Annotated in this window: 51 protein-coding genes and 5 tRNA genes; 44 read left to right on the top strand and 12 right to left on the bottom strand. The window is 32.5% G+C overall.

Annotated elements, in window-relative coordinates; all coding sequences use genetic code 11:
- Positions 1-18: 18 nt before the first annotated feature.
- From Q4517_RS09720 to uvrA, 3 genes are all read right to left on the bottom strand, one after another.
- Entirely contained in the window at positions 19-1,617 is a 1,599-nt protein-coding gene (locus Q4517_RS09720; protein WP_303508595.1) for a vitamin K epoxide reductase family protein, read from the bottom strand.
- 116 nt (positions 1,618-1,733) lie between these two features.
- Positions 1,734-2,417 carry a DNA-binding response regulator gene (locus Q4517_RS09715; protein ID WP_303508593.1) on the bottom strand — a complete coding sequence of 228 codons (684 nt, stop codon included), beginning with the start codon at positions 2,415-2,417 and terminating at the stop codon, positions 1,734-1,736.
- Positions 2,418-2,554: 137 nt separating this feature from the next.
- Positions 2,555-5,380, bottom strand: a complete 2,826-nt coding sequence (uvrA, locus tag Q4517_RS09710; protein WP_303508591.1) for an excinuclease ABC subunit UvrA — start codon at positions 5,378-5,380, stop codon at positions 2,555-2,557.
- 113 nt (positions 5,381-5,493) lie between these two features.
- On the opposite strand from uvrA, the gene Q4517_RS09705 reads away from it, so the two are divergent.
- From Q4517_RS09705 to Q4517_RS09590, 24 genes are all read left to right on the top strand, one after another.
- Positions 5,494-5,721 (top strand): hypothetical protein, encoded by a 228-nt coding sequence (locus Q4517_RS09705; protein ID WP_047790095.1) that lies wholly within the window; start codon positions 5,494-5,496, stop codon positions 5,719-5,721.
- A complete protein-coding gene (locus Q4517_RS09700) occupies positions 5,718-6,722 on the top strand; it encodes a TrkA family potassium uptake protein (RefSeq protein ID WP_303508586.1) in 1,005 nt (334 codons plus the stop codon). The genes Q4517_RS09705 and Q4517_RS09700 overlap by 4 nt, the downstream gene beginning before the upstream one ends.
- Entirely contained in the window at positions 6,722-7,621 is a 900-nt protein-coding gene (locus Q4517_RS09695) for an SDR family oxidoreductase (RefSeq protein ID WP_303508584.1), read from the top strand. The genes Q4517_RS09700 and Q4517_RS09695 overlap by 1 nt, the downstream gene beginning before the upstream one ends.
- A gap of 85 nt (positions 7,622-7,706) precedes the next feature.
- Positions 7,707-9,416 carry a sodium:alanine symporter family protein gene (locus Q4517_RS09690; RefSeq protein ID WP_303508583.1) on the top strand — a complete coding sequence of 570 codons (1,710 nt, stop codon included), beginning with the start codon at positions 7,707-7,709 and terminating at the stop codon, positions 9,414-9,416.
- Positions 9,417-9,428: 12 nt separating this feature from the next.
- A complete protein-coding gene (locus Q4517_RS09685) occupies positions 9,429-10,346 on the top strand; it encodes a ComEA family DNA-binding protein (protein WP_303508580.1) in 918 nt (305 codons plus the stop codon).
- Between the two features lie 31 nt (positions 10,347-10,377).
- Positions 10,378-11,544 carry an acyl-CoA dehydrogenase family protein gene (locus tag Q4517_RS09680; protein WP_115902085.1) on the top strand — a complete coding sequence of 389 codons (1,167 nt, stop codon included), beginning with the start codon at positions 10,378-10,380 and terminating at the stop codon, positions 11,542-11,544.
- 214 nt (positions 11,545-11,758) lie between these two features.
- Positions 11,759-11,956, top strand: coding sequence for a 30S ribosomal protein S21 (rpsU, locus tag Q4517_RS09675; protein WP_115902084.1), 198 nt, complete (start codon positions 11,759-11,761; stop codon positions 11,954-11,956).
- 84 nt (positions 11,957-12,040) lie between these two features.
- The gene (locus Q4517_RS09670) at positions 12,041-12,928 is read left to right on the top strand and encodes a tyrosine-type recombinase/integrase (protein WP_303508578.1); all 888 of its coding nucleotides are present in this window, start codon (positions 12,041-12,043) and stop codon (positions 12,926-12,928) included.
- A gap of 14 nt (positions 12,929-12,942) precedes the next feature.
- Positions 12,943-13,263, top strand: coding sequence for a ribosome hibernation-promoting factor, HPF/YfiA family (gene hpf, locus Q4517_RS09665; protein ID WP_303508575.1), 321 nt, complete (start codon positions 12,943-12,945; stop codon positions 13,261-13,263).
- A 98-nt stretch (positions 13,264-13,361) separates the two neighbouring features.
- Positions 13,362-13,435 (top strand) — tRNA-Thr (locus tag Q4517_RS09660).
- A 41-nt stretch (positions 13,436-13,476) separates the two neighbouring features.
- Positions 13,477-13,559 (top strand) — tRNA-Tyr (locus tag Q4517_RS09655).
- Positions 13,560-13,580: 21 nt separating this feature from the next.
- A tRNA-Gly gene (locus Q4517_RS09650) sits at positions 13,581-13,653 on the top strand.
- An 11-nt stretch (positions 13,654-13,664) separates the two neighbouring features.
- Positions 13,665-13,737 (top strand) — tRNA-Thr (locus tag Q4517_RS09645).
- 75 nt (positions 13,738-13,812) lie between these two features.
- On the top strand, positions 13,813-15,000 hold the full coding sequence (gene tuf, locus Q4517_RS09640; RefSeq protein WP_303508572.1) for an elongation factor Tu: 1,188 nt from the start codon (positions 13,813-13,815) through the stop codon (positions 14,998-15,000).
- 59 nt (positions 15,001-15,059) lie between these two features.
- Positions 15,060-15,132: transfer RNA gene (locus Q4517_RS09635), tRNA-Trp, on the top strand.
- 53 nt (positions 15,133-15,185) lie between these two features.
- Positions 15,186-15,377, top strand: a complete 192-nt coding sequence (secE, locus tag Q4517_RS09630) for a preprotein translocase subunit SecE (protein WP_047790104.1) — start codon at positions 15,186-15,188, stop codon at positions 15,375-15,377.
- A 2-nt stretch (positions 15,378-15,379) separates the two neighbouring features.
- On the top strand, positions 15,380-15,928 hold the full coding sequence (gene nusG / locus Q4517_RS09625) for a transcription termination/antitermination protein NusG (RefSeq protein WP_099214163.1): 549 nt from the start codon (positions 15,380-15,382) through the stop codon (positions 15,926-15,928).
- Positions 15,929-15,992: 64 nt separating this feature from the next.
- Positions 15,993-16,430 (top strand): 50S ribosomal protein L11, encoded by a 438-nt coding sequence (gene rplK / locus Q4517_RS09620; RefSeq protein ID WP_047790105.1) that lies wholly within the window; start codon positions 15,993-15,995, stop codon positions 16,428-16,430.
- 20 nt (positions 16,431-16,450) lie between these two features.
- Complete coding sequence (rplA, locus tag Q4517_RS09615; RefSeq protein ID WP_115902080.1) at positions 16,451-17,140, top strand: 50S ribosomal protein L1; 690 nt, start codon at positions 16,451-16,453, stop codon at positions 17,138-17,140.
- 21 nt (positions 17,141-17,161) lie between these two features.
- On the top strand, positions 17,162-17,677 hold the full coding sequence (gene rplJ, locus Q4517_RS09610) for a 50S ribosomal protein L10 (RefSeq protein WP_303508552.1): 516 nt from the start codon (positions 17,162-17,164) through the stop codon (positions 17,675-17,677).
- A 50-nt stretch (positions 17,678-17,727) separates the two neighbouring features.
- Positions 17,728-18,102, top strand: coding sequence for a 50S ribosomal protein L7/L12 (rplL, locus tag Q4517_RS09605; RefSeq protein WP_303508550.1), 375 nt, complete (start codon positions 17,728-17,730; stop codon positions 18,100-18,102).
- Positions 18,103-18,343: 241 nt separating this feature from the next.
- Positions 18,344-22,153 carry a DNA-directed RNA polymerase subunit beta gene (rpoB, locus tag Q4517_RS09600; protein WP_303508548.1) on the top strand — a complete coding sequence of 1,270 codons (3,810 nt, stop codon included), beginning with the start codon at positions 18,344-18,346 and terminating at the stop codon, positions 22,151-22,153.
- Positions 22,154-22,251: 98 nt separating this feature from the next.
- Positions 22,252-26,526 (top strand): DNA-directed RNA polymerase subunit beta', encoded by a 4,275-nt coding sequence (gene rpoC, locus Q4517_RS09595; RefSeq protein WP_303508546.1) that lies wholly within the window; start codon positions 22,252-22,254, stop codon positions 26,524-26,526.
- Between the two features lie 89 nt (positions 26,527-26,615).
- On the top strand, positions 26,616-26,927 hold the full coding sequence (locus tag Q4517_RS09590; RefSeq protein WP_303508544.1) for a DUF3467 domain-containing protein: 312 nt from the start codon (positions 26,616-26,618) through the stop codon (positions 26,925-26,927).
- 55 nt (positions 26,928-26,982) lie between these two features.
- On the opposite strand, the gene Q4517_RS09585 is transcribed toward Q4517_RS09590, so the two are convergent.
- A complete protein-coding gene (locus Q4517_RS09585; protein ID WP_303508542.1) occupies positions 26,983-27,669 on the bottom strand; it encodes a Crp/Fnr family transcriptional regulator in 687 nt (228 codons plus the stop codon).
- 102 nt (positions 27,670-27,771) lie between these two features.
- Here Q4517_RS09585 and Q4517_RS09580 point away from each other — a divergent pair, with 102 nt between their 5' ends.
- From Q4517_RS09580 to Q4517_RS09525, 12 genes are all read left to right on the top strand, one after another.
- A complete protein-coding gene (locus tag Q4517_RS09580) occupies positions 27,772-30,144 on the top strand; it encodes a heavy metal translocating P-type ATPase metal-binding domain-containing protein (protein WP_303508539.1) in 2,373 nt (790 codons plus the stop codon).
- A 6-nt stretch (positions 30,145-30,150) separates the two neighbouring features.
- Positions 30,151-30,483: an AraC family ligand binding domain-containing protein gene (locus Q4517_RS09575; RefSeq protein WP_303508536.1), complete on the top strand. Its 333-nt coding sequence runs from the start codon at positions 30,151-30,153 to the stop codon at positions 30,481-30,483.
- 2 nt (positions 30,484-30,485) lie between these two features.
- Positions 30,486-31,151, top strand: a complete 666-nt coding sequence (gene deoC, locus Q4517_RS09570) for a deoxyribose-phosphate aldolase (protein ID WP_303508532.1) — start codon at positions 30,486-30,488, stop codon at positions 31,149-31,151.
- 1 nt (position 31,152) lies between these two features.
- A complete protein-coding gene (deoD, locus tag Q4517_RS09565; RefSeq protein ID WP_303508529.1) occupies positions 31,153-31,851 on the top strand; it encodes a purine-nucleoside phosphorylase in 699 nt (232 codons plus the stop codon).
- Positions 31,852-31,901: 50 nt separating this feature from the next.
- Complete coding sequence (gene hemN, locus Q4517_RS09560; protein ID WP_303508526.1) at positions 31,902-33,266, top strand: oxygen-independent coproporphyrinogen III oxidase; 1,365 nt, start codon at positions 31,902-31,904, stop codon at positions 33,264-33,266.
- Positions 33,267-33,389: 123 nt separating this feature from the next.
- Entirely contained in the window at positions 33,390-33,560 is a 171-nt protein-coding gene (ccoS, locus tag Q4517_RS09555) for a cbb3-type cytochrome oxidase assembly protein CcoS (RefSeq protein WP_115902068.1), read from the top strand.
- Positions 33,561-33,586: 26 nt separating this feature from the next.
- Positions 33,587-35,788, top strand: a complete 2,202-nt coding sequence (ccoN, locus tag Q4517_RS09550; RefSeq protein WP_303508518.1) for a cytochrome-c oxidase, cbb3-type subunit I — start codon at positions 33,587-33,589, stop codon at positions 35,786-35,788.
- Positions 35,789-35,793: 5 nt separating this feature from the next.
- A complete protein-coding gene (locus tag Q4517_RS09545) occupies positions 35,794-35,961 on the top strand; it encodes a CcoQ/FixQ family Cbb3-type cytochrome c oxidase assembly chaperone (RefSeq protein WP_303508517.1) in 168 nt (55 codons plus the stop codon).
- Between the two features lie 14 nt (positions 35,962-35,975).
- A complete protein-coding gene (locus tag Q4517_RS09540) occupies positions 35,976-36,899 on the top strand; it encodes a cbb3-type cytochrome c oxidase N-terminal domain-containing protein (RefSeq protein WP_303508515.1) in 924 nt (307 codons plus the stop codon).
- Between the two features lie 36 nt (positions 36,900-36,935).
- Positions 36,936-38,357, top strand: coding sequence for a cytochrome c oxidase accessory protein CcoG (ccoG, locus tag Q4517_RS09535; RefSeq protein ID WP_303508512.1), 1,422 nt, complete (start codon positions 36,936-36,938; stop codon positions 38,355-38,357).
- Between the two features lie 76 nt (positions 38,358-38,433).
- Complete coding sequence (locus tag Q4517_RS09530; RefSeq protein WP_159493741.1) at positions 38,434-38,880, top strand: FixH family protein; 447 nt, start codon at positions 38,434-38,436, stop codon at positions 38,878-38,880.
- Entirely contained in the window at positions 38,880-39,578 is a 699-nt protein-coding gene (locus Q4517_RS09525; RefSeq protein ID WP_303508500.1) for a sulfite exporter TauE/SafE family protein, read from the top strand. Before Q4517_RS09530 ends, Q4517_RS09525 begins: the two co-directional genes overlap by 1 nt.
- Before the next feature lie 79 nt (positions 39,579-39,657).
- Here Q4517_RS09525 and Q4517_RS09520 read toward each other — a convergent pair whose 3' ends face one another.
- Complete coding sequence (locus Q4517_RS09520) at positions 39,658-40,944, bottom strand: hypothetical protein (RefSeq protein WP_303508498.1); 1,287 nt, start codon at positions 40,942-40,944, stop codon at positions 39,658-39,660.
- A 129-nt stretch (positions 40,945-41,073) separates the two neighbouring features.
- Between Q4517_RS09520 and Q4517_RS09515 the strand changes: the two genes are divergently transcribed.
- Complete coding sequence (locus tag Q4517_RS09515) at positions 41,074-41,910, top strand: universal stress protein (RefSeq protein WP_303508496.1); 837 nt, start codon at positions 41,074-41,076, stop codon at positions 41,908-41,910.
- A 60-nt stretch (positions 41,911-41,970) separates the two neighbouring features.
- Here the strand turns inward: Q4517_RS09515 and Q4517_RS09510 are convergent, their stop codons facing one another.
- The 7 genes from Q4517_RS09510 to Q4517_RS09480 form a co-directional block, all read right to left on the bottom strand.
- Complete coding sequence (locus Q4517_RS09510; RefSeq protein WP_303508493.1) at positions 41,971-42,675, bottom strand: DUF4369 domain-containing protein; 705 nt, start codon at positions 42,673-42,675, stop codon at positions 41,971-41,973.
- Between the two features lie 39 nt (positions 42,676-42,714).
- On the bottom strand, positions 42,715-44,022 hold the full coding sequence (locus Q4517_RS09505; RefSeq protein WP_303508489.1) for a DUF819 domain-containing protein: 1,308 nt from the start codon (positions 44,020-44,022) through the stop codon (positions 42,715-42,717).
- Positions 44,023-44,066: 44 nt separating this feature from the next.
- Positions 44,067-44,732, bottom strand: coding sequence for a DUF2490 domain-containing protein (locus tag Q4517_RS09500; protein WP_303508488.1), 666 nt, complete (start codon positions 44,730-44,732; stop codon positions 44,067-44,069).
- Between the two features lie 137 nt (positions 44,733-44,869).
- The gene (locus Q4517_RS09495; protein ID WP_303508485.1) at positions 44,870-46,789 is read right to left on the bottom strand and encodes a S9 family peptidase; all 1,920 of its coding nucleotides are present in this window, start codon (positions 46,787-46,789) and stop codon (positions 44,870-44,872) included.
- 48 nt (positions 46,790-46,837) lie between these two features.
- Positions 46,838-50,032 (bottom strand): VPS10 domain-containing protein, encoded by a 3,195-nt coding sequence (locus Q4517_RS09490; protein ID WP_303508482.1) that lies wholly within the window; start codon positions 50,030-50,032, stop codon positions 46,838-46,840.
- 99 nt (positions 50,033-50,131) lie between these two features.
- The gene (locus tag Q4517_RS09485; RefSeq protein WP_303508479.1) at positions 50,132-50,296 is read right to left on the bottom strand and encodes an Arc family DNA-binding protein; all 165 of its coding nucleotides are present in this window, start codon (positions 50,294-50,296) and stop codon (positions 50,132-50,134) included.
- Positions 50,297-50,456: 160 nt separating this feature from the next.
- Positions 50,457-51,317 (bottom strand): SPFH domain-containing protein, encoded by an 861-nt coding sequence (locus tag Q4517_RS09480; RefSeq protein ID WP_303508477.1) that lies wholly within the window; start codon positions 51,315-51,317, stop codon positions 50,457-50,459.
- A 122-nt stretch (positions 51,318-51,439) separates the two neighbouring features.
- Here Q4517_RS09480 and Q4517_RS09475 point away from each other — a divergent pair, with 122 nt between their 5' ends.
- The 7 genes from Q4517_RS09475 (at position 51,440) to Q4517_RS09445 (ending at position 57,544) form a co-directional block, all read left to right on the top strand.
- A complete protein-coding gene (locus Q4517_RS09475; protein WP_303508474.1) occupies positions 51,440-52,228 on the top strand; it encodes a S1/P1 nuclease in 789 nt (262 codons plus the stop codon).
- A 128-nt stretch (positions 52,229-52,356) separates the two neighbouring features.
- Positions 52,357-52,869 (top strand): TlpA disulfide reductase family protein, encoded by a 513-nt coding sequence (locus tag Q4517_RS09470; RefSeq protein ID WP_303508472.1) that lies wholly within the window; start codon positions 52,357-52,359, stop codon positions 52,867-52,869.
- A 6-nt stretch (positions 52,870-52,875) separates the two neighbouring features.
- Positions 52,876-53,496 (top strand): thioredoxin family protein, encoded by a 621-nt coding sequence (locus tag Q4517_RS09465; RefSeq protein ID WP_303508470.1) that lies wholly within the window; start codon positions 52,876-52,878, stop codon positions 53,494-53,496.
- Positions 53,497-53,611: 115 nt separating this feature from the next.
- Positions 53,612-56,110: a M14 family metallopeptidase gene (locus Q4517_RS09460; RefSeq protein WP_303508469.1), complete on the top strand. Its 2,499-nt coding sequence runs from the start codon at positions 53,612-53,614 to the stop codon at positions 56,108-56,110.
- Between the two features lie 114 nt (positions 56,111-56,224).
- The gene (locus tag Q4517_RS09455) at positions 56,225-56,767 is read left to right on the top strand and encodes an REP-associated tyrosine transposase (protein WP_303508466.1); all 543 of its coding nucleotides are present in this window, start codon (positions 56,225-56,227) and stop codon (positions 56,765-56,767) included.
- Between the two features lie 42 nt (positions 56,768-56,809).
- Positions 56,810-56,989, top strand: coding sequence for a hypothetical protein (locus Q4517_RS09450; RefSeq protein WP_303508464.1), 180 nt, complete (start codon positions 56,810-56,812; stop codon positions 56,987-56,989).
- A gap of 3 nt (positions 56,990-56,992) precedes the next feature.
- Positions 56,993-57,544, top strand: coding sequence for a hypothetical protein (locus Q4517_RS09445; protein ID WP_303508461.1), 552 nt, complete (start codon positions 56,993-56,995; stop codon positions 57,542-57,544).
- Positions 57,545-57,671 lie beyond the last annotated feature (127 nt).

Raw genomic sequence — 57,671 nt, 5'->3', positions numbered from 1 at the left:
CTTTTTGGGGCTTTGTCTTTATGCTGTTTTCAATGAAACATTAGAAGTTTCTAAATTTTCTTCTAAATCTTCAATAAATAAGATTAAATCTGTTCTATTGTATTCTTTAGGAAATGATTTTCCGTTAATTAATATTTCTGGCGTAAAGTTGATAGCATTTTCTGTACACCAATCTTTTTCTTTTTTAAGCTCCAAAGTGTAAATTTCTTTGTTGGAACACTCACCCCATTTTTTTAGCCAAGCAGTAGGTTTTTGTCCCTCATAAATAGCATCCATAGCTAGGAGGCATTCTTTTTCTCCTTTGGTATTATAAATCTCTAGAAGTCTACTAGTAATTTTAACAACATCATTATCTTTATCTTCTACATTCACATTAAAGCGTACTTTAATTTTTACATTGTTATGATATCTTTTAAGAATCTCATCAACATGAGTATGAACCGGTTTACAGTGTCCGCAAAAAGGATTTGTAACTATTGTTAGTTCAAGGTTAGAGTTGTGATTCCCAAAAGTAATTTCCTTACTGTCAGTTAATTGAGTGTTGAGTTGAGGTGACTTTTGTAATAAGCTATCAAATAGAGCGTAGTTTCTTTTAAACTTTACACTTGCTATTTTTTCTTTTTTAAGTTCTTGAACTTCAGTGAACAGAGGTTTAATATAATTCCAAGCTAACCAGGTAAAAGAAGCAACTAAGCCTAAAGTAACAAAGTCATTAAGTATAAAGGTGTTAATGTAATTGTTTGTCAATACTGGAGCCAATGCTTGTAGCCAAAGTACCCCAACTATACTTAAACATAAAAGGCACCATTTTTTTACTATTGCATACTGATAATATAAAGAATATAACGTAATAGGTATAGCAAGTAAACTAATAGTATATGAAATTACAGGATTAGAAATTTGAGTAAAAGTTAAAAAAGATAATCCAATAAAATAAAGCATACTAAAGTCACTTAATTTATATCCTTTTAAAATTTCAGCACCTTTAGAGGTTAATACAGCGTCACAATCCTTTTTGTCATCAGCTCCAGAACAAAAAGCATCACCTATAGAGGTTTTTAACCCAAGCTCTTGTTTTATAATGGCAATACTAATAACAACTCCTGTTATTGATAACATAAAATAAAAAGTATTATACCATGAAGTTGAATTATTAAAAACAAAAAATAACGCAAAAACACTAAGAAGAGAAAAGCCGATAGTTTTTACTAGTTTAGAGTTGTTTTTGGCTGCTTGGTAATCTTCTGTTTTTTCAACAGCCACAATAATTCCAGTAAACTTACCTAGAAATTCATTTTCTGATAGTTTCGTTTTCTTGTTTTCAGAATCATAAATTATGTAGTCTAAATTTTTTCTTTCTGCTACAATTAAATCTTGACCATGGTCGCCATTAATTTGAGCGATAAAACATTCAGGGAGTTGTAAAAGTGTTTCTGAGTTAGCAGGAACATCGGCAGCAACATTTTCAATATTAAAATGATCTAACACTCCTGTAATTGCGTGTAAGCTAGGATAAGAAGGATGGCTTTGAATTTGAAAAGCCAATTCTTCTTTGTCAAAAGAAATACTATTTTTCTTAAGTAAATTTTGTACTAAATTAATTAATGTGTCTTTCAAAAGTAAAAAGGTTTTAAGGATAGCTATTTTCTGTTTTCCCAAAGCTATATTTTGATAATTATTTTTTCATATAAAAAACCATAAAAAAAGTAAGGGAAAACCGTAATTATTGTTTTTTAAATGAAGCCCTTTTCTTTGGCTATTAATATCAACTCTCTGTCTCCTTTAGCTTTAACGTTGAAAACTTTTTTTAAATGCCGTTTACGTTTTTCAATGCTAGCTGCAGAAAGAGGTATAAAATTAGGCATATCTTTCATTTTAGAACCTAATGAAAGTTCGTATAGGATTTGTCGATCTATCGAATCAATGGAAAAGTTGTTGGAGACTTCTTTTCTTAAAAGGCTTAAGACAGTTTTGCTGTAATAAGGAATGTTACTAGTCACATTCTTTATCGCATTTTTTAACTCTTTTGAAGTTAAATCATTCTTAATAAGAAAGCCTTCAGGATTTAAGCTTTTAAAAATATTGTGGATTCTGTAATTGTCATTACAATCAGTTGAAACAATCAGTTTTGTGTTTGGAAGTAACTTTCTTATTAAAAGCCCTAGATCTTCCCCAGATAATATTTTTCTACTCTTAGCAGGAGAAAGTTTTAAGTCTAAAACAACAAAGTTGAGAGAAGTTTCTTTTTCAATTGTCTTTTTTATAATATCATAAGCTCCATTACAATTGTAGGTAATGTCCGTGTTAAAGTTAAAGTTAGGATTTAGCCTGGCTATTTTAGATATTATGTTCTTGTACGTTTCGCAAATAAGTGGGCAATTATCTGCTAATAAAGCAGATTGTTTTTCTTTTCTCATGTTTAAATAATTTCGGGGGAATACTATTTAATTGATTCTTTTTTCAAAAAATCAGCTTATAAATTTATATAAATTAATTTAAAATCAAAAAAAATATATAAAAAACAAGTTGTGTGTGTGTGAGAAATGTTGTAATCTTACTTTTTTAACTCTTTTTTTAGGAATTTAGCTGTATAGCTTTTTTTGTGTTTAGAAACTTCTTCAGGAGTCCCAAAAGTTAATACTTTACCACCTTTTTTACCACCTTCCATACCAATATCAATAATATAATCGGCAAGTTTAATAACATCCAAGTTATGCTCAATAATTAATACAGTATTTCCTTTATCAGCTAATTTATTTAAAACATCCATTAAAACACGAATGTCTTCAAAATGCAATCCTGTAGTTGGTTCATCAAGAATATAAAACGTGTTACCAGTGTCTCTTTTTGATAATTCGGATGCTAATTTAATACGTTGCGCCTCACCACCTGATAGTGTAGTGGATTGTTGGCCAAGAGTGATATATCCTAAACCAACATCTTTAATTGTTTTTAATTTTCTATATATTTTAGGAATATGTTCAAAAAAGGCTGTAGCTTCGTTAATCGTCATTTCTAAAATGTCTGAAATAGACTTTCCTTTATAACGAATCTCTAATGTTTCTCGATTAAAACGTTTTCCTTGGCAGGTTTCACATTCTACATGAACATCGGGTAAAAAATTCATTTCAATAACACGAACCCCACCACCTTGGCAAGTTTCACAACGTCCGCCTTTTACATTAAAACTAAAACGACCAGGTTTGTAACCTCGAATCGAGGCTTCTGGAGTTTTTGCAAATAAACTACGTATTTCACTAAACACTCCAGTGTAAGTAGCAGGATTGGAGCGTGGAGTTCTACCAATAGGAGATTGATCAATATCAATAACTTTATCAACATGTTCTAAGCCTTCAATTTTTTTGTAAGGCATCGGTTTTTTAACTGCTCGATAAATGTGTGCGTTTAAAATAGGGTAGAGGGTCTCATTAATTAAGGTAGATTTCCCACTACCAGAGACTCCTGTAACGCAAATCATTTTTCCTAAAGGAAATTCAACGGAAACATTTTTTAAATTATTCCCTGAAGCACCTTTTAAAGAAATTGTTTTTCCGTTCCCTTCACGACGTTTTTTAGGAACTTCAATTACTTTTCTTCCAGATAAATAATCAGCAGTAAGGGTGTCATGACTTTTTAAATCGTCAAAATTACCTTCACTAACAATTACTCCACCATGGCGACCAGCACCAGGACCAATATCTAGGACAAAGTCAGCATTTTTGATCATGTCTTCATCGTGCTCAACCACTAAAACAGAATTACCAACATCACGAAGTTTGATAAGAGAATCAATTAATTTTTGATTGTCACGTTGATGTAAGCCAATACTTGGCTCATCTAAAATATATAAAACACCTACTAGTTGCGAACCTATTTGTGTTGCTAAACGAATACGTTGTGCTTCACCACCAGAAAGTGATTTTGATGTACGGTCTAATGTTAGATAATCTAACCCAACATCCAATAAAAACTGAATTCGAGTACGTATTTCTTTTAAAATTTCAGCAGCAATAGTGAGTTGCTTTTCTGATAATTTTTCATTAACTTCTTGAAACCAACTAGCCAATTCCAAAACATCCATTTGAGCTAAGTCACTAATGTTTTTATCAGTGATTTTAAAATGAAGTGCTTCTTTTTTTAACCGTTTCCCATTACAAACTGAGCAGGAAACTTCATCCATAAAACCTTTAGCCCAGCGTTTAATGGAAGTGCTTTCTGAATTTTTATATTGATTTTCAATAAAGGCAATAATTCCTTCAAAATCAATTTCGTAATTTCTAGTAACCCCAGCAGTTTTGGACTGTATTTCAAATTTTTCTTTCCCGCCGTGAAGAATAATCTCCATGGCTTCTTTAGGAATACTTCTTATTGAATCAGTTAATTTGAAACTATAACGTTCGGCAATAGTTTGTAGTTGTTTAAAAATCCAACTATTTTTTTGCTCTCCTAAAGGAACAATTCCTCCATTTTTAATTGAAATAGTATCATCTGGAATTACTTTTTGATTGTTTATTTCATTAGTAATTCCTAATCCGTTACAGTGAGAACATGCACCTTTTGGTGAGTTAAATGAAAAGGTGTTTGGTTCAGGGTTTGGGTAAGCGATTCCTGAAGTAGGACACATCAATTCACGACTGAAATAACGTGGTTTTTCATCATCAACATCAATAACCATTAAAATATTATCACCAGTATACAAAGCAGTTTTAATAGTTTCTTCTAAGCGTTTTTCAGCAGCGTCATTCACAGCTAAACGATCTATAACCACTTCAATATCGTGTGTTTTATAACGGTCGAGTTTCATGCCTTTTTCAATTTCTCTAATTTCTCCATCCACACGAACACGAACAAAACCTTGTTTAGAAATTTGTTCGAACAATTCACGGTAATGTCCTTTCCTCGATTTGATTATAGGGGCAAGAATAGCAATACGTTTCCCGTTAAAATCTTTTAAAATTAAGTTTTTGATTTGTTCGTCAGAATAGCTTACCATTTTTTCACCTGTATTGTATGAGTAAGCATCAGCCGCGCGAGAAAATAACAAACGGAGAAAATCGTAAATTTCAGTAATAGTCCCTACAGTAGAACGTGGACTTTTGTTCGTTGTTTTTTGTTCAATAGAAATTACAGGCGAAAGTCCGTCAATTTTATCAACATCAGGTCTTTCTAGCCCACCCAAAAATTGACGTGCATATGCAGAGAAAGTTTCAATATAGCGACGTTGTCCTTCAGCGTAAATTGTGTCAAAAGCCAAAGAAGACTTTCCACTTCCACTCAAACCAGTAATCACAACGAGTTTTTCACGAGGGATTTTAACATCAATATTTTTTAAATTGTGAGCACGGGCTCCGTAGACTTCTATGTATTCTTGTTCTTTCAAAGTGAGGATTTTACCAAAAACAGCAAAGTTACCAAAACCAAATTTATTTTGAAGCAGCGATTATCAACAAATAAACTGAAAATAGTATATTGCGAATAAAACTTAATTAATAAATGAAATTTATAGATTTTGTAAGGCTTTTTTTTGAACGCCATGGTTTTAACGTGTCTTCCAGATTTGCTGATAGATTGGGTATGCGAGCTACTAATGTACGTTTGTTTTTTATTTATATATCATTTGTAACAGTAGGCTTGTCTTTTGGATTATATTTAACAATGGCTTTTTTACTAAGATTAAAAGATATGATTTATACTAAAAGAACATCTGTTTTTGATTTATGATAAACACAGTACTTCAATCAAGGTTATATAGAGCTATAATTTATTCCGTTTTAATAGTCATGGTAGGGGTTGTAGGCTACATGTTACTTTTTGACTATTCCTTTATTAATGCTTTGTACATGACGATTATAACCATTAGTACTATTGGTTTTGGAGAAGTGCATCCTTTTGGTACGGGAGAAAAACTATTTACTATCGGATTGATAATATCTAGTTTGTTTGTTTTTGGTTATGCGGTTTCTTCATTCTCAGAGTATTTAATTAGTGGGCAATTTTTTCATCAGTTAAAAATAAAAAAAGTGCAAAAAAAAATAGAACAATTAAAAGGGCATACTATCGTGTGTGGTTATGGAAGAAACGGTAAACAAGCTATTTCAAAATTAAAGAATTACAAAAAGCAAGTAGTCATAGTTGAAAAGTTCGACGAAATAGTCAGGCAGTTAGATGAAAAAGGAGTATTAGCTATTCAAGGCGATGCAACGCTCGATGAAACTTTATTAAGAGCTGGTATTATGAATGCAGAAAATCTAATAACGGCGTTACCTTCTGATGCCGATAATTTATTTGTAGTGTTAACAGCAAAGCAATTAAATAAAAACTGTAAAGTAATTAGCAGAGCATCTAAAGAAACGTCATATAGTAAGCTAAAAATAGCAGGAGCAGATAATGTAATTATGCCAGATAAATTAGGAGGCTCTCACATGGCATCTTTAGTGGTAACTCCTGATGTTATTGAGTTTGTAGATAGGCTAACTATTGAAGGAGAAACAACTGCTAATTTAGAAGAAGTAGCGATTAATGATTTACCAGAAAAATATATTGATAAAACAATATTAGATTTAGATTTACGAAAAAAAACAGGATGTACAGTAATAGGTTATCGCACTCCAAATAAAGATTACATCATCAACCCAGAGGCTTCTGTGAAGTTAGAAACAGGAGGGAATTTAATTGTTTTAGGACGTCCTGAGCAGATAGAAACACTTAGAAAAGTTTTTTAATGAAGAAAGTCGTAATAACAGGAAGTAATGGTTTGCTTGGACAAACTTTAGTAAACCTTTTATTGGAAGAAAAAGAAAGATATCAAACAATAGGTTTTTCAAGAGGAGAAAATAGAAGTGATAGAAGTGATTTTAATTATGTTTCAATTGATGTTACAGATGAAGTTTTGCTTTACAAAAAACTGTCTGAATACAAACCAGATGTTATTGTAAATACAGCAGCAATGACAAATGTTGATGAATGTGAAATAAATAAAGAAGCTTGTGATAAACTAAATATAGATGTAGTTCAATATCTTAAAAACTATTCTGAAGAAAATAATGCACATTTAATCCATATTTCAACTGATTTTATTTTTGATGGAAAGAATGGTCCATACAAAGAGACTGATAAACCAAATCCGTTAAGTTATTATGGACTTTCTAAGTTGAAATCAGAAGAGACCTTAATCCAGTCTAAGATAGATTATACTATTTTACGTACCATATTAGTATATGGAAAAGTATATGATATGTCACGTAGCAATATAGTATTGTGGGTAAAGAAAATGTTGGAAGATAGGAAAGAAATTACGATAGTAGATGATCAGTTTCGTATGCCAACTTATGTTGAAGATTTGGCATTGGCATGTAAATTGTCAATAGATAAAAAAGCAATGGGAGTTTTTAATATTTCCTCAAAAAAAATGTTGAGTATTTATGAAATAGCACAGCAAATAGCAGAAGTATTCATGCTAGACAAAAGCTTAATAAAATCAATTTCTACTGAAGAACTAAATCAAAGAGCTAAACGCCCAGCTACAACAGGCTTTGATTTGGAAAAAGTTAAGAAATACTTGGGGTTGGCTCCGAAATCATTTCAAGAAGATTTACAAAAATTTAAAGAAAAACTAACGTAAAAACTATATTTAACAACGAAAACTTGTTGTAAGTACATTTTTTTATGATATTGCGGGCTACTAATTCAAAAATCAAATACATATTATGAACAAAAAACTACTTGCATTGTTGTTTTCAATAACGCCGATGTTAACATTTGCACAGGAAAAAGGTTTAGATCAACAAATAGACGAAGCTTTTAAACCTATTTCTGATTTTTTTAGTAGTGTAATTTTCTTTCAGGTATTTGAAACCCCTTTTGTATTGATTTTGTTAGTGGCTAGCGCCGCTTTTTTTACGCTCTATTTTGGATTTCCTAATATCCGCCACTTCTTTACTGCAATTAATGTTGTAAGAGGAAAATATGAAGATATTGAAAAACATGGTGCGCAATTATTATATGGTGAAGATGGGATAGCTCAAGGAGTAGATATGAATGAGATTGATGATATTGAAGAGCATATAGAGAATATAGAAAGCTTACATAGTGATTTAGAAATTGATGGAGATATTAAAGACACTATTAGAGATGAAAGTCATGAAGGAGAGGTGTCACACTTCCAAGCGTTGGCAACAGCGGTTTCTGGTACGGTAGGAAACGGTAATATTGCAGGAGTTGCATTAGCGATTGCTTTAGGAGGTCCGGGAGCAACATTTTGGATGATAATTTGTGGTTTACTGGGGATGTCTACAAAATTTGTTGAATGTACATTAGGAGTGCATTATCGTGATGTGGGTGAAGATGGAACAGTATATGGAGGACCTATGTATTATTTATCAAAAGGATTAAAAGAAAAAGGTTTTGCGACTTTAGGTAAAATTGCAGCAGGAGCATTTGCTGTTTTCTGTATTGGAGGTTCTTTTGGTGGTGGTAATGCAGCCCAATCTAACCAAGCAACAATAGTGATTAAGGAGTTATTAGGTTTAGAGAGTACAGCAGCAGGAGCTATTATAGGTGTAGTATTAGCCATTTTAGTAGGTGTTATAATTATAGGAGGTATTAAAAGAATTGCTTCGGTAACTGAAAAAGTAGTTCCTTTTATGGCAGTGTTATATTTATTAGCTTGTTTGTATATTTTAGGAGTTAACTTTTCTTTAATAGACGATGCTATATCTTTAATTGTAACAGAAGCTTTTAATCCAACAGCAATTGGTGTAGGTGGTGTTATAGGTGTTTTGTTGGTAGGTTTTAAAAGAGCAGCTTTTTCTAATGAAGCAGGGGCTGGTTCAGCTTCAATAGCGCACTCAGCGGTAAAAACAAAATATTCAGCTTCTGAAGGTTTAGTAGCCTTGTTAGAGCCATTTATAGATACTGTATTAATATGTACAATGACGGCTTTAGTTATTATTATTTTTAATTTTGGAGGAGATGCGTCGGGAGCTACAATTTTTCAATATGGTGGTGACGGTGCTGGTTCTGTACTTATTGACGGAGTTTCTTACGAAGGGGCAGGAATTACTTCTAAAGCATTTGCAGCTTACATTCCTTACTCAAATTTGTTTTTAACTGTAGCAGTAGTACTGTTTGCTGTATCTACAATGATTTCTTGGTCTTATTACGGGTTGCAATCTTGGAAGTTTTTATTCGGTAGAGGTAAAAAAGCCGATTTAACATATAAATTTTTATTTTTAACTTTTGTGGTGATCGGAGCTGCGGCTAGTATGAAGTCTATATGGGATTTCTCTGACGCAATGATTTTTGCAATGGTGTTCCCTAACATGGTAGGTTTATATTTGTTAATGCCTGTAGTTAAAAAACAGCTGAAAAGATATATAGATGCTATTAACCTTAAGAAAGAAGCAGTAGAAGAATAAGAAATAAAACGAATGAAAATATTTAAATCCCATTTCTGGTATAATAAACACCAACGAAATGGGGTTTTCTTTTTGTTGTTTATCATTATTGTTTTACAATTAATATATGTTTATGTCGATTTTTCTTCCGAAGAAGCACAAGGTGTAAGCAAAAAGGAATTGATAGCTTTTCAGAATACAGTCGATAGTTTAAAGAGAATTGAACTGGATAAAAGAAAGCCAAAGCTGTATCCATTCAATCCAAATTATATAACTGATTTTAAAGGTTATCAACTAGGAATGTCACTTGAAGAAATTGACAGATTACATAATTACAGAAAACAAAACAAGTGGATCAATTCTGTTAAAGATTTTAAACAAGTAACAAAAGTGCCTGATAGCTTATTAGATAAGGTAGCTCCATATTTTAAATTTCCAGATTGGGTAAACGCTAGAAATAAAAGAAAAACTAAAAAGTTATTAGAAGCAAGGTTGAAAAGTGGTTATAAAGCTGGAAATAAAAAATCAACATACCTAAAACCAACTCTGAGTACCTCGGATATAAACAAGGCTACTCAAAAAGACTTTGAATTTGTAAGTGGAATAGGAGAAGTGTTGTCTTCTCGAATCGTAAAATATAGAGGTAAGCTACAAGGGTATTTACTTCCTGAGCAATTATATGAAGTATGGGGTTTAGATAAAGAAACAGCAAATAGAGTTCTACAAACTTTCGCTATAGTAGAAAAACCAACAATTAAAAAAGTAAATGTAAATACAGCGAGATTTAAAGAAGTGTTGAAGAATCCATATATCGATTATAAGTTATGTAAAAAGATTTTTGAATACAGAGATGAAGTAGCAGAACTCCAAGATATATCAGAATTAAGAAACATTAAAGATTTTCCACTAAATAAATACGACAGAATAATCTTATATTTGGAGGCAAAATAAACAAGCAACAAAATTTAATAAACAAGCCACTATGAATAGTATGTACTTTACCGAAGAGCACGAAGCCTTTCGTCAGAGTTTTAAAGATTTTTTACAAAAAGAGGTCGTTCCTCATATAAATAAATGGGAGAAAGAAGGCACGGTAGAGCGTTTTATCTGGAAGAAATTCGGTGAAATGGGATACTTTGGTTTAAATCAACCAGAAGAATATGGAGGATTAGGTTTAGACCTTTTTTATACTGTTATCTTTTTAGAAGAGTTACAAAAAATAAATTCAGGAGGTTTTGCAGCTAATATGTGGGCACATGCTTATTTAGCAATGACCCATGTAAATAAAGAAGGAGACGATCGAATTAAAAAAGAATATTTAACACCAAGTATCGAAGGAGATAAAATAGGGTGTTTATGTATTACAGAACCTTTTGGGGGAAGTGATGTTGCAGGAATGCGTACAACAGCAATAAAAAAAGGAGATACTTATGTGATTAATGGATCAAAAACATTTATTACGAATGGAGTGTACTCTGATTACTTAGTTGTTGCAGCTAAAACAGATCCAGAAGACAAGCATAAAGGAATGAGTATTTTTATTATTGATAGAGATACTCCAGGAATTTCTTCAACTAAATTAGATAAGTTAGGGTGGAGAGCTTCTGACACTGCAGAAATCGCTTTTGATAATGTGGTAATACCTGCTGAAAATTTAATGGGAGACGAAGGGAAAGGTTTTCCTTATATTATGCAGCATTTCGCTTTAGAGCGTTTAATAATGGGGATTAATGCTCATGCTCGTGCAGACTATGCAGTTGATTATGTTGTGCAATACATGAGTGAGCGTGAAGCTTTCGGGAAAACATTAGATAAATTTCAAGCCTTACGTCATAAGGTAGCAGAAATGGCTAGTAGAGTAGATATGTGTAGAGAATATAATTACTCTATAGCAAAACGATTGAATGATGGTATTTATGTCGTGAAAGAAGCGAGTATGAGTAAATTGCTATCTACTAAAATGGCAGATGAGGTTATTTACGAAGCTTTACAGTTGTTAGGAGGTTATGGTTATATGGAAGAATATCCAATGGCACGTTTATTACGTGATAGTCGATTAGGACCAATTGGAGGAGGTACTTCGGAGATTCTTAAAGAGATTATCGCAAAAATGATAATAGATAAGAAAGAATACAAGCCAGCAACATAGGTTGTTGTTTAAGATAAAAGTTAAAATCCTGCAATTGCAGGATTTTTTTATTTACATCATTTTTAAATCTAAAAAGAGGTGAAAATAATTTGATATTAAAGAATACTTTGTATATTTGCGGTCGAAAATTAAATAAAAAGGTGTAATCAACTGATATACTGTGTGTTGTCAGTTTTTAATATATATAGACTACAATGAAAGGAGGTGCAAAAATATGTTAATCATTCCAGTTAAAGAAGGAGAGAATATCGATAGAGCGTTAAAACGTTATAAGCGTAAATTCAGCAACACTAAAACGATGCAACAATTACGTAACAGAAAGCAGTTTACAAAGCCATCTGTAGCAAAACGTGCTCAAATGATTAAAGCATCTTACGTTCAAGGATTAAGAACTCAAGAAGAAGTAGGATAGTAGTTATCCTTAAAATGTATAAAAACCTGTATTGATATCAATACAGGTTTTTTTTGTATCTTCAATTAATAAATAAGATAGATAATGCTAATAGAAGCTTTTTTGGAGTATTTAGAATTTGAAAAAAAATATTCAAAAAATACAATTCAAGCGTACAAAACAGATTTAATTACGTTTAAAGATTTTTGTGAGGTTGAGTTTAATCAGGAAGATCTAGAAAATATTCATTACAATCAAATTCGAACATGGATTGTCAGTTTGGTAGATAATGATGTGTCAAATAGAAGTGTAAACAGAAAAGTTAGTTCTTTAAAAACTTTCTATAAGTTTCTGCAAAAAATTGGTGAAGTTGCTACGAATCCATTGTCAAATCATAAAGCATTAAAAGCTCAGAAGAAAATACAAACACCTTTTGATCAAGGTGAGGTAAAAGAAGTTTTAGGATTAATAAAAGAGGGTACTGATTTTGAATCAGTAAGAGATCGGTTAATCATAGAAATGTTGTATTCAACAGGGATGAGAAGGGTTGAGTTAATAAATGTTAAAGAGAAAGATATAGATTACACAAGTAAAACAATAAAAGTATTAGGAAAAAGAAATAAAGAAAGGTATGTAACAATCTTACCGTCAGTTTATAAAACTCTAGAAGAATATTTAAGTAAAAAAAAGAAGTTAGAAGAGGTGGATATGGAGGTGCTTTTTGTAACTAAAAAAGGAGTTAAAATTTATGAAACTCTTGTTTACCGGATAATAAATTTGTACTTTAGTAGGGTGTCTACAAAAGCTAAAAAAAGCCCTCATATATTAAGGCATGCTTTTGCTACACATTTACTTAATAATGGTGCGTCGTTAAATTCGGTTAAAGAATTGCTAGGACATTCAAGTTTAGCCTCCACCCAAGTATATACGCACAATAGCTTGGAGCAAATAAAAAAAGTGTATAACAAGGCTCATCCTAGAGAGCCAACTTAAAAGATCGAAGAATTATGAAGGTATTCACACAATCAGTAAATTTCTCAGCAGACCAAAAACTAATAGATTTCATTGAGAAAAAAATAGGAGGGTTAGAAAAGTTTCATGATAAGATCGTTGATGCAGAGGTGTTTTTAAAAGTGCAAAAAACGAGCGAGAAGGAAAATAAAATTACTGAAGTAAAAATTAATATTCCAGGAAGTGAATTAATTGTGAAGAAACAAAATAAAACCTTTGAAGAAGGTGTTAGTGTATCGGTCGAATCTTTAAAACGACAGTTGCAAAAATCAAAAGAAAAATCAAAAGAAAAACCTAAGGATGCCTTAGTGTCATAAAAACGATAAAAAATAATTAAAAAAGTTTTAAAAATTAAAAATTACTTTTTACATTTGCAGTCCGTTAGAAATAGCGGATTGTTTTTTTTATAGCAAAAGCCGATGTAGCTCAGCTGGCTAGAGCAGCTGATTTGTAATCAGCAGGTCGTGGGTTCGAGTCCCTCCATCGGCTCTAAAAGAATAAAAGTTCATTAAAATACTGTTTAAGGTTTAGGGGAGATTCCAGAGCGGCCAAATGGGACGGACTGTAACTCCGTTGTCTTACGACTTCGCAGGTTCGAATCCTGCTCTCCCCACTATCTTAATGAAATTTTATTGCGGGAGTAGCTCAGTTGGTAGAGCGTCAGCCTTCCAAGCTGAATGTCGCCAGTTCGAACCTGGTCTCCCGCTCTAAATTCGTTGCCGACATAGCTCAGTTGGTAGAGCGCATCCTTGGTAGGGATGAGGTCACGGGTTCAAATCCCGTTGTTGGCTCTATTTTAGAGTTTGTTAGACAAGAGTTTAAAAATAACACTAAATATATTTAACTAAGAATTAAAATTAATAATCATGGCAAAAGGAACTTATGATCGTTCGAAACCGCACTTAAACGTAGGTACTATTGGTCACGTAGATCACGGTAAAACTACTTTAACTGCTGCAATTACTAAAGTATTAGCAGATGCTGGATTTTCTGAGCAGAGAGCTTTTGATCAAATCGATAACGCTCCAGAAGAAAAAGAGAGAGGTATTACAATTAACTCTTCTCACGTAGAATATGCAACAGCTAACCGTCACTACGCACACGTTGACTGTCCAGGTCACGCGGATTACGTAAAGAACATGGTAACTGGTGCTGCACAAATGGATGGTGCTATCTTAGTAGTAGCTGCTACAGATGGTCCAATGCCACAAACTCGTGAGCACATCTTATTAGGTCGTCAGGTAGGTATTCCACGTATCGTTGTTTTCTTAAACAAAGTTGATATGGTTGATGACGAGGAGTTATTAGAGTTAGTAGAAATGGAAGTAAGAGATTTATTATCTTTCTATGAATATGATGGAGATAATGGTCCTGTAGTTTCTGGTTCTGCTTTAGGTGCATTAAACGGAGAGCAAAAGTGGGTTGATACAGTTTTAGAATTAATGGAAGCTGTAGATACTTGGATTGAAGAGCCACCAAGAGATACTGATAAAGATTTCTTAATGCCTATCGAGGATGTATTCTCTATTACTGGTCGTGGTACAGTTGCAACTGGACGTATCGAAACTGGTATTGTTAATACTGGAGATCCTGTAGAGATTATTGGTATGGGAGATGAGAAATTAACGTCTACTGTAACTGGTATCGAAATGTTCCGTCAAATCTTAGATAGAGGTGAAGCTGGAGATAACGCAGGTATCTTATTAAGAGGTATTGAAAAATCTATGATTAAGAGAGGAATGGTAATCTGTAAGCCAGGTTCTATTACTCCACACGCTAAGTTTAAAGCTGAGGTGTATATCTTAAAGAAAGAAGAAGGTGGACGTCACACTCCATTCCATAATAACTACCGTCCACAGTTTTACGTACGTACAACTGACGTAACTGGTAACATTGCTTTACCTGAAGGAGTAGAAATGGTAATGCCAGGTGATAACTTAACTATTATAGTTGACTTAATCCAACCTATCGCATTAAACACAGGTTTACAGTTCGCTATCCGTGAAGGAGGTAGAACAGTAGGAGCTGGTCAGGTAACTGAAATCTTAGACTAATTATAGTTTAATAATAAAGTATTAGGAGTCTCTTTTTAAGAGAGAGACTCCTTTAAAATACGGGTTTAGCTCAGTTGGTAGAGCACTGGTCTCCAAAACCAGGTGTCGGGAGTTCGAGCCTCTCAACCCGTGCAAAAACTAAAACGAGTTGTGGTGAAAACCGCAACTCGTTAAAAGGATAAAATATGAGTAACTTTGTACAATACATTAAAGATTCTTTTGAAGAATTAAATACCAATATGACTTGGATTTCTCGTGAAGAAGCTCAAAAGTCTACTGTAGTAGTTGCAGCATTTACAATTGTATTTGCTTTGGCTGTAGCAGGGATAGATAAGGTTTTTCAAACTGGGTTAGATAACTTCTTTAAAATGTTTTAATGATGGCTGATTCGGTGATGAAGTGGTATGTGGTTAGAGCTATTGGAGGTCAAGAGAATAAGGTAAAAACTTATATTGAGACTGAGATTGCTCGACATGGATTGTCTGATTTTGTAAACCAAGTAATTGTTCCTACAGAAAAAGTTATTCAAGTAAGAAACGGGAAGAAAATTAACAGAGAAAGAGTTTACTTTCCTGGTTATGTAATGGTTGAAGCTAATTTAGCAGGAGAAGTTCCTCATGTAATTAAATCAGTAACAGGAGTTATTGGTTTTTTAGGTGAAACAAAAGGAGGAGATCCAGTACCAATGCGTAAATCAGAAGTAAACAGGATGTTAGGTAAAGTAGATGAACTTTCTGTTAAAGATGAAAATATTGCAATTCCTTACACAGTTGGAGAAACTGTAAAAGTAATTGATGGACCTTTCAATGGATTTGATGGAACTGTTGAAAAGGTAAATGAAGAAAAGCGTAAGTTAGAGGTAATGGTTAAGATTTTCGGAAGAAAAACTCCATTAGAACTAAATTATATGCAAGTAGAGAAAATATAATTGTTACACCTATATTTAGATGAGTTTAAGCTTCCAATTTAAACACGTCGTTAAATCTTAAACAATGGCAAAAGAAGTAAGTAAATTAGTTAAACTACAAGTTAGGGGAGGTGCAGCGAATCCGTCGCCACCAGTTGGACCCGCTTTAGGTGCTGCCGGTGTTAACATCATGGAGTTCTGTAAGCAGTTTAATGCTCGTACACAGGACAAACAAGGTAAAGTATTACCAGTTGTTATTACAGTTTATACAGACAAATCATTCGAATTTGTTGTAAAAACACCACCAGCCGCAGTACAGTTATTAGAAGCGGCCAAAATTAAGAAAGGTTCAGGAGAACCTAATAGGAAAAAAGTAGCAAGCGTTTCTTGGGATCAAATTCGTGGAATTGCAGAAGACAAAATGGTAGATATGAATGCCTTTGAAGTTGAGTCTGCAATGCGAATGATTGCTGGAACAGCTCGTTCTATGGGATTAACAGTAACAGGTGATGCACCTGCTTAAACTTTAAAAGATATTTAGAAATGGCAATTACTAGAAAGCAAAAAGAAGCTCGTGCTAAAGTAGATAGCTCTAAAGTTTATAGCTTACAAGATGCATCAGCATTAGTTAAAGAGATTACAAACGTAAAATTTGATGCGTCTGTTGACTTAGCAGTACGTTTAGGAGTAGATCCTCGTAAAGCTAATCAAATGGTTCGTGGAGTTGTAACATTACCTCACGGAACTGGTAAAGATGTAAAAGTTTTAGCATTAGTTACTCCAGATAAAGAAGCAGAAGCTAAAGAAGCAGGTGCTGATTATGTAGGATTAGATGAGTACCTTCAAAAAATTAAAGGAGGATGGACTGATGTAGATGTTATTATTACTATGCCAAGTGTTATGGGTAAATTAGGTCCTTTAGGTCGTATTTTAGGACCAAGAGGTTTAATGCCAAATCCAAAAACAGGTACGGTAACAATGGACGTTGCAAAAGCAGTAACCGAAGTAAAAGCTGGTAAAATTGACTTTAAAGTTGATAAAACTGGTATTGTACACGCAGCAATTGGAAAAGTATCTTTTGATGCTAAAAAGATTGAAGAAAACGCAAACGAGTTATTGCAAACACTTATTAAATTAAAGCCAACTGCGGCAAAAGGAACTTATATTAAGAGTATTTTTATGTCTTCAACAATGAGTCCTAGTGTTGCAATAGATGAAAAATCTGTATCATAAGGCAGTTAAAACTTTTTAATTATGACTAGAGAGGAAAAATCACAAGTAATACAAGATTTAACAGCACAATTAGCAGATACAAGTACCATCTATTTAGCAGATATTTCTGGATTAGATGCTACTACTACATCTAACTTACGTAGAGCTTGTTTTAAAGCAAACGTACAATTGGCTGTTGTAAAGAACACATTGCTTTCAAAAGCAATGGAAGCTTCTGATAAAGATTTTGGAGAGTTACCAGATGTATTAAAAGGAAATACTTCAATGTTAATTGCTGAGGCAGCAAATGCGCCAGCAAAAGTTATCAAAGAGTTCAGAAAAAAATCAGACAAGCCTTTATTAAAAGGAGCATATGTTGAAGAAGCAGTTTATGTTGGTGATGACCAATTAGACGCTCTTGTTAACATTAAGTCTAGAGAAGAACTTATTGGAGATATTATTACCTTATTACAATCTCCTGCGAAGAATGTTGTTTCAGCATTACAATCAGGTGGTGGTAAGTTATCAGGTATCTTACAAACATTATCAGAGAAATAATTACGCGCACTAATAAACTAAATAAATAAAATTTTTAAAAAACAATTAAAATGGCAGATTTAAAAGATTTCGCAGAACAATTAGTTAACTTAACAGTAAAAGAAGTTAATGAATTAGCTGATATTTTAAAAGAAGAGTATGGTATTGAGCCAGCAGCAGCTGCAGTAGCAGTAGCAGGACCAGCAGCAGGTGGTGGTGATGCAGCTGAAGAAAAAACTGAGTTTGATGTAATCTTAAAAGCAGCAGGAGGTTCTAAATTAGCAGTTGTAAAATTAGTTAAAGAATTAACTGGATTAGGATTAAAAGAAGCTAAAGGTATTGTAGATAGCGCACCAGCACCAATAAAAGAAGGTATATCTAAAGATGAGGCAGAAGGTCTTAAGAAGTCTTTAGAAGAAGCAGGAGCTGAGGTAGAGCTTAAGTAAGCTATACTCCCGATTTATAAAAAAAACGGGAAAAAACAATAAAGGTTTAGGTACTAAAAACTTATGTTTTTAGTCCTAAACCATTTTGTGTATATATTCGTTCTTTATTTGTCACAATGTTTTTAATTGTGATTTTACGATTATAAAGTGCTGATTTTTAATCAGTAACAGCAATTAAAATTGCAGTATTGAAACAAATGAGTTTCAAAAATAATATTTTTAATTAAAAATAGCATCTCTTTTGGCAACGATAAATACTACTGAAAGAATTAACTTCGCGTCATCGCAGTTAGGGACTGATTATCCAGATTTTTTAGATATTCAGGTAAAATCTTTCCAAGATTTCTTCCAATTGCAAACTAAAGCTGAAGAGCGAGGAGAAGAAGGTTTGTATAAAACTTTCATGGATAACTTCCCGATTACAGATACTCGTAATCAATTCGTATTAGAATTTTTAGACTACTTTGTAGATCCACCAAGATACAGCATTCAAGAATGTATAGAGCGTGGATTAACTCACAGTGTACCTCTAAAAGCACGTTTAAAATTATATTGTACTGATCCAGAACACGAAGATTTTGAAACAATCGTTCAAGATGTGTACTTAGGTACAATTCCTTATATGACAAACTCTGGTACCTTCATCATTAATGGTGCAGAAAGAGTAGTTGTGTCACAATTACACCGTTCACCAGGTGTATTCTTTGGGCAATCATTTCACGCAAACGGAACTAAGTTATACTCTGCAAGAGTTATACCATTTAAAGGTTCCTGGATTGAATTTGCTACCGATATCAATCAAGTAATGTATGCTTATATTGATAGAAAGAAAAAATTACCAGTAACAACATTATTCAGAGCCATAGGTTTTGAAAGAGATAAAGATATTTTAGAAATCTTTGATTTAGCGGAAGAAGTAAAAGTTTCTAAAGCTGGATTAAAAAAAGTATTAGGGCGTAAATTAGCGGCTAGAGTATTAAAAACTTGGCATGAAGACTTCGTAGATGAGGATACAGGAGAAGTAGTATCTATTGAGCGTAACGAAATTATTTTCGACCGTGATACAATTATAGAAAAAGAACATATTGATGAAATAATCGAAGCAGGAACTAAGACTGTCTTATTACATAAAGAAGATAACTTACAAGCTGATTATGCCATCATTCATAACACATTACAAAAAGATCCTACAAACTCTGAAAAAGAAGCTGTAGAACACGTATATAGACAATTACGTAATGCTGAACCGCCAGACGAGGAAACTGCAAGAGGAATTATTGAAAAGTTATTCTTCTCAGAACAACGTTATAGTTTAGGTGAGGTAGGACGTTTTAGAATGAATACTAAACTTCAGTTAAATGAAGATTTAGATCAAAAAGTATTAACTAAGAACGATATCATAACTATTATCAAGTATTTAATTGAGTTAATCAATTCAAAAGCTGAAGTAGATGATATCGATCACTTATCTAACCGTCGTGTTAGAACTGTTGGAGAGCAATTAGCAGGACAATTTGGTGTAGGTTTAGCTCGTATGGCGCGTACTATTCGTGAAAGAATGAATGTTCGTGATAACGAAGTATTTACTCCAATAGACTTAATTAATGCGAAAACTTTATCATCAGTAATTAACTCTTTCTTTGGTACCAACCAGTTATCTCAGTTTATGGATCAAACAAATCCATTAGCAGAGATTACTCACAAGCGTCGTTTATCAGCTTTAGGACCTGGAGGTTTATCACGTGAAAGAGCAGGTTTTGAAGTTCGTGATGTTCACTATACACACTATGGTCGTTTATGTCCGATTGAAACACCTGAAGGACCAAACATTGGACTTATATCTTCTTTAGCAGTTTACGCGAAAGTAAACTATATGGGATTCATCGAAACACCATATAAAAAAGTTGAAGATGGTACAGTTTTAGGAGAAGATCCTATTTACTTAAGTGCAGAGGAGGAAGAAGGAATGAAGATTGCACAATCTAACTTACCAATTGCAAAAGATGGTAAGATAGAACGTGATAGAGTTATTGCCCGTGAAGAAGGTGATTTCCCAGTTGAAAGTCCAGAAGCAATTAATTATATGGACGTTGCTCCAAATCAAATTGCTTCGATCTCAGCATCGTTAATTCCTTTCTTAGAGCATGATGATGCGAACCGTGCATTAATGGGATCGAACATGATGCGTCAGGCAGTTCCATTATTACGTCCAGAATCTCCTATCGTTGGTACAGGTTTAGAGCGTAGAGTAGCAAAAGACTCTCGTATTTTAATCAATGCTGAAGGAGCAGGAGTAGTTGAGTATGTAGATGCCAACAAAATAACAATTAAGTACGATAGAACTGAAGAAGAGCGTATGGTAAGCTTTGAATCTGATGAGAAATCGTATAACTTAATTAAGTTTAGAAAAACCAACCAAGGTACTAACATTAACCTAAAACCAATTGTAAGAGTAGGTGATAGAGTTGAGGAAGGACAAGTACTTTGTGAAGGATATGCGACACAAAAAGGAGAATTAGCTTTAGGTAGAAACATGAAAGTAGCCTTTATGCCTTGGAAAGGGTATAACTTTGAGGATGCGATTGTGATTTCTGAAAAAGTAGTTCGTGAAGATATCTTTACTTCTATTCATATTGATGAATATTCATTAGATGTTCGTGATACGAAATTAGGAGCGGAAGAATTAACAAACGATATTCCTAATGTTTCAGAAGAGGCTACAAAAGACTTAGATGAAAACGGAATGATTCGTATTGGAGCAGAAGTAAATCCAGGTGATATCTTAATAGGTAAGATTACACCAAAAGGAGAATCTGATCCAACTCCTGAAGAAAAATTATTACGTGCAATCTTTGGTGACAAAGCTGGTGATGTAAAAGATGCATCATTAAAAGCTTCTCCATCGTTAAGAGGTGTTGTAATTAATAAAAAACTATTCAAACGCGCAGTAAAAGACAAGAATAAGCGTGCTCGTGATAAAGAAGCTATTGCAGCTTTAGAAGCATCTTATGTGTCTAAATTTGAAGAGTTAAAAGATGTTTTAGTAGAAAAATTATTCAACTTAGTATCAGGTAAAACTTCTCAAGGAGTTTATAATGATTTAGGTGAAGAAGTATTACCAAAAGGTAAGAAATTCACTCAAAAAATGTTAAATTCTGTTGAAGATTTTACACACTTACACGGAACTTGGACTACTGATAAAGATTTAAATTCTTTAGTTGTTGAATTAGTTCACAATTATAAAATTAAAGTAAACGATTTACAAGGAGTTTTACGTCGTGAGAAATTTACAATTTCTGTAGGAGACGAACTACCAGCTGGAATTTTAAAACTTGCTAAAATTTATGTTGCTAAAAAACGTAAATTAAAAGTAGGAGATAAGATGGCAGGACGTCACGGAAACAAAGGTATTGTTGCACGTATCGTACGTCAAGAAGATATGCCTTTCTTAGAAGATGGAACACCAGTAGATATCGTATTAAATCCATTAGGGGTACCATCTCGTATGAACATTGGTCAGATTTATGAAACTGTTCTTGGATGGGCAGGACAAAAATTAGATCAAAAATATGCGACACCTATTTTTGATGGAGCAAAAATTGATCAAATAAATGCTTTAACAGACGAAGCTGGAATACCACGTTACGGACATACATATTTATATGATGGAGGTACAGGTAAACGTTTTGACCAACCTGCAACAGTAGGGGTAATTTATATGATTAAGTTAGGTCACATGATTGAAGATAAGATGCACGCACGTTCTATCGGACCATACTCATTAATTACTCAGCAACCATTAGGAGGTAAAGCTCAGTTTGGAGGTCAGCGTTTTGGAGAGATGGAAGTTTGGGCACTTGAAGCATATGGTGCATCAAGTATCTTACGAGAAATCTTAACTGTGAAATCTGATGACGTATTAGGTAGAGCAAAAACTTACGAGTCTATCGTTAAAGGAGAAGCAATGCCAGAACCAGGTTTACCAGAATCATTTAACGTATTAATGCATGAACTTAAAGGTTTAGGATTAGACGTTAAATTAGAAGAATAATCACAGTGAAATGTCTCAGAGTGAAAGCTCTGAGGCAAATCATTTTTTCAATATCAGTCTTATTATAAGACATTTATTTTTAATTCGAATCCATTATCATGGCAAGAAAAAACGAAAAATACACTGTTAAGAAGTTTAACAAAATTTCAATAGGTTTAGCATCACCTGAGTCTATTTTAGAGGCTTCTAAAGGAGAGGTGTTAAAACCAGAAACTATTAACTACCGTACGCACAAACCAGAAAGAGATGGGTTATTTTGTGAGCGTATCTTTGGTCCTGTAAAAGACTATGAGTGTGCGTGTGGTAAATATAAAAGAATTCGATATAAAGGTATCGTTTGTGACCGTTGTGGTGTTGAAGTTACTGAGAAAAAAGTACGTAGAGATAGAGTAGGTCATATTAACTTAGTAGTACCAGTTGCACATATTTGGTACTTTAGATCATTACCTAACAAAATGGGATACCTTTTAGGGTTACCATCTAAGAAGTTAGATATGATTATTTACTACGAACGTTATGTAGTAATTCAACCAGGTATCGCTAAAAATACTGAAGGAGAACCATTACAAAAAATGGACTTCTTAACTGAAGAAGAATATTTAGATATCGTAGATGAGCTTCCACAAGAAAATATGTATTTGGAAGATTCTGATCCTAATAAGTTCATCGCTAAAATGGGAGCAGAATGTTTAATCGATTTATTAGAGAGAATCGATTTAGACGAATTATCATACCAGTTACGTCACAAAGCAAATACTGAAACTTCTAAACAACGTAAAAACGAAGCACTAAAGCGTTTAAATGTTGTTGAAGCATTCAGAGACTCTCAAAAGAATAGAGAAAACAATCCAGAATGGATGATAATGAAAGTAGTTCCGGTAATTCCACCAGAATTACGTCCATTAGTACCATTAGATGGAGGTCGTTTCGCAACTTCTGATTTAAATGACTTATACCGTCGTGTAATTATCCGTAACAATCGTTTAAAACGATTAATGGAAATTAAAGCACCAGAGGTAATTCTACGTAATGAAAAGCGTATGTTACAAGAATCAGTAGATTCATTATTTGATAACACACGTAAATCATCAGCTGTAAAAACAGAGTCTAACAGACCATTAAAATCATTATCTGATAGTTTAAAAGGTAAACAAGGGCGTTTCCGTCAAAACTTATTAGGTAAGCGTGTTGATTACTCTGCACGTTCGGTAATTGTAGTTGGACCAGAATTAAAATTATATGAATGTGGATTGCCAAAAGATATGGCAGCTGAATTATACAAGCCTTTCGTTATTCGTAAGTTAATTGAAAGAGGAATTGTTAAGACAGTAAAATCTGCAAAGAAAATAATTGATAGAAAAGAACCAGTTGTTTGGGATATTTTAGAAAATGTAATTAAAGGACACCCAGTTTTATTAAACCGTGCTCCTACCTTACACCGTTTAGGTATCCAAGCTTTCCAACCAAAATTAATTGAAGGAAAAGCAATTCGTTTACACCCATTAGTATGTACGGCATTTAACGCCGACTTTGATGGAGATCAAATGGCGGTTCACTTACCATTAGGACCAGAAGCTATTTTAGAAGCACAATTATTAATGTTAGCTTCTCACAATATCTTAAACCCTGCAAATGGAGCACCAATTACGGTACCATCTCAGGATATGGTTTTAGGGTTATACTATATGACAAAAGAAAGAAAGTCAACTCCAGAAGTGCCAATTAAAGGTGAAGGATTAACTTTCTATTCTCCAGAAGAAGTTACTATTGCTTATAACGAAGACAGAGTAGACTTAAATGCTGGAATAAAAGTAAGAACTAAAGATTTCAACGAAAACGGAGAGTTAGTAACTCAAATAATTGAAACTACCGTTGGTAGAGTATTATTTAATGAAGTAGTACCAGAGCAAGCAGGATATATTAATGAGGTATTAACCAAAAAATCGTTACGTGGAATTATTGGCAATATCTTAAAAGTAACGGATATTCCATCGATAGGTAAATTCTTAGATGATATTAAAGGTATGGGTTATACGTTTGCCTTCCAAGGAGGTTTATCGTTCTCATTAGGAGATATCATTATTCCAGAAGAAAAGCATACGATGATTGCTGAAGCTAATAAAGAAGTGGATGGAATCGTTATGAACTATAACATGGGTATGTTAACGCAAAAAGAGCGTTACAATCAGGTAATTGATGTTTGGGGGTCTACCAACAACCGATTAACTGAATTATCGATGAAGCGTTTACGTGAAGATCAACAAGGGTTTAACTCAGTATTTATGATGTTAGATTCTGGAGCGCGTGGATCTAAAGAGCAGATTCGTCAGTTAACAGGTATGCGTGGATTAATGGCGAAACCTAAAAAATCGACTGCTGGAGGTGGAGAAATTATTGAAAACCCAATTTTATCGAACTTTAAAGAAGGTTTATCAATTTTAGAATACTTTATCTCAACGCACGGTGCACGTAAAGGTCTTGCCGATACCGCATTAAAAACAGCCGATGCAGGTTATTTAACACGTCGTTTAGTAGACGTATCACAAGATGTAATTGTAAACGAAGTAGATTGTGGTACATTAAGAGGATTGGAAGTAGCTCCATTAAAGAAAAACGATGAAATCGTTGAACCTTTAAGCGAAAGAATTTCAGGACGTACATCATTATATGATGTTTACGCGCCTATTTCTGACGAGTTATTAGTTGAAGCAGGAGAGTTAATAACACCAGTCTTAGCTGATAAAATACAAGCTTCAGGAATAGATAAGGTTGAAGTACGTTCAGCATTAACATGTGAATCTGAAAGAGGAATCTGTGAAAAATGTTACGGACAAAGTTTATCAACAGGTAAAAAAGTTCAAAGAGGTGAAGCAGTTGGTGTAATTGCAGCACAATCTATTGGAGAGCCTGGTACACAGTTAACATTACGTACGTTCCACGTTGGTGGGGTAGCAGGAAACATTTCAGAAGATAATAAGTTAATCGCTAAATTCGACGGTTCTGTATCAATTGATGATTTACGTACTGTAAAAGGTAAAGATTCAGCAGGAGAAGAAGTAGAAATCGTAATTTCTCGTACAGCAGAGATTAAGATTACAGATAAGAAAACAGGAATTGTATTAAGTACTAACATTATTCCTTATGGTTCTATTCTTTTTGATAAAGATAGAAAGACCATTAAGAAAGGAGATGCAGTATGTCAATGGGATCCATTTAACGGAGTTATTGTTTCTGAGTTTGGAGGAAAAGTTAAGTTTGATAACTTAGAGCAAGGAATTAACTTCTCTGTAGAAGTTGATGAACAAACAGGATTCCAAGAAAAAGTAATTACAGATTCTAAGAATAAGAAGATTATTCCTTCATTAATTATTGAAGATGCTGATGGTAACGCGTTACGTTCGTACAGTTTACCAGTAGGAGCACACTTAATGGTAAGTGATGGAGATAAAGTAGAATCAGGTAAAACTTTAGTTAAGATTCCTCGTAAGTCTGGTAAAGCAGGAGATATTACAGGAGGTTTACCACGTGTAACAGAGTTATTCGAAGCGCGTAACCCTTCTAATCCAGCTGTAGTAGCGCAAATTGATGGAGTTGTATCATTTGGTAAGATTAAGCGTGGTAATCGTGAAATTATTATCGAATCTAAAACTGGAGAGATTAAGAAATACTTAATTAAGTTATCTAATCAAATCTTAGTTCAAGAAAACGACTTTATTAAAGCAGGAATGCCATTATCTGACGGAGCAATTACTCCAATAGATATCTTAAATATTAAAGGACCTTCAGCAGTACAAGAGTACTTAGTAAACGAAATTCAAGAAGTATATCGTTTACAAGGGGTGAAGATTAACGATAAGCATTTCGAAGTAGTAGTACGTCAAATGATGCGTAAAGTTAGAATTATTGATTCAGGAGATACTTTATTCTTAGAAAATCAATTAGTTCATAAAATTGATTTCATCAAAGAAAATGATGCTATTTACGGAATGAAAGTTGTTGAAGATGCTGGAGATTCTACAAATTTAAAGGCAGGACAAATAGTTTCAGCTCGTCAATTAAGAGATGAAAACTCGTTATTACGTAGAGAAGATAAAAACTTAGTAGTAGCACGTGATGCACAACCAGCAACAGCTGAGCAAGTATTACAAGGTATTACAAGAGCATCGTTACAAACGAAGTCATTTATCTCAGCTGCATCATTCCAGGAAACAACTAAAGTATTAAATGAAGCCGCTGTAAACGGTAAAATTGATACCTTAGAAGGATTAAAAGAAAATGTAATTGTTGGTAAACGTATACCAGCTGGTACAGGAATGAGAGCTTACGAAGACATAGTAGTTGGACCTAAGGATGAGATTGAACAAAGTTTATAAAAACTTGAGTTTATAAATAATATCAAGGGTTTAGAGTTCTTAGAACTCTAAACCCTTATTTTTTAACTAAATAATAGTAAGACTTAATTATGGAAGATAATAATAAAGACCCACAATTAAATATAGAATTAGATCAAGAAATAGCAGAAGGAACCTATAGTAATTTAGCTATTATAAACCATTCGGTTTCAGAGTTTATAGTAGATTTTATTAATATTATGCCTGGAGTTCCAAAAGCAAAAGTAAAATCAAGAATAATTTTAACACCACAGCATGCTAAACGTTTATCAAAAGCATTAGCAGACAATATTCGTAAGTTTGAACAAGCACATGGTGAAATTAAAGATTACGAGCAGCCACCAATTCCAATGAACTTTGGAGGTACTACTGGTGAAGCCTAAAACAAAAAAATCGTCTATTTAGACGATTTTTTTGTTTGTAATAATATAAGAAAGATTAGAACCCTTCTGAAAGCTCTTTTAGAGTTTTTACATCAGTTATAAATATTTCTTTTCCTTTTAAATCGATTAATTTTTTCTTTTTAAACTCAGAAAGTAAACGGATAGCACTTTCAGTTGCTGTGCCTATAATATTAGCAATATCTTCTCTTGATAAATTAATGTTTATAGAGCCATTTTCGTTTTTATCAAACTTAGTGTCTAATAGTAAGAGAGTAGCAGCTAAACGTTGTTTTACAGTTTTTTGAGCCATATCAACAATAACACCGTCAGCTTTCTTTAAAGAATTAGCCATTTTTTTCAAAACATTCATGGAAAAGTTAGAATTGTTTTCTAAATCTCTGAGAATTTCTTCTTTAGGAATAAAGCAAACTTCCATATCATTTACGGCAATGGCTTTTAAATTAGAAGCTTCATTGTTTATTAAACTACGTTCACCTAAAATATCTCCTTTTCTAATTAAATGAATAATTTGATCTCTACCATTATCACTCATTTTAGATACTTTACAAACACCGTCCTTAACACAAAAAACACCATTAATGTACTCCCCTTCATTAAAAAGAGTCTCTCCCTTTTTAATTGTTTTAGAAGTTTTGCACCCAGAGATTCTTACTAATTCATCTTTAGTCAAGGCTTTTAAAGAGTTGAATTCTCGAATAATACACTGTTCACATTTGCTCATAATATGCCTTTTTTTTGCTACTCAAATATACGGAAAAGCTGATAATTATCATGTTTTAATTTGTAATCTTATCGGACATTTGTACAAGGCAAAAGAGTAAATATGGAAAGCACAACATGTTTTCATTGTGGTAACGAGTGCGATACAAAAACAATTACAATAGAAGATAAATTTTTCTGCTGTAATGGATGTAAAACAGTTTATGAAATTTTTTCAGAAAACGATCTAACTTGTTATTATGATTTTCAAAACAACCCAGGAGCAATACCTGAAGAGATACAAGGAAAATATGATTTCTTGGATAATGGATCTATTGTAGATAAACTATTAGAGTTTAACGACGGTAATGTGCAGGTAATAAATTTATACATTCCGCATATACATTGTAGCTCATGTATTTGGGTATTAGAAAATTTACACAAACTACAAGAGTATGTGTCTTCATCACAGGTTAACTTTCCGAAGAAAACAGTTCGAATTACTTTTAACTCTGAAAAAACATCACTTAAAGAGGTCGTATTACTATTAAGTTCTATTGGTTACGAACCTTACATAAGTTTAGAAGATTATGAGGTTGGTAAAAAGAAAGTAGATCGTAGTCTAATTTATAAGTTAGGAATAGCAGGTTTTGCTTTTGGAAATGTGATGTTCTTGTCATTTCCAGAGTATTTTGAAGTGTCTGAATACTGGTTAGAACAATATAAAGGAATCTTCCGTTGGTTAATGTTCGCATTTTCACTTCCTGTAGTTTTTTATGCAGGACAAGATTATTTCATTTCAGCATATAAAGGACTTCGTTCAAAAATTTTAAATATTGATGTTCCAATTGCTTTAGGAATTTTAGTACTGTTTATACGTAGTACAGCAGAAATAGTTTTTGACTTAGGAACAGGCTTTTTTGATAGTTTAACAGGACTCGTTTTCTTTTTATTACTAGGAAAGTTTTTTCAGCAAAAGACCTATAATTTCTTATCATTTGAACGTGATTATAAATCTTATTTTCCAATTGCTGTAACCAAGATAACTATTGATGGCAAGGAGGAGAACACACAAATATATGACGTTACAAAAGGAGATAGATTACTAATAAGGAATCAAGAGTTAATCCCTGTTGATGGAATTTTAATTAGCGGAGAGGCAAAAATAGATTATAGCTTTGTTACAGGTGAAGAAGTTCCTGTAAATAAAAAGTCAGGAGATAAGTTATTTGCAGGAGGAAAACAATTATCAGGAAGTATAGAGATGGAGGTACTAGCTTCAGTTTCACAAAGTTACTTGACACAGTTATGGAGTAACGATGTGTTTCAGAAAGATAAAAACTCATCATTCAAAACATTAACCGATAAAATCAGTAAAAACTTTACGATAATCGTATTGTCTATAGCGTTTTTGTCTACAGCATTTTGGTTGTATCACGATTCAAGTTTGGCATTAAATGTATTTACGTCAGTATTAATTATTGCATGTCCGTGTGCTATTGCATTAGCAGCACCGTTTACTTTAGGAAATATCTTACGAATTTTTGGAAGAAAGAAATTCTACTTAAAAAATGCAACGGTAGTAGAACAATTAGCAGCAGTAAGTTCGGTTATTTTTGATAAAACAGGTACACTTACTACAAATAAAGAAAACACGATAACATACGAAGGGGAAGGTTTGAACAAAACGCATAAATCGATTTTAAAAAGTTCATTACGAGCATCAAATCATCCGTTGAGTAGAATGCTATATACTTCATTAAAAGAAGAAATGTTACCTGTTGAAGGTTATCAAGAATATGTAGGAAAAGGAATTGAAGCAAGTTACCAACAAACAACTATAAAAATAGGCTCATCTTCTTTTGTGAAAAATGCAAAAGAACAATCAAACCTTGATACTTCGGTTCATATTAGTGTAAATAACGATTACAAAGGAAAATACATATTCAAGAATGCCTATAGAAAAGGAGTTGAAGGCTTGTTTTCTGATTTAAGTAAAGAATATGATTTATCGGTAGTTTCAGGAGATAATGAAGGAGAAAAGAAGTTTTTGGAAGAATTGTTACCAAAGGAAATTACATTTTTATTCAATCAAAAACCACAAGATAAGTTACACTACGTAGAAGGGCTACAAGAGAAAAATAAAAGTGTATTGATGATTGGTGATGGATTAAACGATGCAGGAGCGCTAGCACAAAGTAATGTAGGAGTAGCATTATCAGAAAATATCAATGTCTTTTCACCTGCATGCGATGCTATTTTAGATGCTACAAAATTTAGTGAAATAGGAAATTACATTAAAGCATCGAAAAAGGCTATAAAAATTATAAAGTATTGTTTTTTACTATCTTTAATGTACAATATTGTTGGACTTTATTTTGCGGTAACAGGACAATTAATGCCAGTAATAGCAGCTATTTTAATGCCGTTGAGTTCAATTAGTGTCGTGGTTTTTACAACCATAGCTACCAATATATTAGGAAGAAAAATAAAATAAAAAATTATGCAAGTAGCCTCATTTTTAAATGATATAAAGTTTAATGAACTTAAACCAGGAGTGTCTTTATTATTAGATACAGATTTTTCAAAAGAAATACGAGTGGTATTTAAAAAAGGACAAACTATGGAAGATCACCAAGCTCCATTTGCAATCATTGTTCAAATAATAAAAGGATCTATAGATTTTGGAGTTGCAGGAGAAGTAAAACAAATGGTTACTGGAGATATAATTTCATTAAAACCACAAGTAGTACATAATCTAACAGCTATCGAAGAAAGTGTTGTAAGGTTATCGTTATCAAAATTAGATACTTTAAAAAGAGTAAAAGATGTATAATTATGAATATTAATAAATACATAGACCATACGTTACTAAAAGCAACAGCAACAAAAGCAGATATTGTTAAGTTGTGTAATGAAGCTAAAGAATATAATTTTTATGCAGTTTGCGTAAATGGATGTTATGTAGAGTTAGCAGCTAAAGAATTACAAGACTTAGAAGTGAAAGTAGCAGCAGTAATAGGTTTTCCATTAGGAGCAATGGCAACCAGAGCTAAGGTTTTTGAAGCTAAAGATTGTATAAAAAAGGGGGCTTCAGAAATTGATATGGTTATCAATATAGGTAAGCTGTTAGAAGGAGACGAAGATTATGTAGAAAACGAAATCCGATTGATTAAAGAAGAAATAGGAGGAAATATATTAAAAGTAATTTTTGAAAACTGTTACTTATCTAAAGAACAAATTAAAGTAGCAAGTGAATTAGCGGTAGAAGCCGGTGCTGATTATGTAAAAACATCGACAGGTTTTGGTACTGGAGGAGCAACTTTTGAAGACGTTGCAATAATGGATAGTGTTGTAGATGGAAGAGCTCAGATAAAAGCAGCTGGGGGTATTAGAGATATAGAAACAGCTAAGAAGTATATAGAAATGGGAGTAACACGTTTAGGAACTTCTTCTGGAGTTTCTTTAGTAACTAGTGGTGTTTCAGGTAAAAATCAATATTAAAATGAGCATACATATAGAAGCAAAAAAAGGAGAAATAGCAGAAACTGTTTTATTACCAGGCGATCCTATGCGTGCAAAATGGATAGCAGAAACATTTTTAGAAAATCCAATTTGTTATAATGATGTTCGTGGTATGTTAGGATTTACAGGAACATATCATGGAAAACAAATTTCTGTTCAAGGAACAGGAATGGGAATTCCTTCTGCATTAATCTATGCTCATGAATTAATTAATGAATATGGAGTTAAAAATTTAATAAGAGTAGGATCTGCAGGCTCTTATCAAAAAGAAGTTAAAATCCGTGATATTGTTATTGCTATGGCGGCATCTACTAACTCAGGATTAAATACCATCCGTTTTAATGGGGCTGATTTTGCGCCAACAGCAAGTTTTGAACTATTCCAAAAAGCTATTGAAACTGCGAAGCAGAAAGGAATTCCATTAAAAGCAGGAAATATTTTAAGTTCAGATGAATTCTATGCCGATGAATTTGAAAGCTATAAAAAATGGTCAGCGTATGGGGTATTGTGTGTTGAAATGGAAACTAACGGATTGTATACAGTTGCAGCTAAACATAAAGTAAATGCGTTATCCATCTTAACGATTTCAGATAGTTTAGTTACAGGAGAGAGAACTACCGTAGATGAAAGAGAACAAACTTTTAAAGAAATGATAGAAATAGCTCTAGAATTGGCATAATTGCCATTTCGAGTGATAGCGAGAAATCTCTTGCTAATAAAAATACACACATGAAAAACTCACTAATACAAAAATATAATATTCCAGGTCCCAGATACACGAGCTATCCAACAGTTCCGTATTGGGATAACGATACTTTTTCAAAAGAAAAATGGATAAAAACCTTTAAACAGTCGTTTATAGAAAGTAATGCAGATGAAGGAATCAGTTTATACATTCATTTACCATTCTGTGAAAGTTTATGCACATTTTGCGCATGTCATAAACACATAACCAAGCGTCATGAAATGGAAGGTCCGTATATAGAAACAGTTTTGAAAGAGTGGCAATTATATGTTGATTTGGTAGATGAAACACCAGTGATAAAAGAAATTCACTTAGGAGGAGGAACCCCAACATTCTTTTCAGAGACACAATTAAAAAGGTTAATTGACGGGATTTTTGTCAATGCAAAAAAACACCCCGAACATGAATTCAGCTTTGAAGGGCATCCAAATAACACCACTAAAGAACACTTACAAACACTATACGATTTAGGTTTTACAAGAGTAAGTTTTGGAGTACAAGATTACAATCCTAAAGTGCAAGAGGCAATTCATAGAGTACAACCTTTTAAGAATGTCCAAAAAGTACACAATTGGGCAAAAGAAATAGGATATACTTCTATTAGTCACGATTTAGTGTTCGGGCTTCCATTTCAAACCAAAGAAAATGTAATTTATACTATTAATAAAACCAAAGAATTAGAGCCTGATAGGATTTCGTTTTATAGTTATGCACATGTTCCTTGGGTAAAAGGAGTTGGACAACGAGGTTTTAATGAAGATGATTTACCGAAGAATGAAGAAAAACGAGAACTGTATGAAATAGGAAAGGAGTTATTTGCAGAAATGAGGTATGTAGAAATAGGAATGGATCATTTCGCACTACCTACTGATAGTTTGTACAAAGCCACCCAAGAGAAAACATTACATCGTAACTTTATGGGGTATACCGCTAACAAAACGCAATTAATGGTTGGTTTAGGAATGTCGTCAATATCTGATTCTTGGTACGGATTTGCACAAAATGTAAAAACGGTAAAAGAGTACGAAAGAGTTGTAAACGAAGGAGAAATACCTGTGTTTAGAGGACATATATTATCCAAAGAAGATTTAATCATAAGAAAACATATCTTAAATATTATGTGTCATTTTTCCACATCGTGGGAAGAATATTCGTTACAGATTGAAAATGTAGAAACACATATAGAAAAATTAGAAGAAATGATGGCTGATGGTTTGGTTTCTATAAAAGGGAGTAAGTTAACTGTTCCAGAAAAGGCAAGACCCTATGTGCGTAATATTTGTATGGCATTTGATAAAAAATTACACAAAAAACAACCTGAAACCAAACTGTTTTCAATGACAATTTAAACAACAAATAACTCGAATATTTTTTCTTCGAGTTTTTTTGTACAAAAAACTTGAAACATGACAAAAGTCATATTTTAAGAAAATCTTCACAAGTATCTTTGAACTATAATTATCAGGCAAGATATGAGCGTTATTTACTTACTACTATCACTAAGTATTTTAGTGGCTATTATTTTCTTTATAGCATTTATTGTTTCAGTAAAAAAAGGGCAGTACGATGATTCGTACACACCCTCAGTTCGCATGTTGTTTGATGATGAACTGGTAAAAGAAGAAACAAAAACTAACAATTAACAATAGATATTAAATTCAAATAGATTATGGAAATGCAACAATTTTATTACGATAATAAAATCGTAAAAAAATTCATCTACGCAACCTTACTATGGGGGATAGTAGGTTTTTCAGTAGGATTGTTATTGGCTTTTATGTTCTTATTCCCAAATTTAACTGATGGAATTTCATGGTTAAGTTTTGGACGTTTAAGACCATTGCATACGAATGCAGTAATTTTTGCTTTCGTAGGAAATGCCATTTTTGCAGGAGTTTATTACTCACTACAACGATTACTGAAAGCCCGTATGGCGAGTGATTTTTTAAGTAACTTTAACTTTTGGGGATGGCAGTTAATAATTGTTGCAGCAGCCATAACACTTCCGCTGGGGTATACTACATCAAAAGAATATGCTGAATTAGAGTGGCCAATTGATATTGCCATAGCATTAGTTTGGGTAGCTTTTGGTGCTAATATGATTTGGACAATCTTACAAAGAAGACAACGTCATTTATATGTAGCTATTTGGTTTTACTTAGGAACTTTTGTAACCGTAGCGGTATTACACATATTTAATAGTTTAGCACTACCAGTTGGTTTCTTAAAATCATACTCAGTATATGCAGGAGTTCAAGATGCATTGGTACAATGGTGGTATGGACACAACGCGGTGGCGTTCTTTTTAACTACTCCGTTCTTAGGATTAATGTACTATTTTGTTCCTAAAGCGGCAAATCGTCCAGTATACTCGTATAGATTATCGATTGTACACTTCTGGTCGTTGATTTTTATCTACATCTGGGCAGGACCTCACCATTTATTATATACTTCATTGCCAGAATGGGCTCAAAATTTAGGAGTTGCATTTTCTGTAATGTTAATTGCACCATCTTGGGGAGGTATGATCAACGGATTATTAACACTCCGTGGAGCATGGGATAAAGTAAGAGTTGATCCAGTATTAAAATTCATGGTAGTAGCGATTACAGGTTATGGTATGGCAACTTTTGAAGGACCAATGCTATCATTAAAAAATGTAAATGCAATTGCTCACTTTAGTGATTGGATTATTGCTCACGTACACGTAGGTGCTTTAGCATGGAATGGTTTCTTAACCTTTGGTATGTTATATTGGCTAGTACCAAGAATGTTTAAAACAAAATTATATTCTACAGCATTGGCAAACTTCCACTTCTGGATTGGTACTTTAGGTATTATCATGTATGCATTGCCAATGTACGTAGCAGGATTTGTACAAGCCTCAATGTGGAAACAATTCAACCCTGATGGAACATTAACATATGGTAACTTCTTAGAAACAGTAAATGAAATTATTCCAATGTATTGGATGCGTGCTATTGGAGGAAGTTTATTTATCCTTGGAGCATTTGTAATGTTATACAACATTGTTAAAACGGTAAGATCAGGAAGTGGAGTAACAGATGAACTAGCAGAAGCAGCGGCATTAACAAAAGTATCTAAATACAGAACTTCTAAAGAAGGTTGGCATACTTGGTTAGAAAGAAGACCTGTAAAATTAACAATCTATGCTACAGTAGCAATCTTAATTGGAGGTGTTGTTCAAATTATACCAACTTTATTAGTGAAGTCAAATATTCCAACTATAACAAGCGTACAACCATATACACCTTTAGAATTGGAAGGTAGAGATATTTATATCCGTGAAGGGTGTGTAGGATGTCATTCACAAATGGTACGTCCATTCAGATCAGAAGTAGAACGTTATGGAGAGTTCGCAAAAGCAGGAGAGTTTGTATACGATCATCCTTTCTTGTGGGGATCTAAACGTACAGGTCCAGATTTATTAAGAATTGGAGGTAAGTATAATGATAGTTGGCACTTAAATCACATGTACGATCCGCAAAGTACTTCACCAGGTTCTATCATGCCTTCATACCAATGGTTAGTAAGAGACGAATTAGATAAGAGCGATACCGAAGGTAAAATGAAAGCAATGGTTAGTTTAGGTGTTCCATATACTAAAGAAGATATAGCCAATGCGCAAGCAAGTATGGAAGAGCAAGGAGCCAAAATTCAAGAGAACTTATATGCTGATCCAGATTTTGCAACAAACTATGAAGCAGATAAGAAATATGCTCAAGAAAACGGACAAACTTTCATTGAAATGAAAGATAGAGAAATCGTAGCCTTAATCGCTTACTTACAAAGATTAGGAACCGATATTAAAGTAAAAGATATTGAAGATCAATTAAGCGCTAAAAACTAGAAATTATGTTAAAGTTTGTGAAAAGCCATATGGAAACTATTGCAGGTATTGAAATATACCCAATTATTTCGCTAACCATATTTTTTACATTTTTTGTAGTGTTGTTTTGGTGGGTATTTACGGCCAAAAGAGAATATATAAGAAATGTAAGTAAATTACCTTTAGATAATTAGTAAAATTAAACAAGATGAAAAAATATTTTCAATCTATAGTATATATCATTTTTGTTGCAGTAACCTTTTTTGCTATTGCTACTGCAATTAAATCATACAAAAATCCATTTAGTTTGTATGAACATCCGTTAGTATGGATAGCAATTGTGGGGCTTGTAACAGTAGTTATTTTAAAAGAAGCGTTAAATATAGTTGCTCAACAAAAAGCAAAGCAGCTTCAAATGGAAAAGGATGGTATTCAACCAGAAGAAGTTGATAACTGGGCTTGGGCAAAGAAAATTATAGATAAATGGACGGAAGCTAAAGCCGTGGAAGAAGAGGATGAAATTATTCTTGATCATAACTATGATGGAATTAAAGAGTTAGACAATAACTTACCACCATGGTGGCTATATATGTTCTATGCAACAATTATTTTTGCAGCAGTATATTTAGTAAGATATCATGTACTAGGAGCAGATAATCAAGAAATGGAATATGCACAAGCTGTAGCAGAAGCTAAAAGAGAATTAGCAGCGTTTAAATCAAACTCTAAAGAAGCAGTTATTGATGCTGAAACGGTAACTGTTTTAACAGATGCTGGTGATTTAAGTAGAGGTAAAGCAGTATATAACCTAAACTGTGCTGCTTGTCACATTGCAGATGGTGGTGGAGGTATTGGACCAAACTTAACCGATGAATATTGGATTTTAGGTGGAGGTGTCAAAAACATTTTTAACACGATTTCTAATGGAGGTAGAGACGGTAAAGGGATGGTTGCTTGGAATAAAACTTTAAAGCCAAAAGACATTCAAAAAGTAGCAAGTTATATTATTTCTTTACAAGGAACTACCCCAGCAAAACCAAAAGAACCTCAAGGAGAGTTATATAAAGAAGAAGGTCAAGCACCAGCTGTTGCAGAACCAACAGAAGAACAGCCAAAAGACAGTATTCAATAAAAATAATAGTTACAAATTAGTTTTTAATAGTTGATTATGGAAACACCCAAAAACGAACAATTCAGAGATAGTATTGGTACTATAAATGATGAAGGAAAAAGGGCTTGGGTGTTTCCAAAAAAACCAAGTGGTAAGTTTTATAAATACCGAAGCTATGTAAGCTACTTTTTATTAGCTTTTTTATTACTAGCACCTTTCATTAAAATTAACGGAAATCAGTTTTTACTATTCAATGTTTTAGAGCGTAAGTTTAATATTTTCGGATTTCCTTTTTGGCCACAAGATTTCCATTTAATGGTAATCTCCATGATAATAGGAGTGGTGTTTATCATTCTATTTACAGTTGTTTTTGGTCGAATTTTTTGTGGATGGATTTGTCCACAAACCATTTTTTTAGAAATGGTTTTCAGAAAAATAGAATATTTAATTGAAGGAGATAGAGGAAAGCAAATTCGTTTGGCTAAGCAATCTTGGAATGCTGAAAAGATTAGAAAAAGAATTTTAAAATGGGTTCTCTTTTTTATAATCTCTTTTATTATAGCAAATGTATTCTTAGCATATTTAATAGGAAGTGATAAGCTTATAAGTTATATAACAGGAAACCCATTAGATCATGTAAGTACTTTAATTTCATTGTTAATTTTTACAGGAGTGTTCTATTTTATTTTTGCATGGTTTAGAGAGCAAGTGTGTATTATTGCTTGTCCTTATGGTAGATTACAAGGAGTATTGTTAGATAATAAAACGATTAATGTTGCCTATGATCATGTAAGAGGAGAAGGAAAGGCAGGAAGAGGAAAGTTTAATAAAAAAGAAGATAGAACAGCGACAGGAAAAGGAGATTGTATTGATTGTTTTCAATGCGTTAATGTATGTCCTACAGGAATTGATATTCGTAACGGAACACAGTTAGAGTGTGTAAACTGTACAGCTTGTATTGATGAATGTGACCACATGATGGAAAAAGTTGGGTTGCCAAAAGGGTTAATTCGTTATGCCAGTGAAGAAAACATTGTTAAAAAAGCTCCTTTTAAGTTTACAGCAAGGATGAAGGGGTACTCTGCTGTATTATTCATTTTGACTGGAATTTTAGTAGGAATGTTATTTTTAAGAAATGATGTAGAAGCTACAATTTTACGATTACCAGGTCAATTGTATCAACATAAAGAAAACGGAATTATTAGTAATATTTACACTTTTAAAGTAGTAAATAAAACAACCGAACAGATAGACAATGTGAGTTATAAATTGCTATCTCATAATGGAACGATAGAAACAGTAACACATCAAGATTTTGAAGTACCTAAACAAGGATTAGCAGAAGGAACCTTATTTATAGAGTTACATCAGTCTGAAATGAAAAATGAAAAAGAAAAACTAAAAATAGGTGTATATAGTGGTGATAAACTTATTGAAACGACTACAACCAACTTTTTAGGACCAAGAAGTTATAGATAAATCAGTCTAAAGCTCATTAGTTTTTAGGAGTAAGTACGAATAAAGATTAAGAACCAAAGACTAAAAACAAATTAAAATGAAATTAAACTGGGGCACGGGTATAGTAATAGCAATAATAGGATTTATAGGCTTTATTATGTATTTCGTAATTACGATGAGTACAGGTAAAAACTTTAATCACGATTTGGTAACTGAAAAATATTATCAACAAGAATTAGAATTTCAGAACAAATTAGATGCTACTAAAAATGCAAAAGCATTAAAAAAGAATATTAAAATAGAAAAAGTAACTGAAGGAATTAAAGTCCATTTTCCAACGGACTTTAACCCTAAAGATATAAAAGGAAAAGTGTTCCTATACAGACCATCTGATAAACAACTGGATTTCGAAATGCCTATTTCGATCTCCGAAACATATTTGCTCGTGCCTGAGAAACGTTTGTTGGGTGGTCGTTGGAACATAACAGTTTCCTGGAACTACAAAAATAAAGATTATTTATTTCAGAAAGAGTTAGTATATTAATGTTTCTTTCAGCAATCATATTTGGTTTATTAGGTAGTTTTCACTGTATAGGCATGTGTGGTCCTATAGCCTTTATGTTACCTGTAGACAGAACGAATAAAGTAAAACAGTTTTTTCAAATTACGAGCTATCATTTTGGACGCTTATTTACTTATAGTTTAATAGGCTTTTTGTTTGGTTTATTAGGAAAAGGGTTTTATTTCTTCGGATTTCAGCAACAACTTTCTATTATTGTTGGAGTATTAATGATTTTGGCAATTTTTGTACCTAAAACCTTTCAAAAATACAACTTCTCAAATCCAATAAATAAATTGGTAATGAAGGTAAAATCTTCTTTAGGGAAAGAATTAAAGAAAAAAGGAAATGATACTTTTTTTACCATCGGTTTTCTAAATGGATTTTTGCCTTGCGGATTAGTGTATATGGCAGTTTTTGGAGCACTAACTACAACAAATATGTTGTCAGGAAGCCTATATATGTTTCTATTTGGGTTAGGGACTATACCGTTAATGACAGCAGTAGTTTATGTAGGTAATTTTGCAAATGGTTTAGTGCGAAAAAGAATTCAACAAGCAATACCTTATGTTGTAGTTTTTATAGGAGTATTGTTTATTCTTAGAGGATTAGGGTTAGGAATACCTTATGTTTCTCCTCTTCCTGTAACAGATATTCATAATTCAGTTGAAGGCTGTCATTAACCATAATTTAAAACAGCCTAAATATGCAATACACAAGATGTTCTTTTAATGTCTATTTGCTAGTTTTTTTGTTTCTTAGTTAATTTTCAATATTTTGTGTTATAGGTTTTCCTTGATTATCTATTATTACATTTCCTTTTAATGTAAAAGCATCATAAAAACTAAGAACTGTTTTGTTTGGTAAAAAAGTTACGTCTACAATTATTTTACCATGAACATCATTTAAAAAAGAATTGTTTTCTTCATTAAAGTCCCATAGTTTATTTCCTGTTGTAGTATCATATGCCGAAATGGTATACGGTGTTTCTTTTTTTATGTTGACTTTGTGTCTAATAATAATAACACTACTTGTGTAAGAAATAACTTCAGCATTTAAAAATATAGCTTCTTGTAAAGTAGCAGCTAGCTGTTTCTTTTTTGCAAATAACTTATATCTATGTTCGTTTATGCGTTTTAAATAGTATGTGTTGTTAATGTATTTATATTTATCAGTGATTAAATTATCATCTGTATGCAAGTATAATACCTCACCATAATTAGTTTTTATATAAATACTATTTTTTTGAGCAGGAGAGTAACTTAATTCGGCAATACCTCTTTCTTGATATTTTTCTGGCATCATACGATTTAAATTCTCTTTATTTTTTATAATCATGGAGCTGTTAACCATGTCAAAAGCCCTTAAATAATTATTAGAAGCTTCAAATAACCATAGAGTGTTTTTTGCATTAAAAGTATGAATATTATTAGCAGGAAGAACTAACTTTTCAAATAAAACAGTATCTACTTTGGAAGTATTAATTTTTTTTACAATTAAAAATGAAGAGTCATTGCTTACGGTTTTGTGTTCTTTAATATAGCTACCTTTTATTTTTTGTATACCTATTTCCCAAATTTCATTATTAGGATTATATATACGCTCTTTAAGTACATAAGCACCTCTTTCATTAATGTTTAAAAAAGAATCAATATTTATGAATTTGGGCATAAAGTAGAAGCTAACAACAAGTAGTGTTAAAATAAAATCTCTTTTGGCTAATTGCGTGTTTTGTGCTTTAAAATTTAAAAATGCTGCAATAGCAGAAAATATCCCAAAGTAAAAAAATAGAGCAATAAAAATCACTAAAAGTAAAGGAAGGGTTATATATAAACCATCATTATTTAATGCAAAAAAATCAAAAGTCCATCCATTTTGTCCTGGTTTATATGAATAATGTGTACTGGTATATGCTATAGGTCTATTAAAAAAAAGACGATTGGGTATGGTAATAAAGAACTTTAATAAAATACCTAAAATAGAAACGACCATTAAAGAAATAAAGGCACGTACAATAACGCCCACAAATTTAGAAGAGTTTTTATCCATAACAAATGTAAAATTTAAGAAAGCAAATGTATAGAATATATAGTGGTTTATAAAGTGACAAAAATCATAGTTTTACTAATAAAATTTAGGTAACTTTATAGGAAACATTAAACCTAAAAGTAATAAATCATGAAAAAAATTATAGTCCCAGTTGATTTTTCTGAATATTCTGAAAATGCATTACAAACAGCAGCTTTTTTAGCAAAAAGATCAGACGCTGAGGTATTGGTAGTACATATGCTTGAGTTGTCTAACGCTGTTTTAAGCCAATCAGAAAGTTATTTAGAGCAAGAAATGCTGTTTTACTTAAAAATGACTGAGAAGAAATTAGCAGAATTTTTACAGAAAGATTATTTATCAGATATAAAAGTAACCCCAATTATAAAGCACTTTAAAATTTTTAGTGAAATAGATCAGTTGGCAAGAAATGAAGGGGCAGACTTGATAGTTATGGGGTCTAAAGGAGCTAGTGGTTTAAAAGAAATGTTTATTGGTTCTAATACAGAAAAAGTAATTCGTTACGCGCATGTGCCTGTATTAGTAATTAAAGAGGAACCAATTGTAAAACAAATAGAAAAAATATTATTTGCATGTGATTTTTCTGATGATGATGTAAAGCCATATATGGAAGCAAAAGAGTTTCTTAAGAAGTTTAATGCAGATATAGAAATGGTATATGTAAGCACACCAACTTCTAAGTTTAAAAGCACGAAAGAGTTAGAAGGGAAAATGAAGCGTTTTTTCAGTCAAACGAATGAAAGTTATGAAGAAAGTGCTCAAAAAGTAAAAATAGTTTCTGATTATTCTGTGGAAAAAGGAGTGTTTTACTACGCAAACAAAATTAACTCAGATGTTTTAGTTGTAGCAACACATGGTAGAAAAGGAATAGCTCACTTTTTTGAAGGTAGTATTTCTGAAGATATTGCTAATCACAGTAAATTACCAGTAATGTCTTTTAAGATTTAGAAACAAAGAAGCTCATTTAACTTAAATGAGCTTCTTTGTTTTTCATTAGAAGGGGAAATTTTATTTTCCTTCTTTAGCTTTTATATCATCTACAAACTTTTGTAAACGTTTACCATATTCTGATTTTTTAACTTTATCAGTTAAACTATTATTAATAGTATCTAAAAGTTTAATGTTAGCGTCATATAGTTCAGACAACGCAATGTACGGAGCAGCTTCACTATCACTGTTAGCAATCGCAAAGTTTGTAGAGAATAAGAAACGACGACGTATCATTTTCTTATAATCAGCTTCCACTTGCTCTAGTTGTACTTCATCTTTAGCTTGACGAGCCTCAACTTCTTTTTTTACAAAATCTAAACGTTGACCCATAAAACGTTGGTTTATTTTACGGTACTTATTCATTACTTCTTGGTTTTTAGAGCCTTTTATTTCAGGTTTAAAACCAAATTCTTCAATTTTGTCATTTATAGTAATTTCACCTTCTTCACCGAAAAACATAATGTGTTTATCTGTGGTGTTACCGTCAAAAGTTAAGTAATACATTACAGGAGACTCAACATTATCTGTTAGTAGAAATTTATCATCACCTAATAAAGCCATAGAATCAACAGATACTAATAATGTATCCTTCATTTTTTGAAGGTATAAAGTACCTTTTTTTAATCCTTTAACTTGACCTTTAACAACCATGTTTCCTTCTTTCTTAGAGGAACAAGCAAAAGCAACAAGTGCAATTGCGAAAAGAGCAATAATTTTCTTCATTGAATTCAAATTTGTCTGCTGCAAATATGCAGATTTCTCCTAAACTTTTGAGGCTATTTCCATTAAAATTGTACATAGGATTGCACCTACAGTTCCGATAGCGTATCCAAAAACAGCTAATAAAACACCAACAGTAGCTAATGATGAGTGAAAAGCTTGTGCTACAATTGGAGCAGAAGCTGCACCACCAACATTTGCTTGACTTCCTACTGCCAAGAAAAAATAAGGGGCACGAATTAATTTAGCGACTAAGATTAACAATCCTGCATGAATTGCCATCCATACCAAACCAATAAAAATTAAGTTGAAATTATCAAAAATCAACGTTAAGTCCATTTTCATACCAATAGTTGCTACCAGTACATAAATAAAAATACTCCCTATTTTACTAGCTCCTGCACCTTCGTAATTTTTGGCTTTTGTAAAAGATAAGACAACAGCAGTAATGGTTGATATACTAATTAGCCAGAAAAAATTAGAACCTAAGAAAGAGAAAATATTTCTCCAAGTTTGAGATTCCATACTAGCCGTTATAGAAGCAAAGATGTCGCTTAAATATGCACCAGCAAAATGTCCGAAACCAACAGTTCCAAAAGCAATGGCAAGCATAATTATAAAATCAGTTAAAGTTGGAGTTCTTTTTACACTTTGTGTAAAGTTAGAAACTCGAACTTTTAAGTCTTCAATAGCTGAGGTATCTGCTTTTAACCATTTATTAATTTTATCTTTTTTACCGATTCCAATTAAGATGATTGCCATCCAAATATTAGCAACTACAATATCAACAAATACCATTCCTCCATACTTAGCAGGGTTATATTGATAAATTTCTAGCATAGCAGTTTGGTTCGCACCACCTCCAATCCAACTTCCTGCAAGGGTAGAAAGTCCTCTCCATACAGCATCAAATCCAGCTCCACCTACTGTTTCTGGTGAAACAGCTGAGATTAATAAAATAGCGATAGGGCCTCCTATTACAATTCCTACGGTACCTGTGAAAAACATGATTAATGCTTTAGAGCCCAAGTTGAAAATAGCTTTTAAATCAATACTTAAGGTCATTAAAACTAAAGCCGCAGGTAATAGAAATCGGCTAGAAACATAATACAGCTGTGATTTACTTTTTATTACTTCACCTGCAGCATTGGTAGTTTCCCATTCTGGAGAAATAACTCCTAAAGTAGTAAATATTGCTGGGATAAAATAAGCCATGAATAACCCAGGAACTATTTTATAAAACTTGTGCCAAAATCCTGAAGTTTTAGATTCTGTATAAAATACAAAACCTAAAGAAATCATTAAAATACCAAATACTATTGCGTCGTTAGTAAAAGTAGGTTCGTTCATCGTGAAAATTTAATTTTTGCTAAAGTATGAAATAATAGTTACTTCTATTTTCTATGATCAGTACTAATAGCAACACCTAATTGAATTCTATTAAAGTTACCAACTTCGTTTACATTTATCAGTTGATATCCTGCTTGAAGCTTTATAATATTAGATACTTTGTATTTAAAACCAGCTCCAAACCAATTTTGATTATAAGCTTCTCCCTCAAAATCTAAAAAGGTTTCATTGTATAGATATGTAGACCATTTTTCATTGATAGGATGCCCCAAGGCTAATTGATATCGAAAGAAATTGCCAGTGGTCGATTCAAAAAAACGTTGTTCTCCTCTAAAACGATGAGCTAAATTTAAGCTAGCTATTTTATGACTTACATTTAGGTCTTCATAAATACGATGCTCGTTAAAATCACCCGCATCAACATCAAAAGTTCTATCAGTATTTAAGAAGGCATATCCTACAGTAGCACTTATAGTTTTATTGAACTTATAATTACCACCTAAACGTCCAATGAATTGTTGCATGTCGTCTCCAATTTCAAAGAAGCGAAAATGTACCATGGTTTTTAAGCTAAACTTATTAGAAATTTGATGAGATCCGTTGTACATATACCAAACACCGAGTTCTTTTGTTGGGTTGGAAGTTACCGATTGTTGGGCGTAATTGTTTAATGAAAATAAAGTGATAATTAAAAAAGTAAACTTTTTCATAATTGTTAAAGAGGTTGTTTTTTATATTAAAAATCCCCCACATAAATTATATGTAGGAGATTTAAGCGTTATGTAAGCAAAAATAAAAATCAGGTTTCTCTTATGAGAAATTAGGATGTTAAAATTGTATTGCCTGTTTATAAATCATTATTTTTAATAGGCTCTTTTTTCTTTAAATAGGTATCTAAGAATTGTAAGATTTTACTATTAGCTTCTATTTGATTTTCCTTTTTAACAAAACCATGCCCTTCATCATCAAACAGCACATATTCTACAGGAACTCCATTTTTCTTAACTCCAGCTACAATTTCGTCTGACTCCACTTGTAAAACCCTTGGGTCTTTAGCTCCTTGTAACACCATTAATGGTTTAGTTACTTTATCAGTATGGAATAAAGGAGAAATTCTTTTCAATCTTACTGAGTCTGCAGAGTGTGGGTCTCCTAATTCTTTATATAAAGCTTCTCTAAAAGACTCCCACCAAGATGGAATGCTTTTTAAGGTACGCATCCAGTTTGTTACTCCATAGATGTTAACACCTACTGCAAATTCTTCAGGAGTATAAGTTAAAGCAGCCATTGTCATATAACCACCATAAGATCCACCAATAATTCCTATTTTATCAGCATCAATTTCTGGTTGTTTTGCTAACCAATTTTTTCCTTCTACACAATCTTGCAAATCTTTTTCTCCATGGTTTAAATCATCCATAGTAAAAAAGGTTTTACCGTATCCGCTACTGCCTCGATTGTTTACAGCTAAAACAGCATAGCCATGGTTTACTAAATATTGAATTCTAGAACTGAAATTTTGACGTGATTGTCCACCAGGACCTCCGTGAACCCAAACTAAAGCAGGAACTTTAGTATCTTTTGAAGCTTGATGTGGCAAGTAATAGATTGCAGGAATAGTTACTCCATCAAAAGAAGGGTAACGAATTACTTTCGCTTTTACTAAATCTTCGGGGTTAATTTCTTTATTTAATACATCAGTTAGTTGTGTTTGCTTTTTTGTTTTTAAGTCATACACATATAAGTTAGAAGGAGTGTTAGAGCCACCAGCATAAAAACGCATCATGCTTTCATCTCTAGAAAAACCAACACTAGTAATGCTTTTTCCGTTAACATTAGGCAGTTCTATGTTTTTACCAGCATTAACATCATAAACTTCAATTATGTTTTTAGCATCTTCGTTAATATATGTTACTCTGTAGCTACCATTATTGGTAAAGTAACTTCCAGAAATATCCCAGTCTTTAGCTAATACTTTTTCTGTTTCGTTGGTACTAATAGTATATTTCATTAAGGTAGCAAATTCACCTTCAGCATCTGTTGTATAGTAAAACTCAGTATCATCGATAGAAAAATCAGCTGCTGAATTACCACTTAATCTTAGGTTAATTTTGGTGATTACTTTGGCGGTTATATCAAACAAAAATAAATCGCTATCGTTAGTATTAACCGTTTTGCTTAGGGCTAGTATGTTTTTATTGTTTGATATTGCTGCTACGTTATAACCTTCTTTATTTTCATAAATCATTTTAGGAGTAAAAGTTTCAAGATCCATTTCATAGAGATCCATAAAACGATTGTCTCTTTCGTTTGAAGTGAAAAAGAAGCTCTTCTCGTCTTTTGCCCAACCAAAAAAGCCTGCTCTAGCACCTTTAGTAGGTGTTAAGTCTCTAGTGTCCCCATTTAATTCTCTTAAAAAGATGTGGTAGATTTCATCACCATTATTATCCATTCTGAATAACATTCTTTCATCTTTTGGAAAATAAGATGTGGCAAAAACAGATGAACTATCTGATTTTGTAATAGGTTCAAACTCGCCTCCAGATGTTGAAACAGTGTACATGTTGTAAATTCCAGAACGATTACTAGTTACGAGTAGTTTGGAGTTGTCAGGAGAAAAACTTCCTCCAAAAACATTTTCGTTATCCATCATTTGCTCAATAGAATATTTTTTGAGCGTTGTACTGGTTTTATCAGAATCTTTTTTATCCGTTTTACAAGCAACTACCGAAAGGGCAATGGCAAGTAGTAAGAAATGTTTTTTCATAAGTGTATGTTTTGGTTATTAATTTTCGTTTTTAGCAAGCAAGCTCTTTTATTCTAAGCTAAATTGCTTGGTTTCTTTAAAAGGAGATAAATCTATTTTTTCAACTTCAATCTTATATTCTTTCCAATCTTTATCAAAGAAAGCATTGGTTTTTTCTAGTGCTGGTTTTAGTGCTTCTTTAAATTGAATAATTAATTGTTTTTCTGTAGAAGTTTGTTCTCCAAATCTACTATTAACGTATCTGCTAGCTATTCCTAAACGTTGCGTAACATTCATTTCAGGGTTTCGTGTAATACCCTGTCTTTTGTCTACCTTACCTAAATAAACAGCTAAAAGTGTATCTATTTTCTGAACAATATCTTTAGAGTCTTTAATTGATTCTTTGTAAAGTTTTTTGTTTTTTTTAGATAGTTTTTGGTTGAAACTATTTGCAATATTTTTACTCTCAACTAACTGTTTTACTGCGTCAGCTATAATTTTTTGCTGAGCTTCTAGGTCTTTGGCTGCTGTATATTTTTGATCGATTGCGTTTTGAGAAATACGCAGTCTAGGGTCAAATTTTACGGTAATGTTTTGTTCTGATGTTTGGTTACCAAACGTAGCTTTTATTCTGTAAGTACCAGGTTTTACTTGTACCCCCCTAGGTTCTCTTTTTTGTTTTCTGATAGTTCTAGAAGGTCGAGTAACACCTTTTTCACTCATAAACCAAACACCTTTGTGAATTCCGTTTTCTTTAGGAGTTTTTCTTTTAATAGTTCTGATAAGTCTGTTACCATCAAATACCTCAAACTTTATAGAATCCCATTTTATGGTATTCTCGTCTTCTTTTTTAATAGAATTTTTGTCTTTTGCTTCAGGTTTTTTTGCTGATTTTGGTTTATTCACATAAAACTGAACTAAAGCACCACGACCTTTGTTAGTTCCATTAAACATAGCGTCAGCCCCAAATCGGCTACCAGTGGGTTGTTGGTAGGCAGCTTGATAGGCTGTTGGTGGAGTAAATAACTCAATGTTTTTGGTAAGAACATTGTTGTCTTTAGCTACTGCTCTTAGCGGACGAATATCATCCAACACCCAAGCTGCTCTACCAAAAGTACCAATAACTAAATCGTGTTCTCTTGGATGAATTATCAAATCTTTTACAGGAACAGTAGGGAAGCCTTCCGTCCATTTCGTCCATTTTTTTCCTGCGTTGATAGAAATATATAAACCGTCATCAGTTCCTAAGAATAGTAAATTAGGTTCTATAGGGTCTTCAATAATACATTGTGTAAAGCTTCTTACGTCATTTTCATCAACAATACGTTCCCAAGTTGTACCATAATTTTTAGTTCTGTAAGCATAAGGTTTATAGTTAAAACGACGATAATCGTTCGCAACTAGTAAAGCTTCTCCTTTATTTTTGTTAGATGCTTTTATTTGTGTAATCCAACTGTTTTCTGGTAATGCTTTTAGATTTTTGCCAACATTTGTCCAAGTTGTACCTCCATTTTTAGTAATATGTACTTGTCCATCATCAGTAGCAGTCCACAACATATCTTTTTCAATAGGAGATGGTTCAATAACTAAAATGGTACAATGGTTTTCTGCACCGGTTGCATCCATGGTTAATCCACCGCTTTCAGACTGTTTGAGTTTACTTTTATCATTTGTAGTTAAGTCTGGAGAAATAACTTTCCATGTTAACCCTTTATCGGTTGATTTATGCACAAACTGACTTCCAAAATATAGTGTGGAATTATCAAAAGGATCAATATTGATAGCAGCATTCCAATTGAAGCGTAGTTTTACATCGGCATCAGGATGTGTTGGACGAACGGTATAATTATTACCTGTTTTGTAATCGTAACGAGATACATATCCTTGTTGACTCATAGACCAACCATAACGCGAGTTGTCTTTGTCAGGAATTACATCAAAACCATCACCAAAGCTAATTTCTTGCCAATAAGAATTACGAATTCCTTGGGCTTTCCATACATAAGCAGGTCCTCGCCAAGAGCCATTATCTTGCATACCGCCATAAACGTTGTAAGGAAATTCATTATCAACATTAACATGATAAAATTGTGCAACAGGTAAGTTACCAATAAAACGCCAAGTTTTACCTCCATCTTTAGTTATGTTTAGTCCTCCATCATTTCCATCAATCATAAATTTTCCGTTTTTAGAGTGAATCCACCAAGCGTGATGATCTGGGTGAATACCATTATTAGCACCATACGAAGGCATGAGTTGTTTAAAGTTTTTTCCACCATCAATAGAAACATTCACATAGGTGAAAACAGTATATAATTTGTATTCATTTTGAGGGTCTACATAAATTTCTGAATAGTAAAAAGGTCGATTTCCAATCCCTTTTTTGTCGTTGATTTTTTTCCAAGAAAAACCACCATCCTCACTTTTGTATAAGGCATTCTTTTTTGCTTCTACCAAAGCATACACAGTATTTGGGTTTGAAGGAGCGATTGCAACACCAATTCTACCTAGCTCTCCTTTAGGGAAGCCTTCTTTTTCGGTGATTTTTTTCCAGTTTTCACCACCGTCATGGGTAATGTATAATCCGCTTCCTTCACCTCCTGATTTAAAAAACCAAGGGTCACGTTTGTGTTCCCACATGGCTGCTATTAGCTTATTGGGATTGGATGGATCCATAATTAAATCGGCAGCACCAGTTTTGTTATTGTTGAATAAAATTTGTTTCCAAGTTTTACCACCGTCGGTAGTTTTGTATACACCACGTTCTTTATGTTCACCCCAAGGAGACCCAATAGCACCTACATATACAATATCTGGATTGTTAGGGTGTATCACTACACGGTGTATATGACGTGTTCTTTCTAATCCCATCGATTTCCACGATCTACCACCATCCAGAGATTTGAAAATTCCGTAACCACCATTTAAACTATTACGAGGATTTCCTTCACCTGTTCCCGCCCAAATTACGCTAGGATTGGATTGTTGTATAGCTAAAGCACCAATAGAAGCAGTTACTTCTTTATCAAAAATAGGTTCCCATTTAATACCTCCTGAAGTTGACTTCCAAATTCCTCCAGAAGCAGTCCCCACAAACATAATATCAGGATTAGATTCTACTACATCAATAGCAGTAACACGTCCGCTCATACCACCAGGACCAATATTTCTTGGTTTCATGTTTTTGACTAAGTCCATAGAAAACTCTTGTGAAAAAACAGCACAAGAGAAGGTTATAAATAGTAGATAAAAAAGGTTTTTCATAATAGTTAGTTGCTTGTAATTTAAGTTTGTACAATGTACAAAATAGAAAACGCCCAATAAAATTGGACGTTTTTTTTAACAAGTTCTTAAGATTTGTTGTTATTCTTCTTTTTTTTGGGGTTCCCTTTTGGCTTCTTTAAGTGTTTGCATAAGCATCCATTCAATCTGCCCATTGGTAGATCGAAACTCATCAGAAGCCCATTTTTCAATGGCTTTTAACATTTCTTCATTAATACGGAGTGCAAAAGCTTTCTTTTTTGCCATGTTGTGTTTTATAATAGTGTTTTTTTGAAACGCAAAAATGGTTACAAAAATACAATTTCAAAATTCTTTTAATTTATAGTAAAGAGCTCATAAAAATTAAGATATATACTATGGTAATGGTTATAACTTGTGTCACGTTAATTGATTTTGTGTTAATAACTTAATGGTTTAAAGTACCAGCATTTACCACAGGAGAAGCTTCTTTGTCTCCACATAAAATAACTAATAAGTTACTAACCATAGCAGCTTTGCGTTCTTCATCTAAATCAACAATCTCTTTTTTACTTAATTCTTCTAAAGCCATATCTACCATATCAACCGCTCCTTGTACAATTTTATGACGCGCAGCAACAATAGCTGTTGCTTGTTGGCGTTTTAACATTGCACTTGCAATTTCTTGGGCATAGGCTAAGTAACCAATTCGTGCTTCTAAAACTTCAATACCTGCAATGGCTAATCGTTCTTCTAACTCTTTTTCTAAAGCTTCACTTACTTCATTTACACTAGAACGTAGTGTAATATCTTCTTCGTGTCCCTCATCTGCGAAATTGTCGTATGGATACATACTGGCTAATTTTCGCACAGCAGCATCTGTTTGTACACGAACAAAATTCTCATAATTATCAACATCAAAAGCAGCTTTATACGTTTCAGTAACGCGCCATACTAAAATGGTACTTATCATTACTGGGTTTCCTAGTTTATCATTCACCTTTAAACGCTCACTATCAAAATTACTAGCCCTTAACGAAACAGTTTTCTTTTTGTATAATGGATTAGCCCAGTATAAACCATTTTGTTTTACAGTACCTACATATTTACCGAAGAATAATAGAACTTTTGAAGAATTAGGGTTCACTAAAATGAAACCTAAGGCCAAAATAAATGCTAATACAGAGATTAATATAAATATTGGGTTTTCGTTTTTTACTGTTAGAGAGATTCCGCCAATAAAAAGAATAAGTACAATAAAAAACATTATGTACCCATTTGCTGGTTTGATAATTTTTTCTGCTTTCATGTTTGTTTTATTTGAATTGATATTAAAATGATATCATAAAGATATAAATTAAATTTTGTTAAATCCAAATTTTTGATGATTATATTTTATAATTTAGCTTCCGATTATAATTTAAACCATTCATGAAAACAAAATTTTTAATAGTACTAGTTGCATTGTTAGTGAGTATTTCATCAATTGCTAATAACGAAGATGTTTGGGGACCAACGGGTCACAGAGCTACTGGGAAAATTGCAGAAAAACATTTGACTAAGAAAGCTAGAAAGAAAATTGAAAAATTACTACAAGGTGAGAGCTTAGCATTTGTATCTACTTTTGCAGATGAAATAAAATCTGATAGAAAGAAATATGGAAAGTTTTACACTTGGCATTATGTAAACATGCCATTAGATGCTCGTTATGAAGATACTGAAAAAAATCCGAAAGGAGATATGATTACTGGTATAGAGCAATGTGTAAAAGTATTAAAAGATGAAAATAGTTCAATTGAAGACAAACGTTTTTACTTAAAGATGTTAGTACACTTGGTAGGTGATTTACATCAACCCATGCATGTTGGACAAAAAGAAGATTTAGGAGGCAATAAAATTCAGGTTCAGTGGCATGGAAAAGGCTCTAACTTACATAGAGTATGGGATGAGGATTTAATTAATAAGTGGGATATGAGTTATATTGAGTTAGCTGATAATGCAAGAGATTTATCTAAAGAACAAATCAAATTAATTCAAAAAGGAACTGTGGTTGATTGGTTACATGATACACATAAGATTACTAAAGAGGTGTACAAATCTGCTGAAGTAGGAGAGAATTTACGCTACCGTTATTCGTATGTATATTTTCCTGTAGTTAGAGAACAGTTACAAAAAGGAGGTTTACGTTTAGCTAAATTACTGAATGAAATTTTTTGTTAGTACAACAAATAAAGGATAATAAGAAGGGCTCGGAGATTGTATTTCCGAGCTTTTTTCTTGTTAATATTTAGTTAATTCTATCTTTTTAATGTGATAAACAGTTAATTTTGAGAGAAATCGTTTTAAAAATGTTTAGAAGTAAATTCTTACTCATAATTATAGTAATTGCTCTTTTTAGTGGAACAACAGCTAAAGCTCAGGTTAAGAAAATAACCAAAAAAAGTAAAATAACTACGTTAAATTACGAAGAGCTAAAACCGTTTTTACATAAAAATAATGATAAAACGTATGTAGTTAACTTTTGGGCTACGTGGTGTATGCCTTGTGTAAAAGAGTTACCTGCTTTTGAAAAACTTCATAAGAAATATAAAGATAAAAATGTTGAAGTTGTTTTGGTAAGTTTAGATTTTTCTAAGCAAAAAGAAACAAACCTTATACCATTTATCCAAAAGAAAAAACTACAATCTAAAATACTTCATTTTGAAGATTCAAATGAACAATTTTGGATACCTGATATTGCTAAAAATTGGTCTGGAGCTATACCAGCTACGTTGATCTACAATTCCAACAAAAGAAAATTTTACGAACGAACTTTTAGCTATAAAGAGTTACAAAACGAATTACAAACTTTTTTAAACTAAATAATTATGAAGACAATTAAAATAATATTGATGTTATTGGTGGTGGCATCTATTTCAGCATTTACTAGTGATAACTCTAGAGGTTATAAAGTAGGAGATGAAGCTTCTGATTTTACATTAAAAAATATAGATAATAAAATGGTTTCTTTGGCAGATTATAAAGACGCAAAAGGATTTATTGTTGTGTTTACATGTAATATGTGTCCGTATTCTGTAGCTAATGAAGATAGATTAATTGCTTTAGATAAAAAATATAAGAAGAAAGGCTTTCCTGTCATAGCCATTAACCCGAATGATCCAGAAGTATCAAAAGGAGACAGTTTTGAAGCAATGAAAGTACGAGCCAAAGAAAAAGGATTTACATTCCCTTACTTGTTTGATGAAGGACAAAAGGTATATCCAAAATACGGAGCAACTAAGACACCTCATGTATATATTTTAAACAAAAAGAATGATAAATTAATTGTAGAATATATTGGAGCTATTGATGATAGTTCACGTAATGAAGCAAATGTAAAAGAACGTTTTGTTGAAAATGCGGTTAATGCTTTGTTAAAAGGGAAAAAACCAACAAAAACTGATACAAGAGCAATAGGTTGCTCTATTAAAGATAAAAGAAACTGGTAATTGAATATAAAGATTAAAAAGCATGATAAATCTCGCGGATTATGCGAGATTTTGTCTATTAGTATTATTTATTACCTAATTTTATAATCAATCGTAAAATGAAACCAAGAAAATAATGAAGAAATTATTACTATCACTATTATTTATCAGTGCTACATTAACAGCTCAAACTGTCGATTTGAGTTATTATTTACCAAAAGGTATTTCCTATAATCAAAGCATACCTACACCAAAATCTGTTTTAGGACACGAAATAGGGGAGTGGCATGTAACACATGATAAGTTGGTGGAATATATGAAAGCATTGGCAGCATCTTCAAATAGGGTAACACTTGAAAATAGAGGAACAACTTATGAAGGAAGACCTTTAGTGTTACTAACAATTACGTCTTCTAAAAATCATCAAAATTTAGAAGCAATACGAGAAAAGCATATAAAAGCAACAAACAATGCTTCTGTAGATGTTTCTAATAGCCCAATTGTAGTGTATCAAGGTTTTTCAATTCATGGAAACGAAGCAAGTGGTTCAAATGCAGCGTTGGCAGCAGCCTATTATTTAGCATCAGCAGAAGGACAGAAAATAGATGAGTTACTAAATAATTCGGTAATTCTTTTTGATCCAGCAATGAACCCAGATGGTTTGCAACGTTTTGCCTATTGGGCAAATACAAATAAAGCAAATAATATCAATCCTGATCCGAATGATAGAGAATATCATGAAGTTTGGCCAGGTGGAAGAACAAATCACTATTGGTTTGACATGAATCGCGATTGGTTGCCAGTTCAATTACCTGAGAGTAGAGCACGAATTAAAACATTCCATAAGTGGTTGCCTAATATTTTAACCGATCATCATGAAATGGGAACGAATTCAACCTTCTTTTTCCAACCAGGAATTCCGAGTAGAACAAACCCGTTAACACCAAAAATGAATCAAGAGTTAACTAAAGAAATTGCTACGTATCATGCAAAAGCATTCGATAAAATAGGTTCAACATATTACTCAGAGGAGAGTTTTGATGATTTTTACTACGGAAAAGGGTCAACTTTTCCAGATATTAATGGAGGAATCGGGATTTTGTTTGAACAAGGAAGTTCTCGTGGGCATGCACAAGAAAGTGAAAACGGAGTTTTAACGTTTCCATTTACCATTCGAAATCAGTTTACAGCAGCATTATCAACTTTAGAGGCTGCAAAAAGTATGCGAACTAAAATCTTACAATACCAACAAAACTTTTATAAAAATTCAAGAGGTTCAGAAACAAACAAAGCGATAGTATTTGGTGATGAAAAAGATGCGACGAAAACAAATCACTTAGCAGAGGTTTTACAACGTCATCAAATAAAACTCCACGAGTTAAAAGAGGATTTTACATCGAATGGAAAACGTTTCAAAAAAGGGTATAGCTACGTAGTACCTATGAATCAAAAAAATCATCGATTGGTAAGAGCAATGTTTGATGTGCGAACTACATTTAAAGACAGTTTGTTTTATGACGTATCCGCTTGGACGTTTAATCATGCATTTGGAGTTGATTTTGCGGATAATGTTTCATTATCAAAAGCAGGAGTTGAGGTGACTCAACTAAAACCTAAACAAGGAACAATTCAACAAAAAAGTAGTGTGGGATATTTATTTTCTTGGAATGAATACAATACACCAAAAGCGTTGAATACGGTTTTAGAAAAAGGTTTACGAGCGAAGGTAGCGATGAAAAAGTTTGTAAACGATGGCAATTCGTACGACTACGGAACTATTTTTATTCCAGCTCAAAATCAAAAATTAAATGGAAATGAATTATTTGATTTCTTAGGCACAGTAGCGAATGAAAATCATATTGCAATTAAAGGAGTTTCTACAGGGTTGAATGAAGGAATTGATTTAGGAAGTAGAAATTTTGAAGCTGTAAAACAACAAAAAGTAGCGATGTTGGTTGGAAATGGAGTAACAAGTTACGATGCAGGAGAAATTTGGCATTTGTTAGATCAGCGTTACGATATGAAAATTACCAAATTAGATACCGAGTATGCTTCTAGAGTAAACCTTGATAAATACACAACGATTATTGCTCCAAATAGTCGCTCACTTGATAAAAACTTAGTAGAGAAACTAAAAGTATGGGTTCGTAATGGAGGAGTGTTAGTCGGATATAGAAATACGGTAAATTGGTTATCTAACAGAGGATTTATTAATGTAAAGTTTAATAAAACTAAAATAGATTCTATTAATAATGTATCTTTTGAAAATCGTTCGTTACAATTTGGAGCACAGGTAATTGGAGGAGCAATTTTTGAAGCAAAGATTGATCGTTCACATCCAATCAATTTTGGGTATAAGAATGAAAAAATAGCATTATTTAGAAATACCAAACAGTTTATACAACCTGATGCAAAAAGTTTTAACAACCCAATTCAGTACACCAATAATCCGTTATTGAGTGGTTATATTTCAAAAGAGAACTTAAAGGAATTGAAAAATACTGTTCCGTTCAAAACAGGACGCTTAGGTAGTGGAAGAGTAATCATTTTTACAGACAATACCAATTTTAGAGGCTTCTGGTTTGGAACTAACAAGTTGTTAATGAACGCTATTTTCTTTGGAAAGTTGATGTAGAATGAAGTTTAAGTGTAACAAATTTCTAATTAACTCCCCGCTAGCGCGAGCATCCTGCACGTGACGGTATGAGTAATAATAGATAATGAAAGATTAAAAAATAGAATATAAAAAATGAGTAGAAAATATAAATTTCATAACGAATCAGCAGCATACTTTATAAGTTTTGCTACAGTGTATTGGTTAGATATTTTTACTCGACAAGTATATTTTAATGTTTTAGAAGAAAGTATAGAATATTGTAGAAAAGAAAAAGGCATGGAAGTATTTGCCTATTGTTTTATGCCTAGTCATGTTCATTTAATATTTAGAGCAAAAGAAGAAAACCCATCAGAGTTATTAAGAGACTTTAAAGGTTTTACAGCAAGAAAGTTGATTAAAACAATAGAACAACATCCACAAGAGAGCAGAAAAGAATGGTTGCTATGGATGCTAGAAAGAGCAGGAAGTAAAAAGAGTAATGTTAAAAAGCATCAATTTTGGCAACAACATAATAAACCAATAGAATTATGGAGTGAAAAAGTAATACAACAAAAGATAGATTATATACATAACAATCCTGTTGAGAGTGGTTTTGTAACAAATGTTGTAGATTGGAAATATAGTAGTGCAAGAAATTATCAAGACGATCAAACAGTTTTAGAGATAGATATATGAGAAGAGAAGTTAAATTGAGTAAAGAAGACACAAGCGAGACGCTTGCGCCAGCGGGGGGCAGAGATTTGTAAAATCTCTTGTATTCCTGATGAGATGGAAGTATTATTAAAGTCAGGAAAAAAATATAAAGTTATTGATGTAGTTGAAGATTTTATGATTTATGATGTTGATTATTCTCAACAGAATTCGTTTACCAAAGTAATTATTGAATTATTAGAATAAGATATGGATAAGAAAATATTATTATATATAGATAGGGTATTAACTAATCTAAGAAGGCATATTCAAAGAGAAGGCTTGAATAATAGAGAAAGAGATAAATTAGAGTTAAGAATAGAGGTTTTTGAAGAAATAAGAAATGCTTTTGAATGGAAAACATCCAAAGAAGAAAATAAACAAAGTAAAAGAATCTTTCAATTAGCAAAATCTAGAGAACAAGGTTTTGATGTAAAACATCAACTCAATGAAATTAATCTATATTCAAAAATAAGAGAGGTTATTCCATATATAATGGCAGTTAGTTACAAAATTAGCATGGAAGAAAAGCACCTTACAGAAGATTTGTTAAACTTTTGTGAGAAGCAATTAGAGATTATAGATCATTCTACATACAAAAATAAGATATGTTTTCCTTCAAAAAAAGAAGTTGAAGAAGCTTTTAAGTGTTATACAGAAAGAATAAAACTTAATAAAATTCCAACTTTAAAAGTATATAAACAACCAGAAGTAAATAAAAAAATTGAGGAATTATATAAGTTTTTTTTATCCTTGAGTTAAAGGTAGAAAATTATAAAAAAGTTTTAAAGAATGTCTAAAAGTAATTTTATTTTATTGACTTATTAATTTAAAATCTGTATTTTTTTGCTTTAAAATACTGATAAATGGAACAATTTGAAGGTAAAAA

Source organism: Tenacibaculum sp. 1_MG-2023, assembly GCF_030547425.1.
Classification (GTDB): Bacteria; Bacteroidota; Bacteroidia; order Flavobacteriales; family Flavobacteriaceae; genus Polaribacter.
This window is presented reverse-complemented; position numbering and strand designations above follow the sequence as displayed.

Bases quoted from the DNA above. Each gene is read 5' to 3' on its own strand.
- Q4517_RS09485 (WP_303508479.1), bottom strand. From the start codon at position 50,296: ATGGCAAAAAAGAAAGCTTTTGCACTCCGTATTAATGAAGAAATGTTA.
- Q4517_RS09475 (WP_303508474.1), top strand. From the start codon at position 51,440: ATGAAAACAAAATTTTTAATAGTACTAGTTGCATTGTTAGTGAGTATT.
- rplA (WP_115902080.1), top strand. From the start codon at position 16,451: ATGGCAATTACTAGAAAGCAAAAAGAAGCTCGTGCTAAAGTAGATAGC.
- secE (WP_047790104.1), top strand. From the start codon at position 15,186: ATGAGTAACTTTGTACAATACATTAAAGATTCTTTTGAAGAATTAAAT.
- Q4517_RS09525 (WP_303508500.1), top strand. From the start codon at position 38,880: ATGTTTCTTTCAGCAATCATATTTGGTTTATTAGGTAGTTTTCACTGT.
- Q4517_RS09695 (WP_303508584.1), top strand. From the start codon at position 6,722: ATGAAGAAAGTCGTAATAACAGGAAGTAATGGTTTGCTTGGACAAACT.
- Q4517_RS09705 (WP_047790095.1), top strand. From the start codon at position 5,494: ATGAAATTTATAGATTTTGTAAGGCTTTTTTTTGAACGCCATGGTTTT.
- rpoC (WP_303508546.1), top strand. From the start codon at position 22,252: ATGGCAAGAAAAAACGAAAAATACACTGTTAAGAAGTTTAACAAAATT.
- Q4517_RS09445 (WP_303508461.1), top strand. From the start codon at position 56,993: ATGGATAAGAAAATATTATTATATATAGATAGGGTATTAACTAATCTA.
- Q4517_RS09580 (WP_303508539.1), top strand. From the start codon at position 27,772: ATGGAAAGCACAACATGTTTTCATTGTGGTAACGAGTGCGATACAAAA.
- rplL (WP_303508550.1), top strand. From the start codon at position 17,728: ATGGCAGATTTAAAAGATTTCGCAGAACAATTAGTTAACTTAACAGTA.
- Q4517_RS09460 (WP_303508469.1), top strand. From the start codon at position 53,612: ATGAAGAAATTATTACTATCACTATTATTTATCAGTGCTACATTAACA.
- Q4517_RS09470 (WP_303508472.1), top strand. From the start codon at position 52,357: ATGTTTAGAAGTAAATTCTTACTCATAATTATAGTAATTGCTCTTTTT.
- rpsU (WP_115902084.1), top strand. From the start codon at position 11,759: ATGTTAATCATTCCAGTTAAAGAAGGAGAGAATATCGATAGAGCGTTA.
- ccoN (WP_303508518.1), top strand. From the start codon at position 33,587: ATGGAAATGCAACAATTTTATTACGATAATAAAATCGTAAAAAAATTC.
- Q4517_RS09515 (WP_303508496.1), top strand. From the start codon at position 41,074: ATGAAAAAAATTATAGTCCCAGTTGATTTTTCTGAATATTCTGAAAAT.
- rplK (WP_047790105.1), top strand. From the start codon at position 15,993: ATGGCAAAAGAAGTAAGTAAATTAGTTAAACTACAAGTTAGGGGAGGT.
- Q4517_RS09510 (WP_303508493.1), bottom strand. From the start codon at position 42,675: ATGAAGAAAATTATTGCTCTTTTCGCAATTGCACTTGTTGCTTTTGCT.
- ccoS (WP_115902068.1), top strand. From the start codon at position 33,390: ATGAGCGTTATTTACTTACTACTATCACTAAGTATTTTAGTGGCTATT.
- nusG (WP_099214163.1), top strand. From the start codon at position 15,380: ATGGCTGATTCGGTGATGAAGTGGTATGTGGTTAGAGCTATTGGAGGT.
- deoC (WP_303508532.1), top strand. From the start codon at position 30,486: ATGAATATTAATAAATACATAGACCATACGTTACTAAAAGCAACAGCA.
- Q4517_RS09545 (WP_303508517.1), top strand. From the start codon at position 35,794: ATGTTAAAGTTTGTGAAAAGCCATATGGAAACTATTGCAGGTATTGAA.
- Q4517_RS09585 (WP_303508542.1), bottom strand. From the start codon at position 27,669: ATGAGCAAATGTGAACAGTGTATTATTCGAGAATTCAACTCTTTAAAA.
- Q4517_RS09685 (WP_303508580.1), top strand. From the start codon at position 9,429: ATGAAAATATTTAAATCCCATTTCTGGTATAATAAACACCAACGAAAT.
- Q4517_RS09715 (WP_303508593.1), bottom strand. From the start codon at position 2,417: ATGAGAAAAGAAAAACAATCTGCTTTATTAGCAGATAATTGCCCACTT.
- Q4517_RS09670 (WP_303508578.1), top strand. From the start codon at position 12,041: ATGCTAATAGAAGCTTTTTTGGAGTATTTAGAATTTGAAAAAAAATAT.
- Q4517_RS09495 (WP_303508485.1), bottom strand. From the start codon at position 46,789: ATGAAAAAACATTTCTTACTACTTGCCATTGCCCTTTCGGTAGTTGCT.
- Q4517_RS09680 (WP_115902085.1), top strand. From the start codon at position 10,378: ATGAATAGTATGTACTTTACCGAAGAGCACGAAGCCTTTCGTCAGAGT.
- Q4517_RS09575 (WP_303508536.1), top strand. From the start codon at position 30,151: ATGCAAGTAGCCTCATTTTTAAATGATATAAAGTTTAATGAACTTAAA.
- Q4517_RS09455 (WP_303508466.1), top strand. From the start codon at position 56,225: ATGAGTAGAAAATATAAATTTCATAACGAATCAGCAGCATACTTTATA.
- deoD (WP_303508529.1), top strand. From the start codon at position 31,153: ATGAGCATACATATAGAAGCAAAAAAAGGAGAAATAGCAGAAACTGTT.
- Q4517_RS09700 (WP_303508586.1), top strand. From the start codon at position 5,718: ATGATAAACACAGTACTTCAATCAAGGTTATATAGAGCTATAATTTAT.
- rplJ (WP_303508552.1), top strand. From the start codon at position 17,162: ATGACTAGAGAGGAAAAATCACAAGTAATACAAGATTTAACAGCACAA.
- Q4517_RS09465 (WP_303508470.1), top strand. From the start codon at position 52,876: ATGAAGACAATTAAAATAATATTGATGTTATTGGTGGTGGCATCTATT.
- Q4517_RS09530 (WP_159493741.1), top strand. From the start codon at position 38,434: ATGAAATTAAACTGGGGCACGGGTATAGTAATAGCAATAATAGGATTT.
- ccoG (WP_303508512.1), top strand. From the start codon at position 36,936: ATGGAAACACCCAAAAACGAACAATTCAGAGATAGTATTGGTACTATA.
- hemN (WP_303508526.1), top strand. From the start codon at position 31,902: ATGAAAAACTCACTAATACAAAAATATAATATTCCAGGTCCCAGATAC.
- Q4517_RS09520 (WP_303508498.1), bottom strand. From the start codon at position 40,944: ATGGATAAAAACTCTTCTAAATTTGTGGGCGTTATTGTACGTGCCTTT.
- hpf (WP_303508575.1), top strand. From the start codon at position 12,943: ATGAAGGTATTCACACAATCAGTAAATTTCTCAGCAGACCAAAAACTA.
- tuf (WP_303508572.1), top strand. From the start codon at position 13,813: ATGGCAAAAGGAACTTATGATCGTTCGAAACCGCACTTAAACGTAGGT.
- Q4517_RS09690 (WP_303508583.1), top strand. From the start codon at position 7,707: ATGAACAAAAAACTACTTGCATTGTTGTTTTCAATAACGCCGATGTTA.
- Q4517_RS09590 (WP_303508544.1), top strand. From the start codon at position 26,616: ATGGAAGATAATAATAAAGACCCACAATTAAATATAGAATTAGATCAA.
- Q4517_RS09540 (WP_303508515.1), top strand. From the start codon at position 35,976: ATGAAAAAATATTTTCAATCTATAGTATATATCATTTTTGTTGCAGTA.
- Q4517_RS09505 (WP_303508489.1), bottom strand. From the start codon at position 44,022: ATGAACGAACCTACTTTTACTAACGACGCAATAGTATTTGGTATTTTA.
- Q4517_RS09500 (WP_303508488.1), bottom strand. From the start codon at position 44,732: ATGAAAAAGTTTACTTTTTTAATTATCACTTTATTTTCATTAAACAAT.
- Q4517_RS09490 (WP_303508482.1), bottom strand. From the start codon at position 50,032: ATGAAAAACCTTTTTTATCTACTATTTATAACCTTCTCTTGTGCTGTT.
- Q4517_RS09480 (WP_303508477.1), bottom strand. From the start codon at position 51,317: ATGAAAGCAGAAAAAATTATCAAACCAGCAAATGGGTACATAATGTTT.